The sequence below is a fragment of the Paenibacillus sp. ALJ109b genome, from assembly GCF_010747435.1.
Classification (GTDB): domain Bacteria; phylum Bacillota; class Bacilli; order Paenibacillales; family Paenibacillaceae; genus Paenibacillus; species Paenibacillus taichungensis.
This window is the reverse complement of sequence record NZ_JAAIFP010000037.1, coordinates 1-57,671: the sequence shown is the minus strand read 5'-3', so window position 1 is coordinate 57,671 and position 57,671 is coordinate 1. Positions and strand designations below refer to the sequence as shown.

Below are 57,671 nucleotides of genomic sequence, written 5' to 3'. Positions count from 1 at the left end.
ATGCTCCAATGCCTGCTGCTGCTCTTCCGCCTGGGCAAACCCCAGAATATGCAGCCATCGCTGCTGCATGGCTGCTGCTCGCTCTTCTGCTTCTGCGTACAGCCTACGGAGCTGAGCTTCATCCTGATCCGGCTGTACAGCCAGATGAACCATGCAGAACAGCGCCTGCTGTTCATGGTCATACGCCCATATTTCTTCAAACCGCATCCACCAATAATCCGGGAGAGCCGGGTTGTCTTCTGCCAAGGTTGGCAGCTTTTCCAGGGATCTCGCTACGTCATAGCTTAGATAACCTGCACATCCACCGCCAAAGTCTGGAGCCCCGCTCACCTTTGGTGCGCTGTACGGCGCAGCCCATCTTTTTAATACTTCAAGCGGTTTACCACAGTCTGTCCGGGTACTTCCTTGAATAAGATCATGAATAACAGCTTCGTTGCCCTTGCCGGAGATAACGGATACCGGGTTTAATCCCAGAAAGGTATACCTTCCGCCTTTACCATTCTCCAACACCATTGCATAGGGTGACGCCTGCTGCCAGGCTGCTTCCCACGTTAACGGTAAACCGCCATGATACGGTCCCTTATCCGACTTGATCATATACGGCATCATGGTCCAACCTTCTCCGGCCCACTCTGTCCAGTCGGCGTATGTTGTCATCAGGTGTGTCATTGCGGTTTGCCGCCCTCCATCTGTCGCTAGTTCTATTGTCTGATAGTATACTAAAGCGCCGCTGCTTTTAAAAGCATTCAGCAAAAAATCCTCCACACCCGGCATACGGGCAAGGAGGATTTGTTTCATCACTTGTTAGGCTTAAGCTTCGAAGTTGTAAAGTGGCGTGCTGAGGTAACGTTCGCCGTTACTTGGCACGATCACGACAACGCGTTTGCCTGCACCCAACTGTTTAGCCACTTGCAGACCAGCGCGGATAGCTGCACCAGAAGAAATACCGGATAGAATACCTTCTTCCTTCGCTACCTGACGAGCCGTCTCGAATGCATCGTCATTCTCGATGTGAATGATCTCGTCATAAATTTCCTGATCAAGAATCTCAGGAATAAAGTTAGCACCGATCCCCTGAATTTTGTGAGGGCCCGGTTTGCCACCTGCCAAGATTGGGGAAGCTGCTGGTTCAACGGCAACGATTTTAATCCCAGGGTAGGATTCCTTCAACACTTCGCCTGTACCTGTAATCGTTCCGCCTGTACCGATTCCTGCAACGAAAGCATCCAACGTACCGCCTACAGATTGAATAGCTTCAACAATCTCAGGGCCAGTCGTTTCACGGTGGATCTTCACGTTGGCTTTATTTTTAAATTGCTCAGCCATAAAATAAGATGGATTTTCCTTAAGCAATTCCTCAGCTTTTTTTACTGCACCATTCATACCTTCGGCTCCCGGTGTGAGCACAAGCTCAGCTCCGTAGGCGCGAAGCAGGTTACGACGCTCCATGCTCATCGTTTCTGGCATAACAATAACAGACTTATAGCCTTTGGCTGCAGCCACCATAGCCAGTCCAATTCCTGTGTTACCACTTGTTGCTTCGATGATGGTATCACCCGGTTTCAGCTTGCCTTCTTTTTCCGCTTCTTCCACGATGCTAATCGCGATACGGTCTTTGACGCTTGAACCTGGATTCTGGTATTCCAGTTTCACGAATACTTCAGCACTGCCTTCAGGTACGATACGGTTCAGACGAACAAGCGGAGTACCTCCGATAAGTTCTGTTACGTTATTAACTACTTTAGCCATATGAATGCCCTCCTTAGTGGGATGAATACTACTTAAGTCCTGTTGCCATATACATGTGTGGCCGAGCAGCCTCTAGATGTTATAAAAGAACTACGGAAATCCGTCTGAGTCCATTCCATCTGCAATAAACCGGACAGAGCCTGGGTTTCCGAAGATTTCTTTGTTCATATAAATGGTTTTATTCCGAGTAAATGAGTAGGTTTTTGATTATTTTTATCTTATCAACGTTACACCCCATTGTCAATATGAGGACTCAAAAAAATACTCCGCCCTGGGCCCTAAGGCCGTAGACAGAGTATTTTTATCAAGATGAAGCAGAACATTCGTTTGCAGGATATTCAGGATGCCGGAATTTCAGCGATGATGACAGCTTCATACTTGTTGCGTAACCTTTCCTCCACCTGAGGCAAGGGGTCGGCCTGGCTGAGAGCAAGCTGCATCCGAATTTCTTCGCGAACCTCTTCTGCAGGTTGCACCTGACGCTCTTGTTTGTCATTCATTTTAATGATGGCGTATCCTTCTTCCATCTTCACTGGCCCCGCAATATCACCAACGTCCAGTTGAGCTGCAAGTTTGAGAAGTGCTTCGGACTGAAACGGATCGTTCTGCTCAATCCATCCCAGCCTACCACCCGAATCACGGGAGTAACTGTCCGTTGATTCATTACGTGCAGTTTCTTCAAAGTCTGCTCCCTTGTCGAGCGCATCCAGAACTGATTTTGCCTGGTCCTCTTCCTTCAATACGATGATAGACAGATCGTATTTTTCTGGGGAAACATAGTCTTCATGATGTTCGTTCCAATAATGCTCGATATCCGCATCCTTGATCTGTATACCGCTCGTCGCGATTTTCTCAAGCAGAAGTCGGTATCCCGCCTCCAACTCAAGATCTTGCCTGGATAAACCCAGTTGGGACTGCATCTCGTCAAAATAAGCCTTCTCCGAATCATACCCATCCATGGCCGCGGCAAGTTCTTTCGCAATTTCTTTGGGAGTCACCGTCAGATTACGATCGAGCGCTTCCGCATATACGGCTTTGCGATTGAGCATCTGGAGCAGCAATTCACTGCCATAGCGCCGTTTCAATGCATCGGTCCATTCCTTGTTGGTAATGACCTCCCCATTGATCGTTGCTACCGCACTTCCCTCTTCCTGATTGGTATCCTGAGGCGGATCCGCTCCTTCACGTCCATTTCGTAAGCCTTGCACAACCATAACCGAACCCATCACCAGCATTCCAAGCGTCAAGACAATTACAGCCGTCCATAACCCTTTTTCCTGTCTTGTCATTCCGCGTCCCGTCCCCGCATAAAATCAGTTCTTGGCTTGCTCTAGGATGGTCTCAAGTTGTTCCTTGTTAAAATCGTACGCCTCATTGCAAAATTGGCAGACCACTTCAGCCTGGCCTTCTTCCTCAATCAATTGTTCCATCTCGGATTGACCCAGACTGATCAACGTTTTCTCTACCCGCTCACGTGAACACTCACAGTGGAAATGAATATCCATTTCGTCCATGACCTGTACATCAGGCAGTACACGACGAAGCAGCGCTTCTAGTTCAAGCCCCTCAGCCAGCAGTGATGTCACTGGCGGCATTGTACCAATGGCATTTTCAATCACAGTAATTTCATCATCCGTCAAACCTGGAAGCAACTGTACAATGAATCCACCGGCTACAATAACCGAATTGTCGGTATCCACCAGTACACCAACGCCTACAGCAGAAGGCGTCTGCTCCGATTTGGCAAAATAGTACGTAAAGTCTTCACCAAGTTCTCCCGAAATAATTGGCACACTGCCGCGATAAGGCTCTTTCAGCCCCAAATCCTTCGTTACGTTCACGAATCCTTCTGTTCCGACTGCGCCAGCAACGTCCAGTTTACCCATACTGTTGCTCGGCAGATGTACATGCGGATTGCTTACATAACCACGAACTTCACCCTTCGCATTAGCATCGGCAACAATCTGTCCAATGGGACCGTCGCCTTTGACTTGAATAGTCAGCTTCTCTTCTCCCTTAAGCATAGCGCCCATAATGGATGCTGCTGTAACCGTACGCCCCATAGCTGCTGTAGCCGTGGGAAACGTATCATGTCTTCTGCGCAGTTCCTCAACCAGTTCTGTCGTTTGAACAGCAAAGGCCCTAACCCGTCCGTTCATTGCTGTACCTCGAATTAACCGGTCTTGTTTGTTGTTGTTTTCCAAGTCATTCAGCCTCCTTTGGCGTAATCGCCAGTTATAGAAAAAACGGCATAACATATAAGACTGTAATCTCAGCCCGCTGTTTGCCGTCTCTGTTCTTACCTTTCCCGGTTCCGCTCATAAACGATACGCAGCCCTTCAAGCGTAAGCAGCGGATCCACTTCATCGATGCTGCGTGTTTCTTCTGCAATCAGCTTGGCAAGACCTCCGGTTGCAATAACTCTAGGCTTGGCTCCCATTTCCTCGCGAATACGCTCCACAATGCCGTCCACCTGTCCTGCATAACCATAAATAATGCCGGCCTGCATCGCATGAATGGTATTGCGACCAATGACTTTCTTGGGCTTCTCCAATTCAATCCGAGGTAGCTTGGACGCTCGTTCATAGAGTGCTTCGGTTGCAATATGGATGCCGGGTACGATAGCCCCGCCCAGATAATTTCCTTTCTCGTCAATACAGTCAAATGTAGTCGCTGTACCAAAATCAACCACAACGAGAGGGCCGCCATACTTCTCAACGGCTGCTACTGCATTAACAATGCGATCCGCGCCAACTTCACGAGGATTCTCATACCGCAGGTTCAGGCCGGTTCGGATACCAGGCCCAACGAGTAGCGGTTTTTTGCCTACGTATTTCTCACACATGGCTTCAATCACATTCACCAGCGGTGGAACCACGGATGAGATGATCACACCTTCAATGTCGCGTGTTGAAATACCCGACATATGAAATAAATTATAAATCAATACGCCGTATTCATCCACTGTCGACTGCCGGGATGTACTCAGGCGAAAATGGTGGAGCAACTCCCGGCCTTGATACACGCCGAGTACGATATTACTGTTGCCCACGTCTACCACAAGAATCAAAGAGGTTCACCCCTCTTTCTTTTCGTTTAAATCCAAGCTGATATCCAGGCTCTCAAAAGAGTAGGTTAACCTACCAACTGAAATTACATCCACTCCGCTCTCTGCAATACCACGAATGGTATTTAGCGAGACGTTGCCCGATGCCTCAACTTTCACATGCGGAGCCTGCTCACGAATAAGAGCCACGGCCTCACGCATCTGATCTGGGTGCATGTTATCCAGCATAATGATATCTGACCCAGCCTGCAAGGCTTCTCTGACCTGTTCCATGTTTTCGGTCTCTACTTCAATGGTCATTGTATGCGGAATGACGGCTCGCGCACGCTGTACCGCTTCAGTAATCCCGCCTGCGCCCTTGATGTGGTTATCCTTAATCATGACGGCATCATAGAGGCCGAACCGATGATTTGCTCCGCCACCAACCCGCACTGCATATTTTTCAAGCAAGCGGTGTCCCGGTGTTGTTTTACGAGTATCGACCAGACGTGTAGAAAGACCTTCTAACGCATCAACATAAGTACGTGTGCGGGTAGCAATACCAGACATGCGCTGAAGCAGGTTAAGGGCCAAACGCTCTCCTGTCAACAAGCTATGTGTGCTTCCTTCTACCTCAGCCAGAATCGTACCATGGGTAACTTCGTCACCGTCTTTTACCATCGGTGTAAACGCAAGACCAGGATCCACTACCTGAAACACAAGTTCTGCTACCGTAATTCCTGCAATGATTCCATTGTCTTTGGCATGTATCACGGCCTTGGACTGACTGCCGGCGGGAATCGTCACAGTTGTTGTGACATCCCCTGCACCAACATCCTCACGAAGCCAGTTTTTAATTGATTCGATGAGTCCTTCATTATATCCGTTCAGTATCATGACATCAATTCCTCCACAATCGCTTGTTCTCGCTGCTGCAGACTATGCTTCTGCCATACGGCATCGTCACGCTGCGGGAAATCCTCACGGTAGTGGGCTCCCCGACTTTCCTCGCGGTGTAATGCTCCAGTGGTAACCAACCAGGCGCAGGTCAAAAGGTTGGCATATTCCATCTCTTCTTTGTGAGTAAAATTCTGATCAAAAAATTGCAGTTCTTGTTGCAGTTTCTCTATTGCTCCTTGCAGGTTAGCGCCATTCCGGCGCAGCCCCACTTGACGCACCATCATTTTTTGCAGACGCAAACGTCTTTCGGATACTGGTTTCTGCTCTTCCTTTGTGATCCTGCGAATACTTGTTAATGTGGAAACCTTCGTCTGGAGTGGAGCAAGCGGAGGAAGGGATTGAATACGATCCACAATTCTCCGTCCAAATACGATCGCCTCAGACAGAGAGTTACTTGCCAAACGATTAGCACCATGCACTCCAGTAGAAGATACCTCACCGCAGGCAAATAACCGGCCAATGCTGCTCTCCCCACTGAGATCCGTCTTCACTCCGCCCATCATGTAATGTGCAGCAGGAGCGACCGGAATCCAGTCTGTGGTCATATCCAGTCCGTATCGCATACAGGTCTCATAAATGGTAGGAAACCGATGTTTAATCATCTCGGCTGGTTCATGAGTGATATCCAAATATACAAAGGTACTGTTTGTCGATTCCATCTCACTGACAATTGCCCGCGCGACGATATCACGTGGTGCCAGTTCAAGCTGTGCATGATACCGTTCCATGAAGCGCTCGCCTTTCACATTGCGCAAATAGGCCCCTTCGCCACGTACAGCCTCGGACACCAGGAAACGTGGTGCTCCCGGATAACAAAGGGAGGTCGGGTGGAATTGGATAAACTCCATGTCCCGGACAACTGCTCCGGCACGATAGGCCATCGCCACGCCGTCTGCTGTAGCCACTTCCGGATTAGTCGTATATCGATACAACTGTCCAGCCCCGCCAGAGCATAGTACGGTTGCCTCTGCCTTCACAAATACTTGCGAACCGTCAGCCTTCTGAACCAGTGCACCTACACATTCTCCCTGCTCTGTAATTAGGTCAATGACAAAATGCTCATCCCACACTTCAATCCCCGGATGTTCATTCGCCTTTGCAGCCAATGCACGCACAATCTCATATCCCGTTGCATCCCCATTGGCATGCAAAATACGGCGGTGGCTGTGCGCACCTTCCTGCGTCAACGCCAACTCGCCGTTCTCCAGATCAAACAAAGTACCCAGTCGAATCAGTTCTTTCACGCCGTCCGGGCCCTCGTTCACCAATGCTTCGACTGCTTCGGAGCGGCATAATCCCGCTCCAGCAACAAGTGTATCCTGCAAATGATAGGCAGGTGAATCATCCTCAGCAATAACCGCAGCAATGCCCCCCTGCGCATACCGGGTGTTACTTTCCAGTAACGACTTCTTCGTGATCATCAACACACTGCGTTGTTCACTCGCCTTGATCGCAGTAAACAAACCAGCAATGCCCGAACCAATAACCAGCACATCCGTCTCCACCATCGGCAGCGCGGACAGATCAAAATCCACTAAATATTGCGGTATCATGTTATTTCACCTGTCTTGGAGCAAGAGTAGCGCATGCTACTTCACCAGTAACATGCGCTCTAGTGATTCTCTGGCTTTGTCGGCAACGGCTGGAGGCACGTAAATTTGTGGCTTCATCGTTTCCAGGCATTTAACCAGCTTTTTCAAATTATTGACTTTCATGTTCGGACATACGAGAAACTTGGTAGCAAAGTGGAATTGTTTATCCGGGCTATCGAGACGCAGTTGGTATCCTGTACCATCCTCAGTACCTACGATAAACTCTTTAGCGGACGAATTCTTACAATATTCCAGAATGGCGGTTGTGCTGCCTACGAAGTCACCCATCTCTACAACCTCAGGACGACATTCCGGGTGAACAACGAACTCGGCATTTGGATGCTTCGCTCTCATCTCAACCACGTCTTTGACCGTCAGCATATCATGGGTATTGCAGTAACCTTCCCAGATAATCATTTTCTTGTCTGTATGTTGTTGCACATAATGTCCCAGATTTTTATCCGGTACCCAGATGATTTCATCGGAATCAACAGATTGAATGACTCTGACAGCATTGGCCGATGTACAACAGATGTCGGTCTCTGCCTTGATCTCAGCTGAGGAATTGATGTACGTTACAACTTTGGCATTCGGGTGCTGTGCTTTCAATTTACGTAAGCCTTCAACGTTCACCATATCTGCCATTGGGCAGCCTGCACGCTCGTCGGGGATGATAACCGTTTTGTTAGGGGCAAGAATTTTAGCGCTTTCACCCATAAAATGAACCCCGCAGAAAACGATAACATCCGCATCGGTTTGTGCCGCCTTCTGAGCCAGCAAAAACGAATCTCCCCGGAAATCAGCGACCTCTTGTACCTCGTCACGTTGATAATAATGGGCAAGAATAATGGCATTACGTTCCTTCTTCAACTCCATCAGCCGCTCGCGCAGCTCCCGGTTCATCTCAGCCTTGCGCTCTAAAGCCAGAGCTTCCACCTGTGATCCTCTCCTTATCGGGACAGCCTTATACGCTGTTTCATATGGCAAATCCAAGTCGTTATTTTCGCTTGAGAAACGAATCACAAGCGGTTTAACACCTAATGTACACAACGTTCACGACTCTGTCAATAAATGAAAACGCCCCAGAACAAGGGCATAACCACCCATTTCCTACGTAGTTCGCCCTAAAGCTCCCGGTTATCATTATCTATACAATTTGAAGGATACATAAAAAAAGAGAGCCCGAAGGCTCTCCTTGTCATCTGCCACTACAGACAAATGGTGTTATAAATTAAGACGTTGGTTTCGTTCCACCATCATCCGGGTCATTGCTGTTTCCTTTGTCCAGATTCGGAGCTTCGTTAGGAATATCTCCGGCTGGCGGTTCAGGCGTTTCATCTTTGCCTTGGATACGGACGCGTACATCACCGATGTTGTCGATGATCGCTTCTCCGCCTTCGCTAGGCGTACCTTCTCCATCGTTGCTGTTCTCATCTTTTGGAGTCAGGGCACCTGTCTCGATCAATTGCTTGATCTGATCCATTTCCAATGTCTCCACTTCCAGCAACGTGTTCGCGATCAGATGCACTTCTTTGGAATGTTTAACGAGCAAGTCTTTACACTTCTCATAGCATTCGTTGATAAAGCGTTGCATTTCCTGATCGATCTCGTAAGCAATGGAATCTGAGTAATTCTGTTCATGACCGATATCACGACCCAGGAATACCTGTCCCTGCGAACTACCGAACTGCATAGGTCCCAGCTTCTCACTCATACCGTACTCCATAACCATGCTACGGACGATACCCGTCGCTTGTTGGAAGTCACTGTATGCACCCGTACCGATTTCACCGATAAACAGTTCTTCGGAAACACGGCCGCCAAGGAGTCCAGTAATTTTGTCCAGCAATTCTTGCTTGGTAACAAGCATACGATCTTCTTTTGGCAACATGATTACATATCCACCCGCACGTCCGCGCGGAATAATGGTAACTTTATGTACCATATCGGCATGTTCCAGGAAGTAGCCTACAATGGTATGACCTGCTTCGTGATAAGCAACAATACGTTTTTCACGGTCACTGATAACACGGCTTTTCTTCTCCGTACCAACAATGACACGGTCAATCGCTTCGTCTACCTCACGCATGGAAATATCTCTGCGATTACGACGTGCCGCAAGCAATGCCGCTTCGTTCAAGAGATTTTCCAGATCCGCACCGGAGAAGCCTGTTGTACGCTTCGCAATAATGTCCAGCTTCACATCTTTGGTGAGTGGTTTGTTGCGTGAGTGTACTTTCAGAACCGCTTCACGACCTCTCACGTCAGGGCGATCAACCGTGATTTGACGGTCAAAACGTCCTGGACGCAGCAAGGCAGGGTCCAGAATATCAGCACGGTTCGTTGCAGCAACGATGATAATACCTTCATTGGCTCCGAATCCGTCCATTTCAACGAGCAACTGGTTGAGTGTTTGTTCACGTTCGTCGTGACCACCACCAAGACCAGCACCACGCTGACGTCCTACAGCATCAATCTCATCAATAAAGATAATACATGGGGCGTTTTTCTTCGCATTTTCAAACAAGTCACGTACACGAGATGCACCGACACCGACGAACATTTCAACGAAGTCAGAACCGGAAATACTGAAGAATGGTACACCCGCTTCACCGGCAACAGCACGAGCGAGCAAGGTTTTACCTGTACCCGGAGGACCTACAAGCAATACGCCTTTAGGAATCCGTGCACCTACTGCTGCGAATTTACGAGGGTCTTTGAGGAAGTCCACGACTTCAACAAGCTCCTGTTTCTCTTCGTCAGCACCCGCAACATCTTCAAACGTAACCCGTTTCTTCTCTTCGTTATAGAGACGAGCACGGCTTTTACCAAAGTTCATTACTTTACCGCCGCCGCCTTGAGCCTGATTAAACAGGAAGAAGAACAGCAGAAACATAATGATCAAAGGAATAAAGGAAGTCAGCAACGTCAACCAGATGCTGTCACCTTTCATAGGTTCCTGATGATATTGGAATTTGTTCGTTTCGCTTGCAGTTACAAGCTCACTAATTGCCTCATCCGTAGGAGGAATATACGTTGAGAAATTTTCTGATTTGGCTCCGTCAGGCGTCTCCCTGTATTGACCGGTCACGAGGTACGTCTGACCGTTGAATTGAACCGTCAATTCAGAGACGTTGTTGGCCTTGATCGCCGCGCGCAACTGATCATATCTAGGATTATCGGTGGCTTCGCCGCCATTGCTGACGAACTGGACTATCCCCACCACAACTAAAAAAAGAATCAAATAAAAACCAGAATTCCGGATGAACCGATTCATCCCCTACCTCCTCTCGAGACACTTTAATTATTTTAACATAGCCCGACATGGCTTCTCAACAGAAGCCACCAACAGATATGGGCTTGGAACTAGCTTAAGCATTAGTTGCTGTAAACTTCCGGTTTCAGAATCCCGATGTAAGGGAGGTTCCGGTACTTCTCGGCATAATCCAGACCATAGCCAACGATGAATGCGTCCGGAATGTCAAAGCCGGTGTAATGAGCTTCAAGTTCGACCTTGCGACCTGAAGGCTTGTCAAATAGCGTAACCACGCGGACGGATTCAGCACCGCGGTTCTGCAAGAGTTCGATCAGATAACTGAGCGTGAGTCCACTATCAATAATGTCCTCTACAATCAGAACCTCGCGTCCCTCGACGGATTCATCCAGATCCTTAATGATTTTAACAACGCCAGATGATTTGGTGGAAGCACCATAACTCGATACTGCCATGAAATCCATCTCAACAGGTACCGTAATGTTCTTAACCAAATCAGCCATAAATATAAACGCACCCTTGAGCACACAAATGACCAAAGGATTGCGATTTGCATATTCGGCACTTATTGTTGCGCCTAATTCCTTGATTTTACTCTGAATTTCTTCTTCACTGATCAATACTTCCTGAATGTCGTTCTGCAACTGTGCGAACCTCCTAAGTTATACATATGAAAGCCTTACCTGAACCATAACCACTACCCCTGAATCGCTGAATCGCCTACAGTCATGTACAGGATTGCGGAAGTATCCTCCCTGACAGGAGCTACACTAGACCGGCGAACACCCGGTAACCAGATGATATTGCCTGCTCCATCACATACCACGGGAACCCGTGAACGGATAGAAGGGGGAATTTTCTCATCGATGAAAATATTTTTCACCTTTTTGCTTCCGTTTAATCCCATCACTTTCATGGTATCTCCAGGTAACCTTGAACGCACAACCAGCGGCATAAGCAGTTGATCCGCATCAAATGCGGCATGATCCGCCGATTCCGGTACATGATAGTCCTCGGGACTCATCGGAACGATCCGAACATGCCGGTCGATTTCCGCGAGAGAAAGCTCATAAGTTCCGCTCCATTGAGCAAGACGATATTCGTAAGATTGATCCTGTACGTCAGTCCGTATGCCGAAAGAGATCAGATCATACTCCCGGGTGCAGGCGAGTGTCTGTCCTATATCCAGGCTCCAGGTCGTCGCGTCAGGTTGAATAACCTTGCGGCGAATGGTTTCAATACGGGTAAAGTCGACAAAATCACTGTCCAAAGGCAGATAATTCAATATTAGTTTAATCAACCTTCGTTGTAAAGCGACATGTAACTTCAAAAAGGAAGGCACCTCAAAGGTTTGCCTTCCGCCGTTCGCCTGCACTAGACACCTGTATGCGTCATATGCACCTTGTTCCATGAAATCGTCTTCATCACCTACAATTTCGGCAAGTCGATTCAAAGACGGCGTTAACTGTCCATTATATTGCCCCAAAAAAGGAAGCACATCCAAGCGAATGGCATTACGCCGATATTTACGCAGGGAATTGCTTTCATCATTAAAATACAGAAAACCCTGGGTATTACAAGCTTCTACAAGGTCTGTCTTGTTTATACGAAGGCATGGACGAATAAGTTCCACATTTTTTTCTCGCCGTTTAAACTTCATTCCCGCGAGTCCCGAAAGCCCACTTCCTCGCAGCAAATGGAGCATAACTGTCTCTGCCTGATCGTCGGCATGATGGGCCAGTGCAATGCTCGCCGCATCGTATTTGGCAGCCACTTCATGCAAAAACTCATATCGCTTGTTGCGCGCAGCTTCCTGAGAGCCTTGACCGGTAAGCTTCATATAAGAAGGTACATCGGCCTTCACCCATTCAAATGCAATGCCAAGTTGATGTGCAAGATCCTTCATCATCTCAGCTTCATGATCGGATTCAATCCGAAAGCCATGATGTACATGGGCGCAAATCAATTCCAACGGAACATGCCTGGTACTGATCTCATACATGATATGCAAAAAAGCCACCGAGTCCGGTCCGCCCGATACTGCGACGACAATCCGATCCCCGGGAACCCATAACTGATGCTCTTCCGCTGCATCCAGCACATTATTCACCAGCTTGTTCCAGCGTAAAGCCTCCATACCTGTTCCTCATTCCTTACGTTATGTATATGCACTCTTACAGGTCAGAATCGCAGTGCATAGATGAGTACCCCAATAAGTAATATAACGGATACGGCAAATGCATTTTTGAGCCAACGCGGTGTTGTACTTTTGGAACGGCGACGAAGAGGAGAGGGGCGCGCCATCATCTCTTTCCAGACCTTAGCTGCGTGTCCGGCATCCTGGAATTGACCTCGTAATGCCTGAATAGTCCAGTTTCGAAAAGGGCGGAGACGTTCACTGCGCTCCACGAGAGCTGTGAGCTGGTTTACACTTCGCAGTTGAGGTAATCCCTCTGCAGCCAGCGCTTTGAGTGCATCAGCTTCAAGTACATGAATTAATAATAGCGCAAAAGCAAACACATCATAGGTACCATCTGCTGTTCGGCTGCCCGCATTCCAGAATCCGCGATCATACCATTCAGTAAACTGCTTGACGCTCCGGCCGATAGAAGTCACTCCGCCATAGTCGATAAGTTCTACTTGCCCATAATCCGATACCAGTACATTTTGAGGTTTGAGATCACCAAACACCCATCCAGCCTGATGCAATTGAGCCAGCTTCTGCAATAGTCTGAGTCCAACCAGAAGTGTCCAGTCCGTTCCCTGACGCCGAATGAAGTGGTGCAGAGACTCCCCCCGAACGTAACGCATCACATAAAAGGGAATATCACGACCACGAATGGCGTAGTCATCCACATCTTTCAGATAAGAAGGAATGCCACTCTGTCGAAGGGCCTCATGATTACGCTGTAATTGAAAAGATTTGAGCACATTAATTTCCGATTGCAGATCTACAGGGTCAAATCCCATTTTAAGCGCATAATGTTTGCCATTCTCACCCCGCTGGACAAGAAAAACGATGCCGTTGGCTCCTTTGCCCAGCAGCTTCCGAATCGTATAGCGGCTGCGATTCCATTTCCCTGTGATGACTGTTCCTGGCGGGAAAGAGGCGTCAGACAACGTTGTCACCGAGCATCCCTTCTCTTTCAATGCGATAGTTCCCTTCTATTTCCTGCTGTCCCTCCAGTGTACCATAACGGTAAAAATCAATCACCCTTTGAATCGCAGGACCTGTCGGCGTCGCTCCCTTCATCTGCAAACGTCCAAACAGCGAACGAACACGGCTCGGGTCAACTGTCCAGTCGATGTCCATGACAGCTTCTTCTCCGCTATGTCGCCCAGGAAAATGAAAGACGGAAAGATGGCTCTGACCCATACGTGCCTGCAAACTAAGCATTAAATCCCGAATCCCTTCCTCCACAGCTGCGAGCTTCGGCTTCATACTGGCACTTACATCAATGAGAAGCACGACTTGAAGCGGTGTTGTCTCCGCCATATCCTCCATCACTTCAACCACCTGTGCACGTTTAGCCGGTTCAAGGTCTGTTACCGTTTTGGGCTCGTGCTCTCCCAGAATTTGTGTTAACTCTCTATTAACCGCCTGTTGAATGGTCTGAACCACTGTTTTTCTTGTCATCATCTGCATCGTATGGGCAAGCTGTCTGGTGCCTACAATCTGACTGATTCCACCTCCGGCTTTGGCAATATCCTCGATCTCCCGACTGCCCAACTCACCAATGGTTCCATAATCAATAACACCGACCACATTGACCGTAATTCCCTCTTCTCGCGCTTCCGCCGCAGCCAGCACCGGGCTTGCACCTACATTGGAACAACCGTCGGTGATCAACAAGATTTGTTTCATCCGATATCCCTCCGTTTTGGGTTACTCTCCAACTCTATGACTAGCATTGCCAGAATGAAGAGACTTCAAACAGAGGAATATGCAATTAACTAACGGTACGTGGACGTTCCATCCGGCTTATTCCGGGGACTCTCAATGTCGCCCACTCCGGGCGATAATGTTCTATTTTGCCTACAATTACAGTCATGTCATCATAGATCTCATGTTGCTGATAACGAATAACACTTTCAAGCAGACAGTCTGCTAATTCCTGAGGATCGTCACTATCAATTTCCTGAATGAGCCGCTTCATCCATAGTTCTTTGTTGACGGCATACCCCGGCGCATCATAGATACCATCTGTCATCATAATTAAAACGTCCCCTGGCTGAAGCTGTACGGTTACCAGATCCACCTCAATATCTTTGATAATACCAATCGGCAGATTGCTTGCCGAAACCTGAATAACCTCCTGCCCTCGTTTAATAAAACTTGGAGTCGATCCGATTTTCATAAACGTGGTCTCTGCCGTATATTCATCGATCAGAGCCATATCCACCGTTGCATACATTTCTTCAGGAGAACGCAGCATCAGAACAGAATTGACCGATTTGATCGCCAGCTTCTCATCCATGCCCGACTGTAACAACTGCTCCAGTATATTTAGCGCAGCACTGCTCTCCATGCGTGCCCGTTCCCCATTGCCCATGCCATCGCTAAGCGCAACTGCAAATGTACCATTGCCTAGTTCAACCGTACTGAAACTGTCCCCGGACATCACATCTCCACCTTTGGCGGCGGCAGCAACACCCGTTGTTATCTCAAACGTTTTGGCAGAGCCAAAGGTAACTGTCGCCAGCCCTTGGCGAGGGTCGAGCATCGTCTCATTCAAGACGGCAATATGCTCGTCCAGTACATCCGAGATCAGCGGAGCGATCATTTTCCGGCACTCGTCAAATCCGCGTGTATAGGCATGAACAATCTCAATTTCCACATTCCCCGCTTCCAGATTAATGATTTCAATAGAATGTATGGACAGACCTAACGACTCAAGCGCATCTCGAATCTGCTCCTCTTGTTGTACCATCTCCTCACTTTCCCGTTGAATTTCTTTCGCCAGGTCCTCCATTACCTGGGATACCCCTGATAATTGCTCTGCAACCAGCTGTCGACTATCTATAATCTGACGTTTCCATTGCATGTTATGTTGATGCAGACCGTACTGGGCGCGCATCACTTCAAGTACCTCCTCCGGTTTCGCACATACCCTGTTCCATTCCACCGGAATCTGCTTGCCTGACATCTCCGGGTTGGCTTCAATGGAACTCATCACATCTGTCATATATTTATAGGTTTGAATAAACTTCGCATCCCAGCATTGGGCCTTCTTAAAGCAACCCGAACATGTCCCTTCGGCTACGGCATTCATGAAATGCTCCATCCCGCCCTCGTTCTGTACCGGCTCCCCCGCCCCAGACATCTGATCGAAGCTGCGTGACAACTGACGGAATACCTGCGAGAAGCGGGTAACCCGTTCTGCGGTGACATCCCGTATTCTCTTCGCATATTCATGCTGCGACTTCGTATGATCCTGCGTGCCAGGAACATATTTGGATATGGCCGTCAGCATACTTTTTGGCGTTAACATAAACAGAACAATGGCTGCACATGTCTCCCATAAAGAATTCATGACATCTCCCGGTCCACCCAGATATATGGATAGAATAGAGGAACCCAGCAGCATGCCCAGAGCAACAGCCGCACGTTTTCCTTCCCGGAGCATACCTGCCAGCATGCCAGCAAAAGCAAGCAGACTCATCTGATATACCGCCGACATATCGGCCAAACTCAGAATGAGACCAGTAATGACCCCAACCGAGGCTCCGAGGGGGGCTCCGCCCACCAGCGCAAAGATCAGAATGAGATACCGGGAGAGCATATGCTCTACAGACAGGGACTGGATCGTCCAGCCCACCGCCCCTGTCATCACGGAAGCCAGCAAGATGATCAGACAGAGGATCTCCTCGTTCTTTAGGTTGAATTTTTTTTTGCGATACGTGAAGATCGGTATGGCCTGTATGAAAACCAGGGTAAGCACAAAGCTGAGTACAGAATCCATCGTGAGCATTAACATGGCGTACCAGCTGAAAGACGGCCCAATAACGACGGCGAATAACTTGACCATAAAAGTAGTCGTAAACACCATCGTTGGCGCATAAGATAATTCAGCACGGTCATAAGACTCCAGTCCTCTGAACAACAGATAGAAGATTGCGAGCTCCGAAGCAACAATCAGAGGTACCGGAAACGGAGCGAAGAGACTTCCTGCCAGCAACGCAGCCCCTACCGGAATAATGTAATCCCTACGCATGAAGGCGATAACCGCAAAGTAAGCAATCGCAAAGGGCGATAATTCATTCAGAATCATGGCCTTGCCCAGCAAGAATCCCATAAAGGTAAGAAGCAGCACCCATTTACGTGCAGCAACGATCTGGACGGCCTTGCGGGAGCTAATCCACTGTTTGAGACGTACGGACAGCTCCTCCCGAGCTTCTGTACCTCCTTTACCAGCTTTCATTCCCGGAAATTGAATGACATTCCACTTTTCCATCATCCTCAAGGCACCCCATTCGATTAATTTAATTTTCGTGTTTCGTTCTCGATGGTTCTGATTATAGATAGAATAGAAGACGTAGTTTGTCACAATTGGTGGGTAGTGTCCAAAAACTTTACGACAAAAGAAACAGACGCGGCGCGGTGGTGCGAAACCCCCGGCCTTATTGTGGTTTCATCCATTTGCCACGACCCTTGCCGACAAGGCGCTTGTCTGATTTTGAACGGGACGCGCTTCGTCATCGCCACGATTTGAGCAGGATACCTGTGGAATGCCACGGAAACCTGTCGGTAAAAAATGGTAGACGACAAATGTTCTTATGTACTTTTTTTCCTGCGCAGAAAAACTGGGGATATGGAGCTCCACTTTACAAAAACGGCTATGAATCCAGTTAAATGTCTATATCTGAACGGTTAAACTCCAACATTAAAAACTAACGCAAAAAAACCGCTAGCCCTAAGGCTAACGGTTTTTCTTATATTTTAAATCAGGTTGAACCAGATTACACACGTTTGGCTCCGCGGCCTCCGCGTTTGCCTTCTGTGTTCTTCTTAAGCGAAGAGATCCGCTCTTCACTATCTTTCAGGAAGCGTGACATTTTATCCTCAAATGAAGGTTTGCCTGCTGCGGGCTTGAAAGAACGGCCTCCGCGGTCACCACGGTTAAATCCACCGCCGCCGCCACCACGACCTTGGCCACCACTTGGGCCTCCGCCGCTGAATCGTTCGCGATCTCCTCCACTGCGTTCCGGTCTAGGAGCTCTTGGGGGTCTGGACTGTGTTTGTTGCTCAACCGGTTTGTCAACAGCTTGCTTAATGGAAAGCCCAATCTTGCCATCCTTGTCAACGTTGATGACCTTAACGGTAACGAGGTCATTAAGCTTCAGGTGGTCGTTGACATCTTTGACATAATTGTCGGCGATTTCCGAGATGTGAACGAGACCCGTGACACCTCCTGACAGATCCACAAATGCTCCAAAATGCGTGATGCCTGTCACCTTGCCCTCTAACTTGGTGCCCACTTCAATTGCCATAGAATAAAATGATCCTCCCTTAAAAATATACAACCCGATTTTTTGAATGCCAAAATCAATGCTGTGCTAATTTAATTATACCTTATGCCGCAAACCAAGGTCAACTGAGCACTACCCCTTAAGGGAGCCTATTTTTTCCGGTATAACGGCTTCAGACATATAGATAACAATCCTTGCTCAATAATGAGCCAAATTACATCAGTTCCCTGACTCTTCAACCTGAATTGGTGTTTCCTCAGGCAGATAGTATCCTTTTTTCCGAGCCAGCTGTCCTATGTATTCGGGATCCTTCAACCGACTGACTTCGTACTTCAATTGAGCCAGCTTCTTCAACGTCTCTTCCTTTGAAGATTGCTGGGCAGCCAGATGAGAACTCTTGTCCGAAATTTGCGCAGTCTGCACAAGGAACGTATATCCTGCCCAAATGATAAACACAACCATAAAGGTCATCCATAGCATGAGACGCCTTTTGGCACCTGCAGATTTTCCTTGGCCTGCTGGAGCTTTTGATTTGTTCATAGGTGTTTTACCCATTATCGGACCTCCTTAAAACCAGCGTTTCCACATCGCTGCGATACTTGAACCCGCACGGATCAGGAAGCGTGGCGTAACCCAATGTTTCAGGATTGGCCTAAACATCCAGCGGAACAACTTGCCGAAAGGTACCAAACATTGCAGCACCAGCTTACCCAGGAATAACAGTATGGCGAGTACGAAACCAAATAATACGCGCACTAGCTTGTATAGTCCTTTAGCGGGCATAACGATCAGGATGTTAAGGATATGTCCACACCAATGAATCAGCGTTCTTGCGAGTTTAATTAACATTACCACAAAACGCTGGGTTGTAACACTTAAAAGCCAAAAATAGAAGCAAACCCCTATAATAAGCCCCAAAAAGACATAAAACCGCAGCTGTCCGTGGTTCCCGGCGTACAGCATCCGGAAGACGAACAGCGCGGAAGCGACCCAATACAACAGATCTAGCGTGTGGACGCTCCATCTCGGGAACCGCAGCTGACCGGACAGTACCCGGTAACTGTCGTAGGCCATCCCCATCACGGCTCCCGACATCAGCATCCACATCAATGTGATCCATTGAGTATCCGGACTCATCGGAACATCTTGCCGAACAGGCCTTTACCGTTTTTGGACTGAGAACCGGGGTCCAGATATTGAAGAGAACTGACAGTGCCCTCGATGGATAATAAACCGTCCTCCAGGCTTAGGTTTTTGATATGTAAATTGTGCCCCCGGATGGTCAGATGCCCAAGTTCAGTTTGCAGCAAAAATTCCTCACTGTCGAAGCTCTCCACATTGGAGACACCCGTCAGATCCAGCAGTTTCCGATTCTGCATGCTCAGATGATGCTGTTTCGTCTTACTTTGCTCAACCATGGCATGTACCCCTCCTTCTTAACCCTAGCTTATGGATCAGAAGTGCAGAATAGAACCAAGGTTGGATGAAAGCAACTGTCCGGATATCGGTGGAACACAAAAACGCCCTTCCCTGCACGGGAAAGACGTTTCTCTTCATTTTGCAATGAATTGTTGTAAAAAAGTATATCAGGCATCCCTGTTACCAGTTCAGACCGTTATCCTTGGCGATCGGCTCTTCCTTAACCAAGGTGTAGAGGCTGCTCGCCTCATCCTTCTTGGTACTCTCGGCAAGACGCTCCACCTTCACGGTGACCAGCTTTTGACCGAACTGAACCGTAAGCTCATCGCCCACTTTGACAGCGGCGCTTGGCTTCGCTTCACGTCCGTTCACCAGCACACGTCCCTGTTCGGAAACGTCCTTGGCTACGGTGCGGCGTTTGATCAGCCGAGAGACCTTCAGGAATTTATCAAGACGCATTATTTTACGGCTTCTTTAAGTTTGTTGCCTGCTTTGAACGCAGGAACGGTGGACTCAGGAATCACGATTTCATTCCCTGTTTGTGGGTTACGTCCGGTACGACCGGAACGTTTGCGGGTCTCAAAAGTGCCAAAGCCGATCAGTTGTACTTTGTCTCCGCTGGCAAGTGCATCTGTAATTTCTCCCAAAAAGCCGTTCAATACGGACTCAACGTCTTTTTTAGTCAAACCGCTTTTGGTGGAAATGTTGTTAATCAGATCTGTTTTGTTCATTTTTAAAAGCCTCCCAAATTGAAAAAAAAGTATCTGCGAATCCGTGACAACAGATCTGCTGCTGCTGGCTCCGCGCAAGGTTACTACACATGTATTCTGGCTTGGCATCTGAAATCCTGCCTCGGTCTTCGACTTTTTTTCACTTTTTGTCGGTCCTGCCCAAGAACAGTCTAAGTCCAGTACCCGAAACACCTCTCCGTTAATCACACGCTTTCTTGTGCAATTCGCTCGAGATGATTCGACAACGATACGCATGATGCAACTAATGATATCGGATCAGCGCCCAAAATGCCAGAACCCTTTACAATCCAGCCTTTTTCGCTGCCTGCCAGTATTGCTCCATTTCATCGACATTGCTGTCTGACGGAGTTCTTCCCTGTTCACGTAGACGCTCCTCAATATACTGGAAACGCTGAATGAATTTCCGATTGGTGGCGGCAAGCGCCTCCTCCGGATCTGTATCAATAAATCTCGCAACATTGGCAGCTGCAAACAATAAATCGCCCAGTTCCAGCTTCCGCTCTTCCGCAGACTGGTTATGCTGTACCGCTTCTTTTAGCTCTGTTAGTTCTTCCTCGATCTTGGCAAAGACACCTTCAACGTCATCCCAATCGAAGCCAACTTTGGCCGCTTTTTTCTGTAATTTGTACCCTTTCATCAAGGCAGGCAAGTCACGGGGAATACCGTCCAGCACAGAAGTCTGCCGTAGATCCTGTCCCTTGCGCTTTTTCTCCTCTGCCTTCATCTGTTCCCAGTTTTGCAACGCTTCATTCGCATTCTCTGCCTGTTGTTCACCGAATACGTGCGGATGACGGAAAATTAGTTTGTCGTTCAATCCTTCAATAACATCGTACACGTTAAATGTGCCAACCTCTTCTTCCATCTGGGAGTGCAGCAAAATCTGCAACAGGAGATCACCTAGCTCTTCCTTCATGTGATCAGGATCATCCTCATCGATCGTTTCAATGACTTCATAGGTTTCCTCAATCAGGTTTTTGCGGATCGACTGGTGGGTCTGCTCCTGATCCCATGGACAGCCGCCTGGACTGCGAAGAATATTGACGATTTCATGCAGTCGTGCGAAGGAGCGCCGACGAAGCGCGTCATCCGTATTTTTTGGCACATATATCAATGAAAGATTACCGTACCCTTCAATCCGGTCCAGATCATGCAGCGGCACCTTGTGTATGATCTCCTGTCCCTGTACACCCAAGGCATGTCCTACAAATACCGGATAATCGTCAGGGTAAACGTCCATCAGGCACAGTTTTACGTCAGAAGCGGTAAACACATCATATACTTGACCAATCAAGGTATGAAGCTGCGGCTGCACCAGTTCCGTATTCAGACTGCTGGCATCGAGGAGCTGAAACCCTTCAATAGGATCGAATCCAAGACGAATAAACGCCTCATCCAGAAAGCTTTCCCCGCCCATAACGCGCAGCGAAATGCCCATTTGTGGGCAGCGCTCCTTCAACAGGCGTACACTCGCTTCAGCGACCATGGGATGCCCTGGCACGGCATAAACGATCTCGGTACCCGGCTCACCCTTGCGTGCGGCCTCAATCAGCCGGTCTGCAATTTCGTCGTACACTTCCGGAAAAGAATCCTTCGCCTCATAGATGGCATCAAAGGATGTCATCTCCAACCCTTCCTGCTTGAGATCATTCAATACGGGATGATCCAGTGTGCGTACATACAGCGTCGCTGCATGTTTCATTTTTTTGATGATTCCTACCGTCAGCTGATCTGCATCTCCAGATCCAAGACCGACTACTGTCAAAGCTGCACTCATCTTTATAAGCCTCCATCCGAACTATCCTGTCCCGACTTTCCATCCTTGATCAAAACCAACTGAGGATGGGTCATACATAGTACAGAACAGGGCTCTATAATTACACGTATTATACCAGAATTAGACGTTATCCTATAATTGCATTTGCATATGACACGGTGTGACTCATTCAACCTCCGCTGCTCCGCTTTAGAGGGCGAGAGCCGGGGTGAATGGACGGCGTGGCGCTAAGTGTAGCAGCGCAACGCGAGGGTTAGCGCAGCACACGCAGTCTGTGCAGCAGCTTGGCTAGCAGCGGCCCCAGCTTGGGCACGGCCGCCAGCTCTGCGGCGGTCAGCAACCCCGTCCGGGCGGCGGCCAGCAAGAACACGGCCGAGCCTGCAGCTATGCCAAGCAGGCTCACGCCCATCGCGGCCAGCCTGCGGTCGGCCGCGATACCGATGCCGCCGAGCACTGCTTCGGCGGCCCAGGCCATGCCTGCCGCCGCCACGCTCATGGCGGCGATCACAAGCGCCGGCTTCGCCAGGACGGCGCCAGGGGCCGGGCGCAGGGCGACAAGTCGCGCCAGCAGCGCCACATTCAGGCCAGCCGCCAGCATGTAGGCGACTGCGCCTGCCAGGGCCGCGCCGCTGATGCCCAGCGCCGGCACAAGCATGACGTTCAGCAGCGCCTTGACGCCTGCGGCGGCCAGCATGCTGAACGCAGGAGCGCGCACGGCGCCGAGGCCTTGCAACAGCGCCGCCGCGATAATGCTGACGGTGCTGCCCGCAGCCGTCAGCGCCATGTACCGCAGGGCTTCGGTGCCTGCGGCATCCCCGTACAGCATGCGGTTGATCGGCTCTGCCAGCACCGCCAGACCTGCGGATGCCGCCAGGCCGATCAACCAGAACCAGCGCAGCGCAAGGCCTGCTTGCTGCCTCACCGCTTCTGGCCCGCCTTTCAGCCGGGCTTCGGCCATCGCCGGAATAAAGAGCACAGACAGCGACGTGGCAAGCATCGTCACCAACTGAACCAGCGGCAAGCCCCGGTTGTAAATCCCGAAGGACACCATAGATTGAAGCTCATCCAGCCCTTCTCGTCTTAATAACCGGGGTACCGTAAAGGTATCCACCAGATTCATTAATGGCACGGCCAGTGATCCGAGACAGACCGGAATGGCATAGATCAGTAGTGTGCGAATCCATTCACCGTTAGATCGCCGATCTTCAGACAGAAGGGTGCTCCCCCCGCTGCGGTGCTCTTTGTTTTTCTCCATTTGCCCAACTGTCTCAGCACTTTTCATAACAGCGGGCTTTTCCCCATTTTTCCGTCGATGATGGTACATATATCCAAGCATTGTAACTAACCCGGCAAACCCTCCTGCCACTGAACCAATCATAGCTCCAGCTGCTATAGTCTCCAATGAAGCGTCCCGTCCCATGAGCCACAACAACAGAACAATCATCACCGTGACCCGTACAGTCTGCTCTACCACCTGGGATACCGCTGTAGGCACCATTTGCTGCAACCCCTGGAAATATCCGCGCAAGCCTGTCATCACCGGTACAAACAACAATGCCATCGAAGCTGCCCGAATGGATGGCACGACACTTCCGTTACCAATTAGATTTCCAATAAGCGGTGCACCTATATACATCAACAAAGTCAGCACCAGTCCAATTCCACCGAGCAACATCGAGGACAAGCGTATAACCCGCCTGCCTTCTTCCGGTCGACCAAGAGCATTCTGCTCGGCTACGAATTTGGATACAGCCACAGGCAGCCCTGCAGCAGCAATGGTAATGATTAGCATATAGAAAGGGTACACCGTATTGTAGATGCCAAAGACACCGTCTCCCCCCAGATTCTGTAGCGGAATCTTCTGAAAAGCACCAATGATTTTGGATATAATGGCGGCAAGCCCAAGTACAAATGCGCCCTGAAGCAATCTTGAGCCTGTAGACAACTGTTTCATATGTCCCTCCTGCGTATGTCCATGCATTCTTTCTCCAAAGTATACCTCGTTATTATACCTGTCCAAAGGCGCACAGACTAACCCTTCCAGGTATCCTGTCCTTCAGGACATCATCCACACGGTCTACAGCTTCCCTAAAATGCAAAAACTCCTGGTTGCCTTCAGGGCACCAGGAGTTGATCTGCTTTTTTTTATTGCTCCATCTGTTTGCCAAGGAAACCGGCAGCCGTCTCAGACATTTTGATTTCCATTTGAGACATCTTCACCGATTCATCCTTGTTGAAAAGGATAACCGTTCCGATGGGGTCACCACCCGAAATGATTGGGGCGATAACAAAAGACGATAACGTCTCGTCATGATCTTTGCTAAGCTCATAAGAACCATTGTTGGTCTCCAAAATCGTCTTCCGGTTTTCCATACAACTCTCCACCAGTTGACCTACCTGCTTGTCCAGATACTCTTTCTTGGAACCGCCTGCGACCGTAATAATCGTATCGCGGTCAGAGATCATCGTTACATGGCCTGTACTTTCATACAGCGATTCTGCATATTCTTTGGCAAAATCACCAAGTTCGCCAATCGGCGAGTATTTTTTAAGAATAACTTCTCCATCACGGTCCACAAAAATCTCAAGTGGATCGCCTTCACGGATACGTAACGTACGGCGGATTTCTTTCGGAATGACCACTCGACCGAGGTCATCTATACGGCGGACAATACCAGTAGCTTTCATTTCACATGTTGCCCCACTTTCTCGAGAAGATTTTTCAACTACTGTTCCTTAATGGGTAGAGGAAAGTCCCAGAACGTTTAGTGTGATATCTTGACCATAGTATTCATCTGTTCCCATTTCCTTATACATACTTTGGAGAATATAGTTGTGTAAACTTCCACAGAAGGCGACCATGTACCCACTTTGCTCCATAGATACAAGGAAAAGCAAGAGGGAGGCCTTAAGTCCCCCTCTTGCTTTTCTGTATGGTTGTCCATATTTGAAGCGTTCAGTGTATCACCTAGACAAACGTATTGGCTAGATGTACGCATTCGCTATCTTACTTACCGCTTGTATCTGTACTTTCATCTGTTTTTGTATCCTTGTCGGTTCCAGTTGTTCCTTGATCCGTTTTGGTATCGGTACCTGCATCGGTTTTTTCACCCTCAGTACCAGTTCCTGTACCGGTTGTGCCTTCAGTAGTACCTTCTTCAGCCTTGTCTGTTTTCGGCAGTTTTACTTCTTTTACGATTTTGTCCAGTTCGCTGGTCATGAATGTATCGATCTCAGCAGCGGCCAATTGGCTTTTGAGTGTTTCTTTTTGCTCAGCAGTCAATTTCGTGTAATCCGCTTCTGTACGTTTCTCCACTTTCATAACGTGATAACCATATTCAGTCTCTACAGGATCACTGATTTTGTTCAATGGTAGCGTTTTGGCTGCTTCCTTGAACGCATCTACCCAGCTGGCTACAGGTGTATCTTCATACAATCCGCCTTTTTCTGCAGAACCTGTGTCTTCGGAGTATTTCTTCGCAATTTCAGCAAAGTCTGCTCCGCCGTCCAATTTCGCTTTCACTTCTTTCGCAAGTTTCAGAGCATCTTCCTTTTTACGCTCTTTTTGCGTTTTTGGATCAGTAAAGTTGATCAGTACGTGACGAACAGACGCCGTTGTGAACTGATCTTTATTTTTCTCAAATTCAGCTTTAATCGCATCTTCAGTAACGCCAGTTTCTTTGTCCTTAATTACCGTCATGATGCGAGTCATGTAATCCTTAATGTTCTGGTCTGTCAGATTCTGAGCTTTCAGCATCTCAGTCCATTGGTCAGCTTGAACAGAAGCTTTCATTTTGTCGAATTGTTCTGTCGCTGTTTTTGCACCTTCGGTTTTGGCTGCATCACTTGCTTTTCCACTCAAATATTCATATGCAACTTCCTGTTTTACCAGGTACTCCTTGAAATCATCCATATCCATCATTTGTGCATATTCCGGATAGAGGAATTTCATGACCCGTTGCTCCATGTCAAATTCATTGGCTGTAATTGTACCGCCTTCATACGTAGCGACTACAGCACTTGTATCCTTCGTTTCCGTTGTCGCTTCTTCCTTCTTGCCACAAGCAGCAAGCAGTGATAGGGACAGTACTGCTACCATACTCACAGACAGTACTTTCCCTACTTTTTTATACTTTGCTAACATCCTTTAGTTCCCCCTTTGATTTAAAAGCACTTTTCATGGACTCCAGAAATTTCTCTACCAGCTCCATCAGTTGCTTGTCCCCAAGCCCTTTGCCCTTGACATGAATAAGCATATGGGGTCCTTGTTCAAATTGTACACGTCTTTCGAACTGATTTCCAATGTGTGCGATTTTTGAGAGCTCAAATGCATGTTCTCGGCCTTCATAGAACTTCACTGTAAGATCATCTCCGCGTTGGGAGATGGATTCAATACCGTAGATCTTGCCATAGACTTTCATTCTGGCCACCGCCAGCAGATTAATCACGGCTTCCGGCAGATCTCCGAATCGGTCAACCAATTCGTCTTCCAGTTCCATTGCATCGTCGAAGGAGGCAATAACCGCCACTTTTTTATAAATTTCAATCTTCTGAATACTGTCATAAATATAATCAGACGGCAAGTACGCATCGATACTGAGATCCAGCGTTGTGTTCCACTGATCGGATGGCACCGGCTCTTCGCCAAGCATCGTAACTTTACGTTTGTTAATTTCCTCTGCCAGCATCTGAGAATACAGATCGAATCCGACAGACGCAATAAAGCCGTGCTGTTCAGCTCCGAGCAGATTACCCGCGCCGCGGATCGACAAATCACGCATCGCGATCTTGAATCCCGAACCCAGTTCGGTGAATTCCTTAATCGATTGCAGACGTTTCTCAGCAACTTCGGTCAGCACTTTGTCCCGTTGGTACGTGAAATAGGCATACGCGATCCGGTTGGAACGTCCCACCCGTCCACGCAGCTGGTACAGCTGGGAAAGACCCATTTTGTCCGCGTCATGCACGATCAGAGTATTTACATTAGGAATATCCACCCCGGTCTCGATGATGCTAGTGCTGACGAGCACGTCATATTCACCATCCAGGAAGTCCAGAATGGTTTTCTCCAGTTCCGTTTCCGACATCTGGCCATGCCCCACACCAACCTTGGCCTCAGGTACCAATTCGGAAATTTCCGCAGCCATCTCTTGAATTCCCTGCACACGGTTATACAAGTAGTAGACCTGACCGCCACGAGCCAATTCACGCTCAATCGCTTCACGAACAAGCGCCTGACTGTGTTCAACGACATACGTCTGTACCGGAAAACGGTTTTCTGGCGGTGTCTCGATAACCGACAGATCCCGAACGCCCAGCATGGACATGTGAAGGGTACGCGGAATCGGCGTCGCTGTCAGTGTCAGCACATCCACGTTTGTTTTTAGCTTTTTCAGTTTTTCCTTGTGCGTTACACCGAAGCGCTGCTCTTCATCTACAATTAACAGGCCAAGATCCTTGAAGACTAGATCCTGTGACAATAACCGATGAGTACCAATAACGATATCGACGGTGCCTGCCTTAATGCCTTTGGCTGTCTCGTTCTGTTCTTTACGTGAACGGAATCGGCTAAGTACATGAATGTTGAATGGATAACCCGAGAAACGCTCACGGAACGTTTCATAATGCTGCTGTGCCAAAATGGTGGTAGGGACTAATACAGCAACCTGTTTCCCCTCGATGGCAGCTTTAAATGCAGCACGGATCGCAACCTCGGTTTTGCCGTAACCGACATCCCCACACAATAAACGGTCCATCGGACGATTTTGTTCCATATCCTTCTTGATTTCTTCGATGGCACGCACCTGATCCCGTGTCTCATCATAAGGGAACATGTCCTCGAACTCTTGCTGTTCCGCAGAGTCTTTGTCGAAGCCGAAGCCTTTTGACGTCTGGCGTTCCGCATAAAGCTTGATTAGATCATCAGCAATATCCTGTACAGATGTGCGGACTTTATTTTTAACCCGTGTCCACTCATTACCGCCCAGCTTATATATTTTCGGCTCTTTCTCTTCCGAACCGACATATTTCTGAATTAGATCAATCTGCTCAATCGGTACAGACAGTTTGTCTCCACCTGCATAGAGAATATGCATGTAATCCTTGTGAATACCGCCAACCTCAAGTGTGCCGATCCCGAGATACTTACCAATCCCGTGATTCTGGTGAACGACATAATCGCCCACTTTCAGCTCACTATAGGATTTAATGCGTTCAGCATTGTCCACATTGCGAATCGGTTTGCGCACTTTGCGCTGCTTCTGTGAGAACATCTCGCCTTCGGTAACGACAGCCAGATGAATAGAAGGCATTTCAAAACCGGTTTGCAGGTTGCCAATAAGCATCTCCGGCTCAGGGATATCATAGTCCATGAGTACTCGGCGCATCCGATCGAGTCTTTCCTCACCGTTAGCCAGCATGAGCACCTGAACTCCGGCTTTCTGCCAACGCTCCATCTCTGCTTTGAGCACGTTCATCTGACCATGAAAGTCCTGCATTCCACGGCTGATAAAGTTGAGGATATTCTGCGGCTGGGTATGAGGAACCTGACGCAAAAAGATGGACATAAACAGCGTCTGGAATGGACGTTCATATATCAGATCATCCCCATCCGCCGACAGATGCAGGTCCGGAAGGGTCTTCCCGTTTTGCATCAGATGCAGATTCCACTCCGACTCATCCCGGTCAAGCTGTTTCGACGTCTCTGCGAGCCTTGCTGGCTCGTCGAGTACCAGCAACGTATCTTCTGGCATGTAGTCGTAGATCGTCTTGTTTTCCGGATAGAGCGGTGAAATATATTTATACATTTCGGAGAAATACACATGCTCCCGCAGAAGTTCGATCTCGCGATGAATTTCTTCTCGCAGACGCAGTTTCGCCTGCCGATCCGTCATTTTCTCCAACTGTTGATCAAGCAAAATAACAGCTGCATCGGCAGCCTTCTCCATACGTTCGCGATCTGCAATTAACTCTTTGCACGGCAGAACTGTCACTTCATCAATTCGTTCAATGGAACGCTGGTCTGCAGGATCAAATGTACGAATGGAATCGATCTCATCATCGAATAATTCCACACGATACGCAATGGACGATGTGACTGGATAGAAGTCAATAATTCCACCACGCACGCTCATCTCGCCGCGTGATTCTACACGCTCTACACGTTCATATCCGAGCTTCACCATCTCCAGCAGGAATGAATCGAGCTCCAGCGTTTTGCCTTGTTTAATGGTAATCTGAGCATTAGCCATCACTTCTGGAAGTGGAACATAGCGCCGTACCCCGGAAAATGGGATAACAACAACGCCCCTGAATCCCTGGGCGCAACGGACCAACACGTCAATACGCTGACCCAATGTTTCCGGGCTGGAAACAGCAGCTTCAGCGGCAACAAGTTCGTTGGCAGGATAGAGCAGCACCTGATCTGGTGAAAGCGCTTCCTGTAAATCTTCTGCGATTTTTTGAGCGGAAAACATATTGTGTGTCACAACGAGCAGGGGTCTGTTCATTTCCTGATGTAAGGCAGCCAGCATAATCTGACGCGCCGAACCGGATAAGCCCGAAACCAATTGCTCTTTCATACCGGATGTAATCCCGGCCGTAATGGATCCGAAGTCCGGATCTTTGGAAAAAGCCTGTATAAGTGCTTGTAACAAAAGGGGCACCTCTCTTATAACTTACTTGAGTATCTCACGCCTGCGCGCAGGTTCACCACATTAGAAATTGGATACAAATTCCTTTTTGTCCCGTTTCATCATAAAGGATTAATCGCTTCTTTGCCACATCCGTTTGATGTAGCTGAAAGGTAATTTGGATATAGTCTGGTTTCATCCCAACTGAAAAGAAGCCTCAGCAGGCTGCCAAGGCTATAAAGGTGGAGCGGTATTCCGCAGCCACCATCATCTGTCATAAGTTCTTGCTGCGGACGAGTTAATTACTGAAGCGGACTCGCAAGCAGGCTCAGCTCAGGATTGAATTCCAGAGCTTCTTTGCAATAATCACATGTAATCCGAACGGTTATATCGCCACCGGAATTATACGCTATTATATCCCTCCGCTCGTCGGGGGTCAAGAAATGAAAGCCTAATTGCGCTTCCGTTATCCGGGCAGAATCGATTCGTCCAATAAAAGTACGGCAATGCCTACACACATAATTCACTGACATGTTTATGCCTCCTGAACATGGTTTATACGTCCAGTATGCCCATTAAGACCGAATCGAACCCGAATCTTGATCATTTTCCCAGTGTCACTTGCAGCGGTTCATCCGTTGAACTTGGCCATCGTCTGCTCAAACGTATGATCCAGACTATACTCCAATGCATCACAGGTCTGTTCGATCGTTTGTTCGAGTGCTTCCTTTTCGTTCTTCATAAACTTCGACAGTACGTAATCTACAATGGCATGTCCCGGTTCTGGTCGGGATATTCCCATCCGTACCCGGTTAAACTGCTGAGTACCGGTATGCTGGATAATGGATTTGATTCCATTGTGACCACCTGCACTGCCTTGGTAACGCAATCTGACTTTGCCTGTTTCCGTGTCCATGTCGTCATAGACGACAATCAGGTCTTCCAGACTAACTTTATAAAAATCCATATAAGTCCTTACCGACTCACCGGACAGGTTCATAAAAGTCATTGGTTTAATCAGCACCGTTTTGACGCCACCAATTACACCTTCTCCAATCAGCGCCTTGCATTTGCTCTGCGTTATGGAGATATTATGCCGCTCTGCAAGTCGATCAAGTGCCATAAAGCCGATATTATGACGGGTTTTAGCGTAGTTCGGGCCTGGATTTCCGAGGCCGACAATCCACTTCATCTTGTTCCCTCCTTCGGATCAGCCTAAGGTGAAGCATAGACTTCGAATGTTATATTTCATATAATATCAACAAAGTGAGATTCGAATTGGTTATATAATTTGAACGATTATTACACCTAATCACTCCGATTGCAGTACCATCTTTCGATCGCTCTTATCCCCAGATTTTCTTTATTCCCTTGATCCAAGGGAAAAATCCGGTGATAACAGATGCTTCCGATGTAGCTTTCTTGCAGAAAGCTTTCAGGCGCACGCTCCGCTTCTTCAGATTGGTTCTGCACTCTCCGTTTTGGTGTAAACGCCAGTTTCAACTTATATCATGTTTACAGCTTTTATTCATCAACCCAGGAAGGTGAGCGGGTTTTGCGCGAAGACAACGGACAACTGACTCAACATAGCGATTTTATCTATCATCTGGAATATCACGTACCTGTACAGGTATATGACCGCGACACCCATATTGAGATCGGACTAATCACACGTTTCGATAATCAATTTGTCGAAATTGCCGACACTCTTTTTCATCGGCGCCGGTTCCGTTTTATCTCCCGCCCCGGATATTAGAAATTCGGCAGGCACTGTTTCACTCCCAATATAACGGCACGCCGACAGGGGTTACATTTTCCATTGATCCGGAAAACGTAACCCCTCTACTACTTTATGCAGACATCCTTATTCAATTTCAAACAGCTTGCTGATTGACAATTCCTCATGAACCCGGATAATGGCTTCTCCGAGCAAAGGTGCTACAGACAACACTTTAAGTTTGCTTGTCGGGTTAGCATGCGTAATCGGAATGGTATCCGTTACGATTACTTCCTTCAGCGGTGCATTCTCCAAGCGTTCCATCGCAGGTCCGGACAATACCGGGTGAGTACAGCAAGCGTATACTTCCTTCACGCCGCCTTCCATCAGAGCATTCGCTCCTAGTACAATCGTTCCCGCTGTATCAATGATGTCATCGATCAGAATTGCTGTTTTACCTTCGATGTTACCGATAATGTTCATCACTTCGCTGACGTTCGGCTCTGGACGACGTTTGTCGATAATTGCGAGAGGTGCATTCAGGAAGTCCGCCAGTTTCCGAGCGCGTACTACGCCGCCGTGGTCAGGCGATACAACAACCGGATTTTCGATCTGTTTCGAGCGGAAATATTGAGCCAAAATCGGCACGCCGAGCAGATGATCGACCGGAATATCGAAGAATCCTTGAATCTGCATTGCATGCAAGTCCATCGCGATTACACGGGTTGCACCCGCTTTTTCGATCAGGTTAGCAACCAGTTTGGCTGTAATCGGGTCACGCGAACGGGCCTTACGGTCCTGTCTAGCATAGCCATAGTACGGAATAACGACGTTAATCGTCTTGGCAGATGCCCGTTTAAGTGCATCAATCATAACGAGCATTTCCATCAGGTTGTCATTAACCGGCAAGCAAGTAGACTGCACGATATAAACGTGACAGCCCCGAACACTCTCAGAGAGTTTCACTTGGATCTCACCATCACTGAAGCTGGTTGTGTGAGATTCACCCATAGGAATTCCGATATAATCAGCAATTTGATGGGCAAGCTTGGGGTTAGAATTGCAAGTAAATATTTTTAATTTCGAATCAAAATAAGTCATAAAATAAAAACCCTCCGTGCTGGTTCATTGGAATCTATAAGCGTCTGCGACATGTCGGCACCCCCCGATGTTCGGGAGGCAATTCTTAATATCAATACCCCTTATTCGGGTTTGGCATTTTGTTTCTTAGCTTTGGCACGACCACGAATTTTCTCCGCATATCCAGGTTTGTTCTCCTGGCGTGGGCGGGCAATCGCAAGATCGTTTTCGGGAACAGAATGGGTAACGGTAGAGCCCGCAACAACATATGCGCCTTTTCCTACCGTGACAGGTGCAATCAGATTGACATTGCTGCCTACGAACGCATCATCTTCAATCGTCGTTACAGCTTTATTATATCCATCATAATTCACCGTTATTGCCCCACATCCAACATTTACGTTTTTCCCTACTTTAGCATCCCCAATATAACTGAGATGAGATACTTTGGAGCCTTCATCAATTGTAGCATTTTTCACTTCAACAAAGTCACCAATTTTTACTTTGCGGCCCAGTTTGGTGCCTGGACGCAAATAAGCAAATGGACCTACAGTTGCTTCTGATCCAACCTCGGCTTGTGACAGTACAGAATGCTTGATTGTAACCCCATCCTGAATGATACTGTCTTCCACATCTGCCTGAGGACCAATATGGCATGCTTCGCCAATGGTAGTTGTACCTTTGAGTATGGTACCCGGATACAATACTGTATCTGATCCAATGGTAACATCCGCCCCGATATATGTCGATGCCGGATCGATGATCGTAACACCGTTCAACATATGTTTTACCGCCAAACGTTCACGCATGAACGCTTCTGCTTGTGAAAGGGCAAGTCTATCATTAACTCCGATGGATTCCGCGATGTCATCTGACATGTATGCTTCCACCACTTCTCCATCATTACGGAAAATGCCAACCACGTCAGTGAGATAATACTCTCCCTGAGCATTCTGGTTCGTCACTTTCTCCAAAGCTGCGAACAACTTGGCATTATCGAAGCAGTACGTACCTGTATTGATTTCGTTCACAGCATCTTCCTGCTCCGTGCAATCCTTCTGTTCCACAATACGTTGTACAGAACCATCTTCTCCGCGAATAACGCGGCCGTACCCTTTAGGATTGTCCAGTTCAGCTGTGAGAACCGTTGCTGCTGCTCCACGGCTCTCATGGAGCTTCATCAGTCCTTCCAGCGTCTCGCTGGTCACAAGTGGTGTATCTCCACAGACAACAATGGTTGACCCTGCTTCACTGCCGAGCAGAGATTTAACCTGCTTCACCGCATGTCCTGTTCCCAATTGTTCAGCCTGAAGCACGTACTCTGCTCTGGAACCCAAAAATGACTGCACCGCTTCGGCACCATGACCGACCACAACGACGCTGCGTTCAACGCCTGCGCGAAGAGCTGCATCCAACACGTGACCCACCATCGGTTTACCGCATACGGGATGCAGTACCTTGTACAATTTCGATTTCATCCGTTTGCCTTGCCCTGCAGCAAGAACGATTGCCATTCTTTTCAAAATTTACGACCTCCTGTTCTGAAAAACCCATCGTTTGACCTTACCTGTATATATCCGATGAGTAACGTTCAGCCGGCTCTGCGCCGGTCTTGTTCATCGCCTGCTGTCTCTGTAATCACGCGTAACAACGCGGACACCAACAAATCGTGACCTATATGTATACGCCGTGTACCTGCGAGCTTAACCGATTCCCATGATTCCTAAGATGCCGCCCTGTTACCAAGCGCACGCTGCGCTTTTTGTTCTTTCAACATTTTGCAACACTTAAGCTGCGAAAATGCTCTTCTGTGAATAAACTCAATACTGAATATATCTTATTCCGGTCAAAAAGAAAAGAGAGCCATAAGACATGGCTCTCTTTTCCTTCGAACCCCAATAATGTTCTCAGGCACCTTCTTCAATGACTTCTTCCTCAGTTGCTGCGCGATCATACTCAGTCAAAACAGCTGCTTGAATCTTCTCGCGAGTACCGGAAGAGATCGGGTGGGCGATATCACGGAATTCTCCGTCAGGAGTCCGCTTGCTCGGCATAGCAACAAACATTCCGTTATTGCCATCGATGACGCGAATGTCATGAACGACGAATTCGTTATCGATGGTAATGGATGCGATAGCCTTCATTCTCCCCTCAGAGTTAACACGGCGGAGTCTGACATCCGTAATTTGCATGTGTGTGTTCACCACCTTTTTCCATCAGAACTTGGTGTATAATTCCACACAGCCTATACGAACTCCTTCTTTTTATAACCACAAAAATGTCCTAATTTCAGGAATTTTTTTATTTAATACACAATTCGACATCGTTAGTGCCAGGTCGATGGAAAAGAACCTTTCCCGACATGTAATTCGTCATGATTCTACAGGTCAAAATAGTTGCCAGGCTTGACGGAAATGTGTCTGCTCTTCGCATCAACCGCCGTCAGCTTCGCCAGAGATATGTAGTCCGTCAGCAGTCGTTCTTCTGAATCAACCGATCCAGATTCTACTAATACGCCTACCCCGGCTACCGTGGCATTAAACTCGGCCAATAGGTCGATCATCCCTTGGACGGTTCCCCCGGCTTTCATAAAATCATCTACAATGAGCACTCTGGAGTGCTCACGCATTGCCCTGCGAGATAGGGACATGGTATGTAGGCTTTTATGGGACCCGGATACATAATTGATACTTACGGCCGATCCTTCCGTAGCCTGATGGTCCCTGCGCACGAGCACTACAGGCAGGTTGAGCTGGGCTCCGGTCGCATAAGCAAGTGGAATCCCTTTGGTTTCGACCGTCATCACCACATCAATATTCATATTGCCAAAGGCCGTTGCAAAAATCTTGCCGGCTTCATTCATCAATGCGGGCTGTCCAAGCAGGTCGGACATGTACAGATATTCACCAGGGAGTATCCGGTCCGGCTGCGCGAGCTGGGTAGAAAGTCGTTCTGCAAAAGCCAGTGCCAGTTCTCTGGACACCTTTGGAATCCACTTTACCCCCCCGGCTGCTCCAGCCAGTGTATGCAGTTCTCCCGAACCACCTTCTTCGAACACTTCCTTGATAATCGCCAAATCTTCACTGATCGACGACTTCGCAGCTCCATAGCGTTCGGCAAATGTGGTCAACGGAATAACCGTATGCGGTCTAGACAATAAGTACTGCGTCATTTCAACCAGCCTTGCGCTTCGTTTTAATTTCTTCACAGAGATCCATCCTCACGATCACGGAAAACATCCAAATCCGAATAATTATTTAAAAATATACCACCTTTATACGTGTTTGTACATTATAAAAGCGAATATTAAGTTAGCATACGTACGGCATACACTTCTTTACAGAAGCCTCGCAGTCCATTGTAGACTCGGGCAACCTTGGACTCTTTGGAGACTAGCCCAAACACGGTTGGACCACTGCCTGACATTAATACTCCGTCTGCTCCAAGCCGAATCATGGCATCTTTCAGATGCTGAACTTCCGGATACAGCTTCAACGTTACGTCCTCAAGCACATTCCCCATCTGCCCACACACTTCGGCAAAGGATTGGTTGCGAATGGCCTGCTCCATTTTGGCAGCACTCGGATGACGAACAATCTTGTCGCTGCGGAAACGTCCATAGACGTCGGCTGTAGACACATTAATCGGCGGCTTGGCCAAAATCACCCAACATTGAGGCGGATTCGGCATCGGTGTCAGTTTCTCCCCACGGCCTGTAGCGAGTGCTGTTCCACCTGTAATGCAGAAAGGCACATCAGACCCCAGTTCGGCTCCGAGCTCCTGAAGCTCTTGATCCGGGATGTTGAGACGCCAAAGGCGATTCAATCCACGCAGCGTTGCTGCTGCATCACTGCTGCCACCAGCAAGTCCGGCGGCCACCGGTATTTTTTTGTCTAGATGAATATGAACTCCAGTTTTCACATCATAACGCTCTTTGATAAGCCTGGCTGCCTGAAAAGCCAGGTTCTTCTCATCCAGGGGGATATATCCCGCCTGACTGGAGATAAAGATCGTGTCACGAGGAAGCTCAGACATTTCCAGTCGATCGGCAAGATCCACCATCGTCATGATCATCTCAACTTCGTGAAATCCATCTCTTCTTTTATGTAAAACGTCTAGCATCAAATTGATTTTAGCAGGCGCTTTTTCGTAAATTTTCAAGGCGTTCACCCGTCCTCACCTTTTCCCTAAGACAACTTAACATATTATATCAAAATGGGGCTGTCAAGTCATTTCTATTCCGTATCCATGGGGAAAAAGCGAGGTCATTCCTGCCGGATTGCCCCGCTCTCCAAACCGATTGAACCGGATTACGATTTGCGTGCCGCTTCTTCCGCAAGTTGAATGGCCCGTTTCACCATATTGCCCGCATCCTTCGCTTTGATCCCGCCCCAACCTTCCTGCTGGACGGTATCATAGAACCCCAGGTCTTTTGCCAGTTCATTCTTGAGTTCATCCGACATTACACTTCTTCTTCTCCGGCTCATGGGTCATCCTCCTCGAAATAGTTCATTCATGATAAGTCCATTCGTATTCGGGACTATTTGCCCCCAGGCCAAGAAAAATGCCTTGAACCTGTCCAAATAGTATGCCGCTTCTTCCCCAGACTCATTCCTGATCAACTATGCCTCTCCGATGAATCGAGCGGGATTATTGCAAAAATAAAAAAAGCGACCTGCCCAAGGGGGCAGAATCGCCGTAAATCGATACTTACGTCTCCATGTAGGAGCTATGCGTCTGGCTGCCTGGATCAAATACCATGACTTCCACCGATTCCGTAAGTATATCAGCATAACTGTAGGATACTCGCTTGAAAGTTTCTTGCTCCTCATCAAGCTTGACAATAAAAACAGAAGGGTACGTTTCTTCCAATACACCCGTACGCTCAATGGTCTTACGGCGGCCACCATTAGCCCGCAGCATAATTTTCTGACCGATATGTGCATCGAGATTGCGTTTGATATCCAATAGCGTATTTTTAGCCATTGTCGACGACCACCTCTTTTCTTGTCCATTATACCGGATTTTACAGTCATTGTCAAATCAAAACTAATTATTATATCAGTATCAAAAAGTTGTTGTCAATGAATTTTTTTGCAAACAAAAAAAGCCCCTAAATGGGACTTTCTTCTGCCATCTTCAGACGGCTGATGGATTCACTTTTAACGTGGATAAATCATTCAATCCGGGCAGACCTACGCGATAACTTCCCCGTGTCTCTACGCCCCCCACACCCTGACTACCACTAATTGTGTTATGCAAAATGTCATTCATGTTCACGGTTTCCCGCACCGACGTGAAGGCTGCCTTGGCTGCCACATAAACTGGGTCCAGAGCATGAATGAGAATTCGGCCTGGTGAACTGGCAAAGTTAGCTCCAGCCCGCAGCAAGGCCTCAAAGTGGGACTGACACGCGCCAGCTACAATCGTGAGCGCATCAAGATGACGCTCATATTGCCTAGCCACCTGAATAGCAGATACGAAGTTTTGCGAATTTTTGTAGCTGCCCAGACTGTATAAGTCATAGGGCTGACGGGTCTTGAGTACTCCATCATGGCCAGTAATGACAACGATGTCCGGACGCACTTTCGGCAGCAGACGATATAAAGTGTCGGCCATGGCAGACTCATGTACATATTGCCCCTCTGCGGGAACACGAAGCTGCTCATAAAGGTTCATGCTTTTTTTTAGATAATTAGGATCGCCATCCAAGTGCAGTACTTTGCCAGGCATCTCAAAATAAGCAGGCTCTTGTTGAACAGACCATTCCTGAACCAAACCTTCACGATTGCGCTCAGCCTGTTCCATTCGATTCTGCTGCAGGCGTGAGAGCGTTTGATGTGCCTTCACGTGAGCCTGCCTCGTCTTCGCACTCTGCGGTTCATAAGGAACCTGTATCAAATCGTCCACAGGGGAATCGGCTAACAGCCGGAACTCGGTCCCTTTAATGATGGCACCGTCCGACTGGAGGCCTTGCACCCGAAAAGTCACATCTCCACCGTATGACTTTCGAACGACCAAGTCTCCGATATTCATCAACATAATCACCTCTACCCCATCGTATGGGCAAAAACCCGGATTGGTTCATCCGAATTTTACAGAGCTGCACGTACTCCAGCTTCCCACATTACGGTACAGAGTGTTGCATACTCCTGCAGGCTCAATGTTTCTCCCCGTCTTGAAGGTTGAATACCGGCCTGCTCCAACAGCTGATCAGCCTGTTCTCTGTTCTCCTTTGTGAAGAAACGAGCTTTCAAATTATTTGAGATTGTTTTTCTACGCTGCGCGAAGGAAGCCTGTACCACTTCGAAGAAATGTGCCTCGTCGGGAACTTCAACCGGTGGTTGCTCACGCACCTTTAACTTGATTACTGCCGATTCCACATTAGGCTGCGGAATGAAAACCGTGGGCGGAACAATACAGACCAATTCCGGCATACTGTAGTACTGAACCGCAATGCTCAGACTGCCATAGTCCTTTGATCCCGGTGAAGCAGCCATGCGTTCGGCCACTTCCTTCTGGATCATGACTACAATGCTGTCTACAGGCAGCTTCTCTTCGAGCAGCTTCATCATGATTGGTGTCGTTACATAGTAAGGCAGATTGGCAACAACACTCACTTTATCTACCGTTCCAAAATCAGTGCGGAACAGCTCGGCTAGATCCAGCTTCAGCACGTCCCCGTGATGCACACGAACATTCGGATAAGGCTGCATCACTTCACCCAGAATCGGGATCAATCTCTGATCAATCTCTACAGCCGTAACAGGACCAGCTACACGAGCCAGGCGTTCTGTGAGTGCGCCAATACCTGGTCCGATCTCCAGTGCGCCCTTGGACTCGTCCAGATCAGCTGCATTTACAATTTTGTTAAGTATATTTTGATCGATCAGAAAGTTCTGACCCAGGCTCTTCTTGAATGAAAATCCGTGTCTTTGAATAATTTCTTTGGTTCGTTTGGGTGTTGCAATCTCTACGGTTCCTTCCATGCCTTTCATACGCTCACAATCCTTCACGTTCAATTTGCGATAATGCTTCGGAGAATTCTTCCCGGGTAATCTGGAATACACTCAACCGCTTGTGGAACTGCTTGCCGTTGCAATAACCTATACCCAGCAGATTGCCCATCTCCATACGACGTGCAGCAGCCTGTGGGTGCACAATCAGTCCCGCCGCAATCAGATCCTCCCAATCGATCAGACTTGGGGCGCCTTCATATGACGTGTGTACACGAGCCAGTGCATGACGAATCGCCTCCGGTGAGGCGTTCTCCACTCCGATGTCGCCCTTGCGCGTAGCATCTGCCTCCGGAATGAAAGCATGCTTGCAACCAGGTACTTTATTGGCGATGATCTTACGAATACGTTCACCAGCATGATCCGGATCTGTCAGTACGATGACACCACGTCTCTCTTGAGCAAGTGCAATCCGCTTTAGAATGCGCTGGTTGATGGCAGATCCACCAGTCTCGATCGTATCTGCCTGAACCGCACGTCGAATGGCTACGGTGTCATCACGACCTTCTACCACGATCACTTCTTTTATCATGTTCCATTTCTTCCTTTCTAACGCAAAAAGAAGAGGAATATCCTCTTCTCTGCCAAACGGCGGGGGAGACTGAATTCAGACCCCTCCGCCGCATATTCCGCATGAATCATTCATGCTTATATTTTATAGCATTCCCATTTCAAAGTAAAACGATTTTAGTTCGCTTCCGGCTTCACCGGACCAATCACATATACCGTCTTGCCTTTCTTCCGTCCGAAGTTCAGGGCATGCTTCACACTATCATAATACACATCAATTTTGTTGCCTTTAATGGCACCACCTGTGTCTTCCGCACGACGGAAGCCAAGGCCCTCGATATACACCCACCAGCCAATTGGAATGACTTTGGGATCAACTGCAATGGTACGTCCCTCGGTGACCCGAGTACCTGATGCTGTTTTTGTGCCGATACCGGGCTCTTCAGAAGAGTATGCCGTCATGGATACATTTTTTAACACTTTAGAATATTTAAAAGAACTTCCTGAGACGGTAATTACTTTGCTGCCCGAGGCAGCGGTTTTCTTCGAGTTCGTGGTTGTTGCTGTTTTTGTCGTGGAAGTCTGCGCTGATACCGTCTGAATCACTGGCTCTTTCACAACAGGTTTGGCTTTGGTACCAACGGCGATCACTTTATCAACGCGATTCGTTGCGACCGATTTACCCACCATTTTTTTGGAAACCAATTCTCCATCCTGGAACACCTTTTCAATATGCTGTACAAGCGTGCCTTCTTTACCGCTCACAATGACACGATTGTCGCCTTTGTACAAGCTAGGGTCAGCCGTTTTGATCACTTTATAAGCAATCGGCTGTTCCACTTCCACCGTACGCTTTGTTACCCGCACTACACGAATTTTCATATCCGCTTCGATAGTGGTTCCAAGCGCCGGATACACTTTGTCTTCACTTGCAATCTGAATACCTGATTTTTTAATCGCATCTTTTACCGATGAATCGGTTGTATACAGAGTCTTGGTGTCTCCGTCTGCCGTAATCTTAACTGGAACGGCCCGCTCAATAACGATGCGGTCTCCATCTGTAATCGCCCCATTCAAGGGCATGGATACCTGATCGTGAGGGCTGACTGTGATTGACTGCTCCTCCAGCATTTCCTGAAGCATTCCTGTACGAGTCTCTACCGCTTGAGCCTTGCCATCAATAACCAGTGAAATTTGTTTCCCGGCCTGACCGTAAACGACTAACAAGATCATGATTGTAAGCGCAATTGAGAAAATCGCGATCAATGCCATTTGACGCATGTTCTCATGCTTCCACCGCAACGCGAAAGACTTACTGGATGATCGTGACTCATGGGTCTCTTCTGGTTGGAATGTGCCCACTTCTCCGTCCTCCTTCATAGCCTCGCCGTCTAAAGTAATGCATGATGTCTTTGACGCGACTATACCAAATTTTCTACAGAACACAGATCGGACCAACATAATCCGGTTCTGCACCATGAATCAATCTTCGCAACATGATGTCATCCTCCTGAATACTTACCGTATGATGACAGTATTTCTTTTATTCAAAAACAAAAAAGCCAAAGAAAGAGTTTAAGAGGAACTCTTTCGTGGCTTCCGAATGATTCTGAATATCGGAAATTCATGCACGAGGTTGCCTCTCTTTTTCCGCTTGCGAGGTTAGCTGTCGGGTTCGGGCGAAAGAGAGCCGCCCTATCTCCGGTCATCCGCTCATGGCGGACGCCCTTGAATTCACCCCGAGACCCAAAGAAGAAATCAAATACGGCTTCGCAGATTCATACGCTGCTTTTGGGTCAGCGCATGTTGCGCATCGGCTGCAAACACCGATGTTTAAGCCCTATTGGTTCCCCCGCTCTCCGTTAACGGAGACTCAGCGAGACTGATTCATGAAAGTAATGTTGTTTCATCGGAAAGTGTCCCTTTGTTCATCCCCCGAACATCTGTCCAATTTTCCGCACAACAATTCACTGAAAAGATGATATCCTGTTTCTATGCATGTTGTAAAGCGTTGTTCAAGTACGTTTTTCTAAATATTTGGTTAAAATATTGTAATATTCTTGATTTATTTGGATCAAAAAGCAAATTAACTCCGCCTAACTCACTTTTTCACCTGTTTTGCTCGATATTTTAACGAATCCCAAATCGTTCCATGGCATTTTTGGTCGTTATTGCTGCAATTTCCTCTACCGAAATGCCTTTAATTTCCGCAGCTGCTTCTGCAACCAGACGTACATGCGCTGTCTCATTTCGTTTTCCACGATAAGGGTGCGGTGTCAAATAAGGGGCGTCCGTTTCGATGAAAAATCGGTCCATAGGAACCTTCTCAAGAACCTCTTTGGGCTGCTTCGCATTTTTGAACGTGATTGGCCCTCCGAAGGAAAGATGAAAGCCCAAATCCAGGCACATCTTCGCTGTTTCCCAGCTGCCAGAGAAGGAATGCATAACACCGCCTACTTCCCCGGCCTTCTCTTCACGCAGAATCTTTACAATATCCTCATGCGCATCCCGGTTGTGAATGACAATTGGCATATTTAACTCACGGGCAAGACCAATCTGTTGTCGTAATACGCGATGTTGAACCTCTTTCGGTGAAGTGTCCCAGTAATAGTCTAGACCAATTTCACCAATGGCTACCACTTTTTCATGCTTGCATAAAGATGCAATCCATTCCAGATCACCCTCCTGCATCGTGATTGCATCCACTGGGTGCCAACCTACCGCAGCATAGATAAAATCATAGGTTTCAGCCAGCTTCATCGTGGACGGAATGGTCTCCCGATTAAAGCCCACGTTAATCATGCGACCAACGCCTGCATCCACGGCACGCTGAATCATTTCCTCGCGGTCCTCGTCGAATTGTGGTGCATCCAGGTGTGTGTGTGTGTCGAACAACATCATGCTGTATTTCTCCCTTCATGTCGAATAAACGACTATCTCTTTTTAATCTATCCTGTACATCTTAACCAGAACATAAATATTACTAAATTGGATCATGTTTTTTTATATTTCATTCCATTAGTTTATTGAACACAACATGTAGAACGAACAAGTTCCTTCATATCTATATGTGTTATTTTTAGCAACTTGGGTTGTATTCTAATTGCTCAGATTACAAAATTATGTCGATCTACATGTACTCTCCATTAAAGCAGATTACTGTATCATGAAAAATAGCTCTTTTCGAAAGCTTTTTTGCATCATGATTCTTGAACAGCATTGCACATCATTTAATGTGAGAAATAGGGGCGAATATGGGACGGTAATTCATGAACAATCGCATCCACCTTATTCTGCGGATAATACAAATGATGTTTTCCGCGATGAAGACCACTGATTGAACGGACAATGTCGGACACCTCTGACAACTCATGTAACTTGTCTTGCCGATCAAGCAGCAAAATCTGCTTGTCCGTGGATTCATCCGGACGAAACACATCATACGGATTATCCGTTGGAAAATCAATTTCTAGATCATACTCGGGATTGAGACCGGCTACAGTGAAGGCTTCCCGAATCTCTTCAATCATGTTTACGTCGATCTGTTCAATCTCTACATACTTATATAATTTGCGATCTATAAATCGTTCGCATAACTCACTTAGAACAGTATCGTCCTCTTTGCGCCACTGCATAAATGCCGTCTGAATCAAAGCTTCGTCCAGTTGCAAATATTCTTCCACTGATAAATCTCCATTGAATAACTGGGGCAGTGGATCAATCATGAAGCGGAATTGAAAACCTTGCTGTATGAGACTTTTTGCCCGCTTAAATATTTGCCGCAATATAATTTCCGAACTCCGGGTAACCGGATGAAAGTAAATTTGCCAGTACATCTGGTACCTGGACATCAAGTAATCCTCCACGGCGTGCATGCCAGACTCCTTGACCACAATTCGTCCGTGATATGGACGAAGCATACGCAGGATACGGTCAAGGTCAATCGTCCCATAATTTACACCTGTAAAGTAGGCATCCCGAAGCAAGTAATCCATGCGGTCCGCATCGAGCGGACTGGTAACCAAATTAACAACAATAGGTTGCTCATACGTTTTTTGAATAACAGAAGCCACCTTCTCGGGAAAATCAGGAGCATACCGTCTTAAGATCGCCCCTACTTCGGTATCACCTGTAATGATCCGACAAGTCCAATCCTCATGATTCATATTGAAAGCTTCTTCTATAGAGTGAGAGAATGGCCCATGTCCAAGATCATGGAGCAATGCTGCGCAAAGGGCTACCGTCTTTTCCTCCTTTGGCCAATCTGAATAGTGACTTCTTTCGAATTGGGAAATAATCTTACGCGTAATTTCGTAAACGCCCAAGGAATGTGAGAAGCGGCTGTGCTCTGCACCATGGAAAGTAAGAAACGATGTTCCCAACTGACGGATTCGGCGTAAACGTTGAAACTCGGGCGTGTTAATCAACTGCCATATAATCGGATCTTGCACATGGATATAATTATGTACCGGATCTTTAAACACCTTTTCTTCCGTTAAACGCTGTTCCATGTCTATTCACTCCTTTAAATATCGTTTGTATTTGTCGCTTTTCAGTATAATACCACCAAGGATTCGACACGCTTTGACGAATCTTGTCGAATAAGGTAGTTTTGTCGTTTTCCAAATCGACAAAGCTGACATTGATGTTTAAATACGAAAAATGGCTTCCAATCCCTTACCACTCGTAATCTTATCAAAAACAGCCTTTATTTTAAGCTAATTTTAAGGTTGACTGTTTTGGGAATCGTTGGTATGATGAGTATCATAAAACATAAAATAATGTCGAATAATGACAATGATCGTTAGCTGAGAGGAGCACTGATTATAATGATGAAATCAACAGGTATTGTAAGAAAAGTGGATGAACTGGGACGGGTAGTTATTCCAATCGAATTGCGCCGTACGCTCGGTATTGGTGAAAAAGATGCTCTTGAGATCTATGTTGACGGCGAGCGCATCATGTTGAAAAAATACGAACCAGCTTGTATCTTCTGTGGCAATGCAGAGAACGTTACTTATTTCAAAGGTAAAATTGTTTGTAACGAATGTATTTCCGAAATCCCTGCACCTGTGACAAAATAAGAAATATCCGCTATAATAGTCTTATTAAATTGTTATTTCTAACCTTTTTATATTCCTTGATCGCCTTCCCGGTGTGAACCCCACCGCTGGAAGGTATTTTTTTGCTTTATTATTGGTTTTCATTACCCCAAAAATAGAGCTACGAGTCTATACAACTCCAAAAAGAAGAGCGGTGACGTTCGTAATATATTTTTTTCTCCGCTCTACTCGTTTTCATATTCCATTAAGGTTGGACCTAAGGTTCCTTTAAGTGTATGTTCTCTATTTATTGATTCGTTATTAGATTAACGCGTTATATACATCTCGTTTCGTCAAACCCCGATCTGTTGCCGTTTTCTTCATCGCATCTTTTCGACTAAGTCCTTCATTCTCATAATGGCTCACATGATCCTCCAAAGACAGCAGCTGCCACCAGGCTTCCCGCTCCGCCTTACGCTCCTCTTCCCTGATACCTTCTACAAGCAAACAATATTCTCCAAGGGGCGGATGTTCCTCAAGCCATTCTATGCATTCTTGGATACTGCCTCTTGCGAACTCCTCATGACGTTTCGTCAGCTCACGTGCCAGTACGATCGAGCGATCACCCAAAATCTCTTCGAGATAGGCTAACGTTTTGCGAATACGGTGAGGGGACTCATAAAATAACAACGTACCGTTGGACTCATTAAAAGATTCCATCACTTTTCGCATGTCTTTTTTCTCCCGCGGCAAAAAACCGCCGAATGTGAAACGCTCCGTCGGTAAACCGGATACGATCAGAGCTGATAACGCGGCATTGGCTCCAGGGATGGGAATGACCGTAATTCCAGCTTCAAGCGCAAGTTTTACAAGATCGGAACCAGGGTCCGAAATGGCCGGCAGACCGGCATCACTGACGAGTGCCAAATTTTTTCCTTCTATTATATAGCGTATTAGTTCAGGCCCACTGGCTCCCTTATTATGCTCATGGTAACTGAACAACATCGATGGTGTAATCTCAAAATGGGTAAGCAGCTTTCGGGTCTGACGTGTGTCTTCCGCTGCAATGATGTCACAGCTCTGCAATGTTTTAATTGCTCGAAATGTCATATCGTCCAGATTACCGATTGGTGTTCCTACTAAATATAGTTTACCGGCATCATCTGACCGCTCTGCGTAGCTCTTCTGAATATGCAATGTCATCTATAACCCTCCTTCCGTTGTACGTTGTGCATGCTGTGCACCGTAATATATGTCCATAATTTCTTCGCAGTATTTCCCCTCTTCATTGTAGACAATCAGTGGTGGAAGCATGCGTACCTCCGGTTTCCCATCCTTGAGTGCTTCAATCAACACCATATTGGCTTCCAAATGAGCACGGGGATGTACCATCCGAATTCGCTTCGGTTCAAGTTTATACTCACGCATCAGAGAGATGATCTCACCTAAACGCTGCGGACGATGAACCATGGATACTTTACCGCCATTGCGCACCAGTCGATTGCAGGCCTGAATGACTTCCTCCAGCGTACATCCGATTTCATGACGTGCCATGGCCTGATGAGTGTTCATCTTGAGGTCACTTCCATTCAAGGGCATATACGGAGGGTTAACCGTTATAGCATCGTATACAGCATGGCCCGTTTCTTTCACGAGTTCACGTAAATCACCTTCATGGATCGTAATGGATTCTTCCAATGCATTCAGTTGAATGCTACGGCGTGCCATATCTGCCAATCGCGGCTGAATTTCAATGCCTTCCAGACTCGCCTGAGTCCGTGTGGTCAACAGAATGGGAACAACCCCATTGCCTGTACACAAATCAAGCACACGACCACGTTTCGGTACTGAAGCAAATCGGGCCAACAATACGGCATCCATTGAAAAACTAAACACTTCATCACTTTGAATAATCTTCAAATCATGAGAGAGCAAATCGTCGATTCGCTCCGAATCTTGCAGTTTTACTGATATTTCTGTCATATGATACACTCATCCTCCGGTACTCTATATCTCAGACAAGGTTCTTAACCTTGAAAAAAAACCGTAGGGGATCCCTACGGCCACTTCATTTATTCAAAAAAGACAGGCAGAACAGACAATCGCCTTCCGTCCGCAAATGTCCATAATAGACATTGCAGATGTGGAATCCTTCGTGATACAACCGAGCAAGATTATCATACCCTTCACCTACAACATCTTCACCAGTAGCAGGACCCGCAGGCCTTGCTACCGGAGCGAGTGCAGATGCGATGGGCAAATCTGCCGGGGCCTCACGCTTCAGCAGTTTGCGTAACTGCTCATTCTCGATGGTAAGCCGCTGATTATCTTCAAGCAGCTCTTTAACAATCATTTTTAACTCTCCTAAATCACTGTGCAACTGACCCAATTGGGTTTCCATTTCATGAATGTGCGTAAACAGATTTTTCTTTTCCAAGTTTCCACCCCGAAGCAACCTTTATGGTTTACTTGATAACGACGTCATCCAGCGGAAGTTCTTTGACTTTACTGATGTCGAACAGTTGAACATGGACTGTGCGATTACCGGCATTAATGCCGACAACTTTTCCTTCACCCAATGAGGTGACGACCAACTTGCCTACAGCCGGCAATTCTTCTCTCACACTTTCATAGTTATCATGCTCAAATTTCAGACAACACATGAGTCTTCCGCACAACCCGGAAATTTTCGTCGGATTCAGTGACAGGCTCTGATCTTTAGCCATCTTGATTGATACCGGCTCAAAGTCTCCCAGCCAGGAAGAACAACATAATACTCGGCCGCAAGGTCCAATTCCTCCAAGCATCTTTGCTTCATCACGTACACCGATCTGTCTCAGTTCGATCCGTGTCCGGAAAATGCTTGCCAGATCCTTGACCAGCTCCCGGAAATCTACTCTTCCTTCAGCTGTAAAATAAAAAATAATTTTATTGCGATCAAACGTAAATTCCACATCGACCAACTTCATTTTGAGGCCGTGGTCTTTGATTTTATTTAAACAAGTACCGAATGCTTCTTTTGCTGCGCGCTTGTTCTCATCTACGACACGGGCATCTGTCTCGCCCGCAACCCGGATGACCTTTTTGAGCGGCAACACCACATCAGACTCGCCTACTTCTTTCTTGCCAACGACAACCTTACCGTACTCTACCCCCCGCGCTGTCTCCACGATAACGCAGTTTTCTTTTTCAATGGGAAGGTCCAGGGGATCGAAGTAATAAATTTTGCCCGCTTTTTTGAAACGGACACCCACTACACTGTACAAAAAATTAACCCCCTCGTAAGCCAATCCCACTTCGTCTGAAGCCCTGTCTTCTTAGGGAACCCGCCGAAGTTATAACCGTTTGCATATGATTGGAACAAAATCTTCCTCTCCCAGTCTTATGCCAAACCGATCAAAAATTGCTCCAGACAAAGCTGGCCATTGACATTGAAACGCAATTTTTTTCTGCATGCTGCGGCCATATCCATGTAGGAAACCCACTGCTCGGTGCTGCGGGTATGGGCCAACTGAGACAGCATGTCCAACTGATCTATAAAAACGATATGTTCATGCCTACCATACTGGACATACAGCATATCCCTGAACCATAAATGGAACAGGCTAAGCATCGTATCCAGGTGTTCTGAGAGTCCGGTTTTAAAAAGCTTCTGCTGTGCAGAGATCAATGATGTACTTCCTCTACCCAGGGACTCCTTCCCTAATTGTAACATTACGTTTCTAATTTCTGCAAACCAATTCTGCTGGAGAATTTCTCTACATGCTTCCAATCCTGACGCTAAATGGACGGCAGAGCGAGCCAGATTGGCAGGGTGCCCTTCCGCAATCAGCGATTGCAGCATCTCTTCCGGATTCAATGCACTGAAAGGAACCAATTGAGAGCGTGAACGAATGGTGGGCAGCATAGCCTGTCCATTATCCGTAATCAAAATGCCTACCGCGGGCACCTGAGGTTCTTCCAGAAACTTCAGCAAGCTGTTGGCCGCTTGGACAGTCATTTTCTCAGCCTGTTCAATAATATATACTTTGGGATGCCCCGCCTCTGAACGGTACGAAAAGATACGCTGCAGATCCCGAATTTGATCAATTTTAATGTTATTTCCATCCGGTGCAAGCATGGTTAGATCCGGATGATTTCCATGTTCCACCTTACGACATTCAAGACACTGTCCGCAGGCATCATCTTCAAGCTCTGTACAGAATATTGCTTTGGCAAATGTGATCGCCGTCTGCAACTGTCCACTGCCGGATGGTCCGCTAAACAAATAGGCATGACTTATGGCATGGCGTCTCAAACTGCTCTGTAACATCTGCTTGGCTGCCTGCTGACCCATAATTTGTTGAAAGGACATACTTCCTCCTCAGAAGCTTAAATTAATAAGCATTCCCCGAATTTCTCCTACTTGCTGTAATAACGTAATCTTGCCCTCTTCTGTTTCCAAAAGCTCATCAGCCATAGATAATAAGGCAGAGTCAATCTCATCAATTAACTTGTAACGTTTCCCTCTTCCCCGACGATCCCATCCTCGAGTCTCTTTCATAGACACACCACGACGGACCGTTTCCTCCAGAAATCTTTTTACAAGCTGCTTGTATGCTTTTAATTCTCGAATGGTCATGGAACGTGACAAACGATCACCCTGCATCTGAATTTCACTTAATCGGCGGGTAAGTTCAGCCTGTGATGCCCGTTCACCCTGGTGATTCATCATATCAGAGAAATTTTTGGATTGAACCGGTTTGGAGCCGGAATCGGAAGAACTGAGTCCACTCTGCATCGGTCGGAATCCAGGATTGATTTTCATGGAAACGCCTGCTTTCTACCTTAGTAGGCCAATCGACCATCAGCACAGTGCGCGCTGCGCCTGTGCATGGAGGAGACCTTATATATGTGCTACATCATACTCTATATATAATAGTAGTTAAATATCACCACATGGATCTATTCGTTGGTTAGTCAACCTCTGTCCGAAATAAAATCTTCCCTGATCGAAAAGTTTTTTCCGGACAGAGAACGCGATTCTTGATAACAAGAAGGACGCTCAATAGGATTTATGCGAAATGCATCATTAAAAGTGTTCGAATCGATCTACCGGAAGAACAAACACGGTAGCTCCACCTACTTGAACTTCGACAGGTAGCGGCAGGTAAGAGTCGGTTGTTCCGCTCATCGGAGTGACTGGAGTCACGAGCTGTTCACGAACCTTACAGCTGCTGCGAATGACGTTCATTACGGACTCGACCTGACCATCATCGACACCGATCATAAACGTCGTGTTGCCTGCCTTCAAAAATCCACCGGTACTGGCCAATTTCGTAGCCCGAAAATTTGCTTTGACCAATGCGCTGGATAATCGGTTGCTGTCTTTATCCTGTATAATCGCAACAATCAGTTTCATCCTGCATAACCTCCTTCAGATAATAAGCACCTTGTGAAATGCCCTGTCTATATATTAGACAATTACTCGTCAAAATCCTTCAAAATCCCTGTCTCAAGCGACAAAATCATTGCTGCCAAGACCTCTTCTTGCTTTTGAGAAGCATCGATGACTTTGATCCTGTCAGGAAACTGTTCCTTCAGCAGAAAATAGCCTTCACGCACTTTGCGGTGGAACTCCAGACTTTCGAGATCCAGGCGGTTAACTTCACGTCCATCGTGGGCATCAATGCGGGCGAGCCCTGCTTCAGGCTCGATATCCAGATAGAGCGTGACATCTGGCATTAGTTCACCTATTGCAAACCGATTGATGGCCCAAACATTCTCTACACCAAGACCACGAGCGTATCCTTGATAGGCCAGACTGCTGTCGACAAATCGGTCACAGATAACGGTCTTCCCTGCCTTCAATGCAGGCTCCACCTTCTCTGCCAGATGCTGGCTGCGTGCAGCTGCATAGAGCAGCGCTTCGGTTCTTGCATCCATTGCCGTATGAAGAGGATTGAGAATGATGGCACGTATTTTCTCCGCAATTTCAATCCCGCCAGGTTCCCGAGTAACTACATATGGTATACCCTGTTCTTCAAAGTAAGAACCTAGCTTACTGATCATCGTTGTTTTGCCGGACCCTTCTCCCCCTTCCAACGTAATGAATTTACCTCTGCCCTGCATATGCTTCCCTGCTTTCTATATCGATAATTGCTCCTAATTGTGCTGCGATAACTACAATCTCGATCCTCTCATACTCCAGACTATGAATGAACCCGCCCAGAGGTGTATGTTCATGAATTACTCCATAGATTGGTTTGAAAGTATTTCGAGTTTGGTACAAGCTTTCTTATTATAACTACTATACATGATCCCGCGTTAACGGTCAGCTATTCTCCAATATTTCTGTTAAGGCACATAGCCTGATCAGCCATAAATCAACCATACCCATAGAGGGAGCATGACAGAGCCGGCAATAGCACTGACAATCATGGATACGGAACTCAGTGCTACCGCATTTTCTCCATACTCAAAGGATCTTGCCATGCCCAATGCGTGGGAAGCCGAGCCGAGTCCGATCCCATACGCATTTTTGCTACTTACTCTTGCCCATTTCAATATCAGGGGTCCCAATAATATCCCCGAAAATCCCGCTATCATCACAAATAACGAAGTAAAGGATGAATTTCCTCCCACCTGATCAGCCAGTTGAATGGCAACGGGTGTCGTAATGGATTTGGGCAATAAAGCAATAACGATATCTTGCGGATAACCGAGCAGCAGCGATATGGCGGCCCCTGTGGACATGCCAACGATGCTTCCACCCAAGGTCCCCCCTAATATCGGGATAATATTCCGTTTCAGTACATCAAGGTGTTTCGCCAAAGGAAATGCCAGAGAAACTACAGCCGGCCCCAATAACTCCTGTATCCATTTGCCACCAAGCATGTACGTATCGAGCTTAATACCGGAAAGGACCAGAATCAGTACGATTACAGTCGTTGCCGTCAAGACGGGCATAAGGATCGGCCACTTCAACCTTCTATATAGATGAGTCGCCGGAATATATATAGCCACGGTCAAGGCAATCATTCCGATTCCGAGGATGAATGCGAGCATGAGATCGCCTCCTTCTTGCCTTGATGCGTCGATCTCCACGCCATGAGCCATTCACTGATTTTCGCAGACAACAGACAGGTAACCAATGTACTAACGATCAACCCCAGAACAAGCAGCACCGTATTGGCTCTAAAAAAATCAAAATGATTGATTATGCCCACCGTGGGAGGGATAAATAATAATTGCAAGTTCGATTGAAGCCAGGATGATCCTTCTTCGCCCCAGCTTATTCTGATCCATCCCAGTTGAATGACGATGAATAGAAGCAGCATCCCGACAATACTTCCTGTTAACGGCAGATGCAGTACAGCCTGAACCAGGTTGCCTATCCAATAAAAACCGTACATCAGTATGACTTGCAGGACTATTCCCGTATATTTTTTTAGCGGAATATCCAAGGTTTGTTCCCTTCTTTCTTATGTCCAGACAACAATGATGTCCTAACTTGTTTGAGCATTTTGCATAAATTCAAAGCGTGTCTTCTAAACTCAATTATTCCCTGATGATTTTCAATGATTGCAGCGAAGTATCCGATACACCATGAAACCTTGCTCCTTCATCTCTCAGCAGCTTAATACGTGTTATCATGGCCACACTTATTCGCTCACCAGCGTACACAAGAGGTATGCCGGGAGGATACGGAATAACCATCTCCGCAGAGCGAAGACCTACACAATTATCAATGGATACCTCTGTCGTATCCTCCTCCATAATCGGCTGCAACGTAAAAGGGATAGGCTCCGAAAAAGGAGTGCCTTCTTGAAAATTGTTCCACGTGGAAATATAATTTGCAGCCTCTTTTGTAAAACGCTGTGATTGCTCACCAAGAGATTGGCTCTGCTCCTGTTCAAGGCTAATTTGCTGTAAAGCCTGCAACAGGTGCTCGGCATCGCGCAGCGTCGAGCCCAGGCTAAAGAGCAGTACGACGTATCGTTCGTCGCTCATTTCGGGCACGCAGCCGCGCGCTTCCAGCTGCTGCTGCAGCCCATAACCGCTCAGCACCCCTGTGCCGTCATAAATGACGGCCTTGAACGGGTCCTGAGCGGTGTACCCCGCGGCTGAAGGCAACGCCGCCGCGGGCAGAGCTTCAGTCCGCCCCGGTGCACCGGCGGCCTCCGACTTACCGCCAGCTGCCGGCTTCATCCCGGCTGGCGGCTCTTGCTGCAGCAACTGCTCCGGCTGCAGCAACCCGAAGCGCGGCAGCTCCGCGAGGCCACGCTTAAAGGCGTCCAAGGCGGCAAGCCCCGCCGTGAAGGCATTCGCGCCCTGCGTATGCAGCAGACGGCGCGCAAGATCAAGCGAAGCCATCACCGGGTACGATGGGCTTGAGCTTTGCACCATGGCCAGACGCTGACGCAGCAAGGACCGGTTTAACCGTGGTCCTTGAACGTGCAGCATGGCTCCCATGGTGAAAGCAGACAGCATCTTGTGGGTCGACTGCACCACACCGTCTGCTCCGCAAGACAGTGCGGAGGCTGGCAGCTCCGGATGCTGCCCATAATGCGCGCCATGCGCTTCATCCACGAGCAGCGGCATGCCTGCCTCATGGCACACCTCAGCAATGGGCTTCAGATCAGCGCCCATTCCATAATAATTGGGCAAAGTCACAAGTACTCCCTTTGCCTCAGGATATGCTAGGACAGCGGCCTGCACCGTCTCAAGCGACGGCATCACCGCAAGTCCACTCGTTGGATCAACCCATGGCTCCAGGAATATAGCCCTTGTGCCTGCCAGCATCAACCCGTGAATGACGGACTTGTGCACATTACGCTGTACCAGTACTAGACTATTAGGTTCATTACATACGGTCAGCAGTAAAGACAAATTACCAGACGTACTGCCTCCGACAAGAAAGAAGCTCTCCTCTGCTCCAAAACAATCCGCTGCCAGCTGCTGTGCCTCCAATATAACCCCTTCTGGATGATGCAAGTCGTCCGTCCCCGAGATTTCCGTTACATCCAGCCGCATCATCTCCAGAAACGCACTCACCGGTACTACATCTACATCTACATCTACATCTACATCTGCTGCAGATCCGTCAGTTCCATTCCCAGCATGAACCGTCAGCCCGCGAATTTCACTGCCATGCCCTTGTCCTTGTTCCTCAGCTTGTCTGAAGCACTCTTCCCCTTCAGTTACTGGCCATCCCAAACTTTGTTTTCCTTTTGCCTGATCCTCATTTCGCTGAATTTCACCAGCTCCCCCATCTAACTGCTGCTGGTCCGCTTGCTCCAGTAACCTTCGATAGACTTGTCCATTCTTATGCCCAGGTACATGAAAAGAACGCTGCCCTGAATCACGATACGCAAGCAACGCCTCATATAAAGGTGCGGTATTTGATTTATGCTCCATTGAATAATCATCCTGTACATTTATAAATTTTGATACGGTCCGTACCAATGCTCTCTCTAACAACAGAGACCTTTCCACGCTTATTTCTCTCCTACGATCTGCTGTATTCAAAATGTGTAGGTAAAGCACTTCTCCTTTCATTATATCAGGAATTGTCCAGCCCCCGTGCAAACCACCGTTTCCACCGATGCAGCAGCATCATATCCAGTCACCCCATGGGTGCTTATCATGTCCATTTTCCCCTTCTTATTTACCTGATAGAAACAGAAAAAGGCCCCTAGGGCCTCTATGCACATCGATACAAATCAATGTGATGTATCACTAATATGATATAACGCTCTTTATGCGTTCTTTTGCACCCAAATCTGCTTCATCTGATGAATAAAATAATTGTACTTGGCATCTTGTGCATCCGTATGAACCATTTCTGCTTCGCAAGCGTCACATATAAATTCAGATACAATAAAAATGCCTTCTCTTTTGGTCTGTTCGCAGATAATGCATGTGTGTTCGGCGTGTCCTTCCATCAACCATCCCACCTTGTTTTACGTATTACTATCAGTATTGCACAGTTTCTATTATTTTAAACCTTTTCATAGTGCTTTCTTTCTATAAAATATATATATTCGCCTACCCCTCTATGGGTGTCTGTACCGAAAACAAACAGAAGAAAAATGCCATTCGTTCTATACTTCAGCGAGACAGCCTGCATTTGTTACCCCTTCTCCTTAACCTTATAACGTCTCTAAAACCTCGCAGACCTGCAATTTCTTCTATTATATGAAAACCATTTTGGACAGCCATTACAAGAAACATTCCCGCACTTCATTGTATTTCTTATGTAATTATCTCCTGCTTCTACAGCTAAGAAAAACTTATATTCTATAATCTTAAAAAAACTTGGATTTTCAGCCGATATATAATACATCACCATTCAGAACCTGACAGCCAGGTCGTTCAAAGGTATACTTGTATAGAATTATTCTACTTCCATATCTTGTACATCAATCTGGAGTACATACAAGGTTCAAATGTGCAACTCAGCGTCATCCATTTCCTTATTTATGAAAACGAATACCTTTTACAAATGAACGTGATCCCAGAAGGAGGATTTGTAATCGTATGATCGCCGAACCGGAGAATAAAGCAACCTTTTATCAATACCGGCTTCTGAAAAAAAAGGCCATTGCCCGCAGCGTAATCTTCAGCTATCTGTCTTTACCTGTAATTATGCTTTTGTTTAATCTGTTAGCATTCTCCTGGACCGGCCTCTTCTACTTTATCCTGGCAGGCCCGATCACACTATGGATACATTATGTCATCGCCAGAACCATATTACTGCTGGTCCGTACCTCCTATGCACGTCGTTGGCGATGGAATCTCAAAATGCCTTGGTTCGGCTATATTCCAGACCAACATTTTAGCTACCGTATGTTCGTCCGGGTCCACCTCAATATGAGCTGGATTGGATTATGCATCATTACCGTCTGTTTAATATGGTCACCCTTGTCCTTCACCCTATCGTTGATTTTCTGGCATCTGTGGCTGCTTGTACCTCGTCTATATGTTGTACTTGTTCTGTCACGCGAACGTAAAGACGGGCTTATCAAATTAAATGAACAAGATGTCTCCTACTACCTGCAATAATCGTTCTTCTATCTGTTATCTATAACCTTGCCTACACGCAATGTACAGTAGAACCCAGTAATACATAAATCGCTAAAGCTCATCCATACCTTCTATTCAAACTGACGTAACCACTCCTATGACACGCTTCTTTAAATACTACGTCATGCTTCCAAACCTTAAAGGTTATCCACAGTGGATAACCTTTATTCATTCTCCCTCCCTTTCTCCCTTATCCACAGCGTGGGTATAGTTAAAATGGTTATCCCCAATAGAGTTCATTCATTTCCGTTCCGTCACTCCCTAGCTTATTGAATACCGTTTCTGATATTGAGTATGTATTAGGCTCATAATCGCTCCTTTCGGTATCTTCTCCCCTCTTCTATGTTTAGTTGCTCTACAGACGACTGAAACCAGCCTCTACAGGCACCTACTATCTTTGCTATCTATGCCTCATGTCTCCTGTGTGAGTGCTGTAAGCCTGCCTCTCTACAGCTCCTGGTTAAGTCACCGCCAAATGAAAACCTCCGAACGATCCATTGCTCATCTAATATGGTTCATGATAGACAAAAATAAATACAAAAAGCCCCCGATCAGTGATCGGGAGCTTTACTATCATACGGACCATTACACCGTTAATTGTCGAACCATTACATCAAAGTACAACTCATTCAGTCATCATCATCAAGTGATTTTACTGTCGTCTGAGCAGCTTCACTTTTCGGAACCATTACCGTGAAGAAGCCATCATGTACAGCTAGATGTACAGTATGCCCTTCTTTAGCAAATACACGTAGGGAACTTGAGTCATTGGATGTACTCTTGGCTTGCTTTTCTGTCCAACCCCAGCTCTTAATCTCGTCTAGATACACCTCAGGAATACTAGTGCTCTCACTAATACCAGATAGCGTATATCGAACATAATCCATATCCGAATTGTTTTCAGACTGGTCAGATTTATTCGCCACTTTAGGAACCGGGAAACCCTTCTCGTTTACCGCTCCTTCATAAGAAGTCCATGCAGATCCTGCTTCACCGCATCCTACAAGCACGCCTACCAGGCCGAGCAAGAGAAACGAATGAAGAACTAGTCTTCGCCAACTTGTCACACACACCCTCCTTTTCACAGCTGCACATTCCAGCTCTGTGGTCAGGTACTTTTAGCATATTTAACATAGTCCTATTATACTGGTTTCGAATGCGTTTTCCGTAACAAAAATGTTACCTTCATTTCAAGACTTTTTAAGGCATTCATTTACCCTCTTTTGAAGGTCAATTCAACCTCTATTTATATGAGCTTCCAACGCCAGATTTCAGTCCATCTTCAAATAACTAATCCTGTATTTTTGCTTATAAACAAATAAAAACCACCACCGAATAACATCGGCAGTGGTTCTTTGCTTGGCGGCGTCCTACTCTCCCAGGACCCTGCGGTCCAAGTACCATCGGCGCTAGAGGGCTTAACGGTCGTGTTCGGGATGGGTACGTGTGGAACCCCTCCGCCATCGCCACCAAACGCATAGCTTAGCTTACATTCAGAGTTTATTCTCTGAAAACTAGATCCGAAACGAAATTTGCGATTTATAACCTGCATATTTGGATAAGCCCTCGACC

56 protein-coding genes, 1 rRNA gene and 1 riboswitch (1 of these 58 running past the window's edge) are annotated in these 57,671 nt (G+C 47.3%); of the genes, 3 read left to right on the top strand and 54 right to left on the bottom strand.

Annotated elements, in window-relative coordinates:
* From G3352_RS29065 to pth, 27 genes are all read right to left on the bottom strand, one after another.
* Window positions 1–669: the 5' portion of an anthranilate synthase component I family protein gene (locus tag G3352_RS29065; RefSeq protein WP_163761497.1), read on the bottom strand. The gene continues 903 nt to the left of window position 1, outside the view; only the first 669 of its 1,572 coding nucleotides appear in the window; the start codon lies at window positions 667–669; the stop codon falls past the left edge of the window.
* Between the two features lie 141 nt (window positions 670–810).
* Window positions 811–1,749 (bottom strand): cysteine synthase A, encoded by a 939-nt coding sequence (gene cysK, locus G3352_RS29060; protein WP_063567563.1) that lies wholly within the window; start codon window positions 1,747–1,749, stop codon window positions 811–813.
* Between the two features lie 338 nt (window positions 1,750–2,087).
* Window positions 2,088–3,038: a peptidyl-prolyl cis-trans isomerase gene (locus G3352_RS29055; protein WP_163761487.1), complete on the bottom strand. Its 951-nt coding sequence runs from the start codon at window positions 3,036–3,038 to the stop codon at window positions 2,088–2,090.
* A 24-nt stretch (window positions 3,039–3,062) separates the two neighbouring features.
* Window positions 3,063–3,953, bottom strand: coding sequence for an Hsp33 family molecular chaperone HslO (gene hslO, locus G3352_RS29050; protein ID WP_076292131.1), 891 nt, complete (start codon window positions 3,951–3,953; stop codon window positions 3,063–3,065).
* A gap of 95 nt (window positions 3,954–4,048) precedes the next feature.
* A complete protein-coding gene (locus G3352_RS29045; protein WP_024633734.1) occupies window positions 4,049–4,819 on the bottom strand; it encodes a type III pantothenate kinase in 771 nt (256 codons plus the stop codon).
* 6 nt (window positions 4,820–4,825) lie between these two features.
* Window positions 4,826–5,692, bottom strand: a complete 867-nt coding sequence (gene nadC, locus G3352_RS29040; protein WP_163761486.1) for a carboxylating nicotinate-nucleotide diphosphorylase — start codon at window positions 5,690–5,692, stop codon at window positions 4,826–4,828.
* A complete protein-coding gene (gene nadB, locus G3352_RS29035; RefSeq protein WP_163761485.1) occupies window positions 5,689–7,308 on the bottom strand; it encodes an L-aspartate oxidase in 1,620 nt (539 codons plus the stop codon). The genes nadC and nadB overlap by 4 nt, the downstream gene beginning before the upstream one ends.
* A gap of 36 nt (window positions 7,309–7,344) precedes the next feature.
* Window positions 7,345–8,283 carry a quinolinate synthase NadA gene (gene nadA / locus G3352_RS29030; RefSeq protein WP_024633731.1) on the bottom strand — a complete coding sequence of 313 codons (939 nt, stop codon included), beginning with the start codon at window positions 8,281–8,283 and terminating at the stop codon, window positions 7,345–7,347.
* Between the two features lie 295 nt (window positions 8,284–8,578).
* Window positions 8,579–10,624, bottom strand: a complete 2,046-nt coding sequence (gene ftsH, locus G3352_RS29025) for an ATP-dependent zinc metalloprotease FtsH (RefSeq protein ID WP_163761484.1) — start codon at window positions 10,622–10,624, stop codon at window positions 8,579–8,581.
* Between the two features lie 101 nt (window positions 10,625–10,725).
* Window positions 10,726–11,265 carry a hypoxanthine phosphoribosyltransferase gene (gene hpt / locus G3352_RS29020; protein ID WP_024633729.1) on the bottom strand — a complete coding sequence of 180 codons (540 nt, stop codon included), beginning with the start codon at window positions 11,263–11,265 and terminating at the stop codon, window positions 10,726–10,728.
* A gap of 53 nt (window positions 11,266–11,318) precedes the next feature.
* Complete coding sequence (gene tilS / locus G3352_RS29015; RefSeq protein WP_163761483.1) at window positions 11,319–12,758, bottom strand: tRNA lysidine(34) synthetase TilS; 1,440 nt, start codon at window positions 12,756–12,758, stop codon at window positions 11,319–11,321.
* A gap of 44 nt (window positions 12,759–12,802) precedes the next feature.
* Window positions 12,803–13,750 (bottom strand): serine/threonine protein kinase, encoded by a 948-nt coding sequence (locus G3352_RS29010; protein ID WP_024633727.1) that lies wholly within the window; start codon window positions 13,748–13,750, stop codon window positions 12,803–12,805.
* On the bottom strand, window positions 13,734–14,486 hold the full coding sequence (locus G3352_RS29005; protein ID WP_076292125.1) for a vWA domain-containing protein: 753 nt from the start codon (window positions 14,484–14,486) through the stop codon (window positions 13,734–13,736). Before G3352_RS29005 ends, G3352_RS29010 begins: the two co-directional genes overlap by 17 nt.
* Before the next feature lie 85 nt (window positions 14,487–14,571).
* Window positions 14,572–17,079: a stage II sporulation protein E gene (spoIIE, locus tag G3352_RS29000; protein ID WP_175382519.1), complete on the bottom strand. Its 2,508-nt coding sequence runs from the start codon at window positions 17,077–17,079 to the stop codon at window positions 14,572–14,574.
* 502 nt (window positions 17,080–17,581) lie between these two features.
* A complete protein-coding gene (locus tag G3352_RS28995) occupies window positions 17,582–18,112 on the bottom strand; it encodes a S1 domain-containing RNA-binding protein (RefSeq protein WP_017691357.1) in 531 nt (176 codons plus the stop codon).
* 198 nt (window positions 18,113–18,310) lie between these two features.
* Window positions 18,311–18,646, bottom strand: coding sequence for an FtsB family cell division protein (locus G3352_RS28990; protein ID WP_076292123.1), 336 nt, complete (start codon window positions 18,644–18,646; stop codon window positions 18,311–18,313).
* 12 nt (window positions 18,647–18,658) lie between these two features.
* The gene (yabQ, locus tag G3352_RS28985; protein ID WP_024633722.1) at window positions 18,659–19,228 is read right to left on the bottom strand and encodes a spore cortex biosynthesis protein YabQ; all 570 of its coding nucleotides are present in this window, start codon (window positions 19,226–19,228) and stop codon (window positions 18,659–18,661) included.
* The gene (gene yabP, locus G3352_RS28980) at window positions 19,225–19,509 is read right to left on the bottom strand and encodes a sporulation protein YabP (RefSeq protein WP_053778920.1); all 285 of its coding nucleotides are present in this window, start codon (window positions 19,507–19,509) and stop codon (window positions 19,225–19,227) included. The genes yabQ and yabP overlap by 4 nt, the downstream gene beginning before the upstream one ends.
* 181 nt (window positions 19,510–19,690) lie before the next feature.
* Window positions 19,691–19,969 (bottom strand): RNA-binding S4 domain-containing protein, encoded by a 279-nt coding sequence (locus tag G3352_RS28975; protein WP_024633720.1) that lies wholly within the window; start codon window positions 19,967–19,969, stop codon window positions 19,691–19,693.
* Window positions 19,969–20,241, bottom strand: a complete 273-nt coding sequence (locus G3352_RS28970) for an HU family DNA-binding protein (protein ID WP_017691362.1) — start codon at window positions 20,239–20,241, stop codon at window positions 19,969–19,971. Before G3352_RS28970 ends, G3352_RS28975 begins: the two co-directional genes overlap by 1 nt.
* 301 nt (window positions 20,242–20,542) lie before the next feature.
* Entirely contained in the window at window positions 20,543–22,036 is a 1,494-nt protein-coding gene (gene yabN / locus G3352_RS28965; RefSeq protein WP_163761482.1) for a bifunctional methyltransferase/pyrophosphohydrolase YabN, read from the bottom strand.
* A gap of 253 nt (window positions 22,037–22,289) precedes the next feature.
* A complete protein-coding gene (locus G3352_RS28960; protein ID WP_163761481.1) occupies window positions 22,290–23,990 on the bottom strand; it encodes a putative polysaccharide biosynthesis protein in 1,701 nt (566 codons plus the stop codon).
* Window positions 23,991–24,181: 191 nt separating this feature from the next.
* Window positions 24,182–24,724 (bottom strand): stage V sporulation protein T, encoded by a 543-nt coding sequence (gene spoVT / locus G3352_RS28955; protein ID WP_076292120.1) that lies wholly within the window; start codon window positions 24,722–24,724, stop codon window positions 24,182–24,184.
* A 319-nt stretch (window positions 24,725–25,043) separates the two neighbouring features.
* Window positions 25,044–26,180 carry a peptidylprolyl isomerase gene (locus G3352_RS28950; protein ID WP_163761480.1) on the bottom strand — a complete coding sequence of 379 codons (1,137 nt, stop codon included), beginning with the start codon at window positions 26,178–26,180 and terminating at the stop codon, window positions 25,044–25,046.
* Window positions 26,164–29,691, bottom strand: coding sequence for a transcription-repair coupling factor (gene mfd, locus G3352_RS28945; RefSeq protein ID WP_163761479.1), 3,528 nt, complete (start codon window positions 29,689–29,691; stop codon window positions 26,164–26,166). The genes G3352_RS28950 and mfd overlap by 17 nt, the downstream gene beginning before the upstream one ends.
* A gap of 278 nt (window positions 29,692–29,969) precedes the next feature.
* Window positions 29,970–30,200, bottom strand: a complete 231-nt coding sequence (fin, locus tag G3352_RS28940) for an anti-sigma-F factor Fin (protein ID WP_024633714.1) — start codon at window positions 30,198–30,200, stop codon at window positions 29,970–29,972.
* A 98-nt stretch (window positions 30,201–30,298) separates the two neighbouring features.
* Window positions 30,299–30,859, bottom strand: a complete 561-nt coding sequence (pth, locus tag G3352_RS28935) for an aminoacyl-tRNA hydrolase (protein ID WP_163761478.1) — start codon at window positions 30,857–30,859, stop codon at window positions 30,299–30,301.
* 363 nt (window positions 30,860–31,222) lie between these two features.
* Here pth and G3352_RS28930 point away from each other — a divergent pair, with 363 nt between their 5' ends.
* On the top strand, window positions 31,223–31,423 hold the full coding sequence (locus G3352_RS28930; RefSeq protein WP_024633712.1) for a hypothetical protein: 201 nt from the start codon (window positions 31,223–31,225) through the stop codon (window positions 31,421–31,423).
* Window positions 31,424–31,531: 108 nt separating this feature from the next.
* Here the strand turns inward: G3352_RS28930 and G3352_RS28925 are convergent, their stop codons facing one another.
* The 13 genes from G3352_RS28925 to G3352_RS28865 form a co-directional block, all read right to left on the bottom strand.
* Complete coding sequence (locus G3352_RS28925; RefSeq protein WP_017691370.1) at window positions 31,532–32,485, bottom strand: ribose-phosphate diphosphokinase; 954 nt, start codon at window positions 32,483–32,485, stop codon at window positions 31,532–31,534.
* A 101-nt stretch (window positions 32,486–32,586) separates the two neighbouring features.
* Window positions 32,587–33,978 (bottom strand): bifunctional UDP-N-acetylglucosamine diphosphorylase/glucosamine-1-phosphate N-acetyltransferase GlmU, encoded by a 1,392-nt coding sequence (glmU, locus tag G3352_RS28920; protein WP_205525115.1) that lies wholly within the window; start codon window positions 33,976–33,978, stop codon window positions 32,587–32,589.
* Between the two features lie 393 nt (window positions 33,979–34,371).
* Complete coding sequence (spoVG, locus tag G3352_RS28915; protein WP_017691372.1) at window positions 34,372–34,656, bottom strand: septation regulator SpoVG; 285 nt, start codon at window positions 34,654–34,656, stop codon at window positions 34,372–34,374.
* A gap of 188 nt (window positions 34,657–34,844) precedes the next feature.
* Entirely contained in the window at window positions 34,845–35,672 is an 828-nt protein-coding gene (gene purR / locus G3352_RS28910) for a pur operon repressor (RefSeq protein WP_064641410.1), read from the bottom strand.
* 98 nt (window positions 35,673–35,770) lie between these two features.
* On the bottom strand, window positions 35,771–36,625 hold the full coding sequence (gene ispE, locus G3352_RS28905; RefSeq protein WP_076292144.1) for a 4-(cytidine 5'-diphospho)-2-C-methyl-D-erythritol kinase: 855 nt from the start codon (window positions 36,623–36,625) through the stop codon (window positions 35,771–35,773).
* Between the two features lie 149 nt (window positions 36,626–36,774).
* Complete coding sequence (locus G3352_RS28900; RefSeq protein ID WP_053778930.1) at window positions 36,775–36,951, bottom strand: small, acid-soluble spore protein, alpha/beta type; 177 nt, start codon at window positions 36,949–36,951, stop codon at window positions 36,775–36,777.
* A gap of 223 nt (window positions 36,952–37,174) precedes the next feature.
* The gene (gene veg / locus G3352_RS28895; protein WP_053778931.1) at window positions 37,175–37,450 is read right to left on the bottom strand and encodes a biofilm formation stimulator Veg; all 276 of its coding nucleotides are present in this window, start codon (window positions 37,448–37,450) and stop codon (window positions 37,175–37,177) included.
* A gap of 153 nt (window positions 37,451–37,603) precedes the next feature.
* Window positions 37,604–38,500, bottom strand: a complete 897-nt coding sequence (gene yabG, locus G3352_RS28890) for a sporulation peptidase YabG (RefSeq protein WP_163761496.1) — start codon at window positions 38,498–38,500, stop codon at window positions 37,604–37,606.
* A gap of 59 nt (window positions 38,501–38,559) precedes the next feature.
* Window positions 38,560–39,453, bottom strand: a complete 894-nt coding sequence (gene rsmA / locus G3352_RS28885) for a 16S rRNA (adenine(1518)-N(6)/adenine(1519)-N(6))-dimethyltransferase RsmA (protein WP_163761495.1) — start codon at window positions 39,451–39,453, stop codon at window positions 38,560–38,562.
* A 13-nt stretch (window positions 39,454–39,466) separates the two neighbouring features.
* Window positions 39,467–40,012, bottom strand: coding sequence for a ribonuclease M5 (gene rnmV, locus G3352_RS28880; protein ID WP_024633704.1), 546 nt, complete (start codon window positions 40,010–40,012; stop codon window positions 39,467–39,469).
* A 155-nt stretch (window positions 40,013–40,167) separates the two neighbouring features.
* Complete coding sequence (locus G3352_RS28875) at window positions 40,168–41,352, bottom strand: 3D domain-containing protein (protein ID WP_076292113.1); 1,185 nt, start codon at window positions 41,350–41,352, stop codon at window positions 40,168–40,170.
* A 273-nt stretch (window positions 41,353–41,625) separates the two neighbouring features.
* A riboswitch (cyclic di-AMP (ydaO/yuaA leader) is annotated at window positions 41,626–41,879 on the bottom strand.
* A 241-nt stretch (window positions 41,880–42,120) separates the two neighbouring features.
* A complete protein-coding gene (locus G3352_RS28870) occupies window positions 42,121–42,891 on the bottom strand; it encodes a TatD family hydrolase (protein ID WP_175382525.1) in 771 nt (256 codons plus the stop codon).
* Window positions 42,892–43,220: 329 nt separating this feature from the next.
* A complete protein-coding gene (locus G3352_RS28865) occupies window positions 43,221–44,501 on the bottom strand; it encodes an HD domain-containing protein (RefSeq protein WP_076292112.1) in 1,281 nt (426 codons plus the stop codon).
* 318 nt (window positions 44,502–44,819) lie between these two features.
* Here G3352_RS28865 and G3352_RS28860 point away from each other — a divergent pair, with 318 nt between their 5' ends.
* Entirely contained in the window at window positions 44,820–45,074 is a 255-nt protein-coding gene (locus tag G3352_RS28860; protein WP_024633700.1) for an AbrB/MazE/SpoVT family DNA-binding domain-containing protein, read from the top strand.
* A 279-nt stretch (window positions 45,075–45,353) separates the two neighbouring features.
* On the opposite strand, the gene rsmI is transcribed toward G3352_RS28860, so the two are convergent.
* The 12 genes from rsmI to G3352_RS28800 all read right to left on the bottom strand — a co-directional run bounded on the left by rsmI (window position 45,354) and on the right by G3352_RS28800 (window position 54,958).
* Complete coding sequence (gene rsmI / locus G3352_RS28855) at window positions 45,354–46,235, bottom strand: 16S rRNA (cytidine(1402)-2'-O)-methyltransferase (protein ID WP_163761477.1); 882 nt, start codon at window positions 46,233–46,235, stop codon at window positions 45,354–45,356.
* Window positions 46,236–47,015: a tRNA1(Val) (adenine(37)-N6)-methyltransferase gene (locus G3352_RS28850; RefSeq protein WP_076292110.1), complete on the bottom strand. Its 780-nt coding sequence runs from the start codon at window positions 47,013–47,015 to the stop codon at window positions 46,236–46,238.
* 85 nt (window positions 47,016–47,100) lie between these two features.
* Window positions 47,101–47,469, bottom strand: coding sequence for a DNA replication initiation control protein YabA (gene yabA / locus G3352_RS28845; protein ID WP_024633697.1), 369 nt, complete (start codon window positions 47,467–47,469; stop codon window positions 47,101–47,103).
* Between the two features lie 28 nt (window positions 47,470–47,497).
* Window positions 47,498–48,298 (bottom strand): PSP1 domain-containing protein, encoded by an 801-nt coding sequence (locus tag G3352_RS28840; protein WP_024633696.1) that lies wholly within the window; start codon window positions 48,296–48,298, stop codon window positions 47,498–47,500.
* Window positions 48,299–48,414: 116 nt separating this feature from the next.
* Entirely contained in the window at window positions 48,415–49,386 is a 972-nt protein-coding gene (gene holB / locus G3352_RS28835; RefSeq protein WP_063567539.1) for a DNA polymerase III subunit delta', read from the bottom strand.
* Window positions 49,387–49,395: 9 nt separating this feature from the next.
* Window positions 49,396–49,839 carry a YaaR family protein gene (locus tag G3352_RS28830; RefSeq protein WP_024633694.1) on the bottom strand — a complete coding sequence of 148 codons (444 nt, stop codon included), beginning with the start codon at window positions 49,837–49,839 and terminating at the stop codon, window positions 49,396–49,398.
* Between the two features lie 264 nt (window positions 49,840–50,103).
* Window positions 50,104–50,433 (bottom strand): cyclic-di-AMP receptor, encoded by a 330-nt coding sequence (locus G3352_RS28825; RefSeq protein WP_017691391.1) that lies wholly within the window; start codon window positions 50,431–50,433, stop codon window positions 50,104–50,106.
* Between the two features lie 62 nt (window positions 50,434–50,495).
* Entirely contained in the window at window positions 50,496–51,143 is a 648-nt protein-coding gene (gene tmk / locus G3352_RS28820; protein ID WP_091001839.1) for a dTMP kinase, read from the bottom strand.
* Window positions 51,144–51,386: 243 nt separating this feature from the next.
* Window positions 51,387–52,079, bottom strand: a complete 693-nt coding sequence (locus tag G3352_RS28815) for an LrgB family protein (protein ID WP_163761476.1) — start codon at window positions 52,077–52,079, stop codon at window positions 51,387–51,389.
* Complete coding sequence (locus G3352_RS28810) at window positions 52,049–52,477, bottom strand: CidA/LrgA family protein (protein ID WP_163761475.1); 429 nt, start codon at window positions 52,475–52,477, stop codon at window positions 52,049–52,051. The genes G3352_RS28815 and G3352_RS28810 overlap by 31 nt, the downstream gene beginning before the upstream one ends.
* 94 nt (window positions 52,478–52,571) lie before the next feature.
* Window positions 52,572–54,431, bottom strand: coding sequence for an aminotransferase class I/II-fold pyridoxal phosphate-dependent enzyme (locus G3352_RS28805; protein WP_163761474.1), 1,860 nt, complete (start codon window positions 54,429–54,431; stop codon window positions 52,572–52,574).
* A gap of 341 nt (window positions 54,432–54,772) precedes the next feature.
* Entirely contained in the window at window positions 54,773–54,958 is a 186-nt protein-coding gene (locus G3352_RS28800) for a sigma factor G inhibitor Gin (RefSeq protein WP_024633689.1), read from the bottom strand.
* 595 nt (window positions 54,959–55,553) lie between these two features.
* Between G3352_RS28800 and G3352_RS28795 the strand changes: the two genes are divergently transcribed.
* Window positions 55,554–56,078: a hypothetical protein gene (locus G3352_RS28795; RefSeq protein ID WP_063568461.1), complete on the top strand. Its 525-nt coding sequence runs from the start codon at window positions 55,554–55,556 to the stop codon at window positions 56,076–56,078.
* 650 nt (window positions 56,079–56,728) lie between these two features.
* Here the strand turns inward: G3352_RS28795 and G3352_RS28790 are convergent.
* The gene (locus tag G3352_RS28790) at window positions 56,729–57,166 is read right to left on the bottom strand and encodes a hypothetical protein (protein ID WP_076292105.1); all 438 of its coding nucleotides are present in this window, start codon (window positions 57,164–57,166) and stop codon (window positions 56,729–56,731) included.
* Between the two features lie 290 nt (window positions 57,167–57,456).
* Window positions 57,457–57,573 (bottom strand): 5S ribosomal RNA (rrf, locus tag G3352_RS28785).
* Window positions 57,574–57,671 lie beyond the last annotated feature (98 nt).

Excerpts from the sequence above, each read along its gene's own strand:
- nadC (WP_163761486.1), bottom strand. The coding sequence starts at position 5,692 with ATGATACTGAACGGATATAATGAAGGACTCATCGAATCAATTAAAAAC.
- G3352_RS28995 (WP_017691357.1), bottom strand. The coding sequence starts at position 18,112 with ATGGCAATTGAAGTGGGCACCAAGTTAGAGGGCAAGGTGACAGGCATC.
- tmk (WP_091001839.1), bottom strand. The coding sequence starts at position 51,143 with ATGCAGGGCAGAGGTAAATTCATTACGTTGGAAGGGGGAGAAGGGTCC.
- rsmI (WP_163761477.1), bottom strand. The coding sequence starts at position 46,235 with ATGACATTGCATATTCAGAAGAGCTACGCAGAGCGGTCAGATGATGCC.
- fin (WP_024633714.1), bottom strand. The coding sequence starts at position 30,200 with ATGTCAGTGAATTATGTGTGTAGGCATTGCCGTACTTTTATTGGACGA.
- ftsH (WP_163761484.1), bottom strand. The coding sequence starts at position 10,624 with ATGAATCGGTTCATCCGGAATTCTGGTTTTTATTTGATTCTTTTTTTA.
- G3352_RS28795 (WP_063568461.1), top strand. The coding sequence starts at position 55,554 with ATGATCGCCGAACCGGAGAATAAAGCAACCTTTTATCAATACCGGCTT.
- tilS (WP_163761483.1), bottom strand. The coding sequence starts at position 12,758 with ATGGAGGCTTTACGCTGGAACAAGCTGGTGAATAATGTGCTGGATGCA.
- spoVT (WP_076292120.1), bottom strand. The coding sequence starts at position 24,724 with ATGAAAGCTACTGGTATTGTCCGCCGTATAGATGACCTCGGTCGAGTG.
- G3352_RS28960 (WP_163761481.1), bottom strand. The coding sequence starts at position 23,990 with ATGAAACAGTTGTCTACAGGCTCAAGATTGCTTCAGGGCGCATTTGTA.
- G3352_RS29005 (WP_076292125.1), bottom strand. The coding sequence starts at position 14,486 with ATGAAACAAATCTTGTTGATCACCGACGGTTGTTCCAATGTAGGTGCA.
- rsmA (WP_163761495.1), bottom strand. The coding sequence starts at position 39,453 with ATGGAAGGAACCGTAGAGATTGCAACACCCAAACGAACCAAAGAAATT.
- holB (WP_063567539.1), bottom strand. The coding sequence starts at position 49,386 with ATGTCCTTTCAACAAATTATGGGTCAGCAGGCAGCCAAGCAGATGTTA.
- cysK (WP_063567563.1), bottom strand. The coding sequence starts at position 1,749 with ATGGCTAAAGTAGTTAATAACGTAACAGAACTTATCGGAGGTACTCCG.
- G3352_RS28865 (WP_076292112.1), bottom strand. The coding sequence starts at position 44,501 with ATGGAACAGCGTTTAACGGAAGAAAAGGTGTTTAAAGATCCGGTACAT.
- spoVG (WP_017691372.1), bottom strand. The coding sequence starts at position 34,656 with ATGCAAATTACGGATGTCAGACTCCGCCGTGTTAACTCTGAGGGGAGA.
- yabQ (WP_024633722.1), bottom strand. The coding sequence starts at position 19,228 with ATGAGTCCGGATACTCAATGGATCACATTGATGTGGATGCTGATGTCG.
- yabG (WP_163761496.1), bottom strand. The coding sequence starts at position 38,500 with ATGAATATCGGAGACTTGGTCGTTCGAAAGTCATACGGTGGAGATGTG.
- G3352_RS28815 (WP_163761476.1), bottom strand. The coding sequence starts at position 52,079 with ATGCTCGCATTCATCCTCGGAATCGGAATGATTGCCTTGACCGTGGCT.
- G3352_RS28925 (WP_017691370.1), bottom strand. The coding sequence starts at position 32,485 with ATGACTTATTTTGATTCGAAATTAAAAATATTTACTTGCAATTCTAAC.
- G3352_RS29055 (WP_163761487.1), bottom strand. The coding sequence starts at position 3,038 with ATGACAAGACAGGAAAAAGGGTTATGGACGGCTGTAATTGTCTTGACG.
- G3352_RS28970 (WP_017691362.1), bottom strand. The coding sequence starts at position 20,241 with ATGAACAAAACAGATCTGATTAACAACATTTCCACCAAAAGCGGTTTG.
- yabN (WP_163761482.1), bottom strand. The coding sequence starts at position 22,036 with ATGAGTGCAGCTTTGACAGTAGTCGGTCTTGGATCTGGAGATGCAGAT.
- spoIIE (WP_175382519.1), bottom strand. The coding sequence starts at position 17,079 with ATGATGGAAAAGTGGAATGTCATTCAATTTCCGGGAATGAAAGCTGGT.
- veg (WP_053778931.1), bottom strand. The coding sequence starts at position 37,450 with ATGGCTAAAAATACGCTATTGGATATCAAACGCAATCTCGATGCACAT.
- rnmV (WP_024633704.1), bottom strand. The coding sequence starts at position 40,012 with ATGATAAAAGAAGTGATCGTGGTAGAAGGTCGTGATGACACCGTAGCC.
- pth (WP_163761478.1), bottom strand. The coding sequence starts at position 30,859 with ATGAAGTGGATTGTCGGCCTCGGAAATCCAGGCCCGAACTACGCTAAA.
- G3352_RS28975 (WP_024633720.1), bottom strand. The coding sequence starts at position 19,969 with ATGCGTCTTGATAAATTCCTGAAGGTCTCTCGGCTGATCAAACGCCGC.
- G3352_RS28830 (WP_024633694.1), bottom strand. The coding sequence starts at position 49,839 with ATGAAAATCAATCCTGGATTCCGACCGATGCAGAGTGGACTCAGTTCT.
- G3352_RS28990 (WP_076292123.1), bottom strand. The coding sequence starts at position 18,646 with ATGGGTAAAACACCTATGAACAAATCAAAAGCTCCAGCAGGCCAAGGA.
- yabP (WP_053778920.1), bottom strand. The coding sequence starts at position 19,509 with ATGGTTGAGCAAAGTAAGACGAAACAGCATCATCTGAGCATGCAGAAT.
- G3352_RS28825 (WP_017691391.1), bottom strand. The coding sequence starts at position 50,433 with ATGAAACTGATTGTTGCGATTATACAGGATAAAGACAGCAACCGATTA.
- G3352_RS28860 (WP_024633700.1), top strand. The coding sequence starts at position 44,820 with ATGATGAAATCAACAGGTATTGTAAGAAAAGTGGATGAACTGGGACGG.
- G3352_RS28805 (WP_163761474.1), bottom strand. The coding sequence starts at position 54,431 with ATGGAGCATAAATCAAATACCGCACCTTTATATGAGGCGTTGCTTGCG.
- nadB (WP_163761485.1), bottom strand. The coding sequence starts at position 7,308 with ATGATACCGCAATATTTAGTGGATTTTGATCTGTCCGCGCTGCCGATG.
- glmU (WP_205525115.1), bottom strand. The coding sequence starts at position 33,978 with ATGGCAATCGTTCTTGCTGCAGGGCAAGGCAAACGGATGAAATCGAAA.
- G3352_RS28850 (WP_076292110.1), bottom strand. The coding sequence starts at position 47,015 with ATGACAGAAATATCAGTAAAACTGCAAGATTCGGAGCGAATCGACGAT.
- G3352_RS28900 (WP_053778930.1), bottom strand. The coding sequence starts at position 36,951 with ATGAGCCGGAGAAGAAGAAGTGTAATGTCGGATGAACTCAAGAATGAA.
- G3352_RS28870 (WP_175382525.1), bottom strand. The coding sequence starts at position 42,891 with ATGATGTTGTTCGACACACACACACACCTGGATGCACCACAATTCGAC.
- G3352_RS28800 (WP_024633689.1), bottom strand. The coding sequence starts at position 54,958 with ATGGAAGGACACGCCGAACACACATGCATTATCTGCGAACAGACCAAA.
- G3352_RS28950 (WP_163761480.1), bottom strand. The coding sequence starts at position 26,180 with ATGTTAGCAAAGTATAAAAAAGTAGGGAAAGTACTGTCTGTGAGTATG.